This is a genomic window from Pseudomonas sp. NPDC089428 (assembly GCF_044749325.1).
Classification (GTDB): Bacteria; Pseudomonadota; Gammaproteobacteria; order Pseudomonadales; family Pseudomonadaceae; genus Aquipseudomonas.
In genome coordinates this window covers 1-57,671 of record NZ_JBIVHT010000015.1, presented here as the reverse complement: position 1 = coordinate 57,671, position 57,671 = coordinate 1, and the positions used below count along the sequence as shown (strand labels likewise).

The 57,671-nt window shown below is 62.8% G+C and carries 43 protein-coding genes (1 of these 43 running past the window's edge); 28 read left to right on the top strand and 15 right to left on the bottom strand.

Annotated features, from left to right (window positions below; translation table 11 throughout):
• Positions 1-368: the 3' portion of a bacterioferritin gene (gene bfr / locus ACIPZ5_RS22475; RefSeq protein ID WP_003258014.1), read on the top strand. Its footprint begins 106 nt before the window's first position; only the last 368 of its 474 coding nucleotides appear in the window; its start codon lies beyond the left edge, outside the window; it ends in the stop codon at positions 366-368.
• A 57-nt stretch (positions 369-425) separates the two neighbouring features.
• Here bfr and grxD read toward each other — a convergent pair whose 3' ends face one another.
• Complete coding sequence (grxD, locus tag ACIPZ5_RS22470) at positions 426-761, bottom strand: Grx4 family monothiol glutaredoxin (RefSeq protein WP_003254949.1); 336 nt, start codon at positions 759-761, stop codon at positions 426-428.
• Positions 762-852: 91 nt separating this feature from the next.
• On the bottom strand, positions 853-2,961 hold the full coding sequence (locus tag ACIPZ5_RS22465; protein WP_400810733.1) for a molybdopterin-dependent oxidoreductase: 2,109 nt from the start codon (positions 2,959-2,961) through the stop codon (positions 853-855).
• A gap of 383 nt (positions 2,962-3,344) precedes the next feature.
• Here ACIPZ5_RS22465 and argF point away from each other — a divergent pair, with 383 nt between their 5' ends.
• Together argF and ACIPZ5_RS22455 are read left to right on the top strand one after the other, a co-directional pair.
• Entirely contained in the window at positions 3,345-4,265 is a 921-nt protein-coding gene (gene argF / locus ACIPZ5_RS22460; RefSeq protein WP_261941327.1) for an ornithine carbamoyltransferase, read from the top strand.
• Positions 4,262-5,371 carry an ABC transporter ATP-binding protein gene (locus ACIPZ5_RS22455; RefSeq protein WP_343599901.1) on the top strand — a complete coding sequence of 370 codons (1,110 nt, stop codon included), beginning with the start codon at positions 4,262-4,264 and terminating at the stop codon, positions 5,369-5,371. Before argF ends, ACIPZ5_RS22455 begins: the two co-directional genes overlap by 4 nt.
• A gap of 100 nt (positions 5,372-5,471) precedes the next feature.
• Here the strand turns inward: ACIPZ5_RS22455 and ybaK are convergent, their stop codons facing one another.
• Entirely contained in the window at positions 5,472-5,942 is a 471-nt protein-coding gene (ybaK, locus tag ACIPZ5_RS22450) for a Cys-tRNA(Pro) deacylase (protein ID WP_085675224.1), read from the bottom strand.
• Positions 5,943-6,244: 302 nt separating this feature from the next.
• On the opposite strand from ybaK, the gene ACIPZ5_RS22445 reads away from it, so the two are divergent.
• From ACIPZ5_RS22445 to glpD, 4 genes are all read left to right on the top strand, one after another.
• Complete coding sequence (locus ACIPZ5_RS22445; RefSeq protein WP_400810730.1) at positions 6,245-7,096, top strand: MIP/aquaporin family protein; 852 nt, start codon at positions 6,245-6,247, stop codon at positions 7,094-7,096.
• 41 nt (positions 7,097-7,137) lie between these two features.
• Entirely contained in the window at positions 7,138-8,637 is a 1,500-nt protein-coding gene (gene glpK / locus ACIPZ5_RS22440; RefSeq protein WP_313711266.1) for a glycerol kinase GlpK, read from the top strand.
• Between the two features lie 101 nt (positions 8,638-8,738).
• Positions 8,739-9,494 (top strand): DNA-binding transcriptional repressor GlpR, encoded by a 756-nt coding sequence (gene glpR, locus ACIPZ5_RS22435; RefSeq protein ID WP_027918980.1) that lies wholly within the window; start codon positions 8,739-8,741, stop codon positions 9,492-9,494.
• Between the two features lie 432 nt (positions 9,495-9,926).
• The gene (gene glpD / locus ACIPZ5_RS22430; protein ID WP_343599894.1) at positions 9,927-11,465 is read left to right on the top strand and encodes a glycerol-3-phosphate dehydrogenase; all 1,539 of its coding nucleotides are present in this window, start codon (positions 9,927-9,929) and stop codon (positions 11,463-11,465) included.
• Positions 11,466-11,508: 43 nt separating this feature from the next.
• On the opposite strand, the gene ACIPZ5_RS22425 is transcribed toward glpD, so the two are convergent.
• Positions 11,509-15,648, bottom strand: coding sequence for an NEL-type E3 ubiquitin ligase domain-containing protein (locus ACIPZ5_RS22425; RefSeq protein ID WP_400810728.1), 4,140 nt, complete (start codon positions 15,646-15,648; stop codon positions 11,509-11,511).
• Positions 15,649-15,962: 314 nt separating this feature from the next.
• On the opposite strand from ACIPZ5_RS22425, the gene ACIPZ5_RS22420 reads away from it, so the two are divergent.
• The 6 genes from ACIPZ5_RS22420 (at position 15,963) to ACIPZ5_RS22395 (ending at position 22,471) form a co-directional block, all read left to right on the top strand.
• On the top strand, positions 15,963-16,880 hold the full coding sequence (locus tag ACIPZ5_RS22420; RefSeq protein WP_152954521.1) for a glutamate/aspartate ABC transporter substrate-binding protein: 918 nt from the start codon (positions 15,963-15,965) through the stop codon (positions 16,878-16,880).
• A 142-nt stretch (positions 16,881-17,022) separates the two neighbouring features.
• The gene (locus tag ACIPZ5_RS22415) at positions 17,023-17,769 is read left to right on the top strand and encodes an amino acid ABC transporter permease (protein WP_103449397.1); all 747 of its coding nucleotides are present in this window, start codon (positions 17,023-17,025) and stop codon (positions 17,767-17,769) included.
• Positions 17,770-18,441, top strand: a complete 672-nt coding sequence (locus tag ACIPZ5_RS22410) for an amino acid ABC transporter permease (RefSeq protein WP_159409110.1) — start codon at positions 17,770-17,772, stop codon at positions 18,439-18,441.
• Positions 18,438-19,172, top strand: coding sequence for an amino acid ABC transporter ATP-binding protein (locus tag ACIPZ5_RS22405; protein ID WP_003258023.1), 735 nt, complete (start codon positions 18,438-18,440; stop codon positions 19,170-19,172). Before ACIPZ5_RS22410 ends, ACIPZ5_RS22405 begins: the two co-directional genes overlap by 4 nt.
• 69 nt (positions 19,173-19,241) lie before the next feature.
• A complete protein-coding gene (locus ACIPZ5_RS22400) occupies positions 19,242-21,146 on the top strand; it encodes an ATP-binding protein (protein ID WP_261941335.1) in 1,905 nt (634 codons plus the stop codon).
• Positions 21,143-22,471 (top strand): sigma-54 dependent transcriptional regulator, encoded by a 1,329-nt coding sequence (locus tag ACIPZ5_RS22395; RefSeq protein ID WP_343599885.1) that lies wholly within the window; start codon positions 21,143-21,145, stop codon positions 22,469-22,471. Before ACIPZ5_RS22400 ends, ACIPZ5_RS22395 begins: the two co-directional genes overlap by 4 nt.
• A 114-nt stretch (positions 22,472-22,585) precedes the next feature.
• Here ACIPZ5_RS22395 and ACIPZ5_RS22390 read toward each other — a convergent pair whose 3' ends face one another.
• Complete coding sequence (locus ACIPZ5_RS22390; RefSeq protein WP_400810725.1) at positions 22,586-23,581, bottom strand: alpha/beta fold hydrolase; 996 nt, start codon at positions 23,579-23,581, stop codon at positions 22,586-22,588.
• A 197-nt stretch (positions 23,582-23,778) separates the two neighbouring features.
• On the opposite strand from ACIPZ5_RS22390, the gene metR reads away from it, so the two are divergent.
• Positions 23,779-24,696, top strand: a complete 918-nt coding sequence (metR, locus tag ACIPZ5_RS22385) for a transcriptional regulator MetR (RefSeq protein WP_003258025.1) — start codon at positions 23,779-23,781, stop codon at positions 24,694-24,696.
• On the opposite strand, the gene ACIPZ5_RS22380 is transcribed toward metR, so the two are convergent.
• Positions 24,680-25,093, bottom strand: coding sequence for an NUDIX domain-containing protein (locus ACIPZ5_RS22380; RefSeq protein ID WP_400810724.1), 414 nt, complete (start codon positions 25,091-25,093; stop codon positions 24,680-24,682). The genes metR and ACIPZ5_RS22380 overlap by 17 nt on opposite strands.
• 90 nt (positions 25,094-25,183) lie before the next feature.
• Here ACIPZ5_RS22380 and ACIPZ5_RS22375 point away from each other — a divergent pair, with 90 nt between their 5' ends.
• Positions 25,184-29,470 (top strand): DEAD/DEAH box helicase, encoded by a 4,287-nt coding sequence (locus ACIPZ5_RS22375; protein ID WP_400810722.1) that lies wholly within the window; start codon positions 25,184-25,186, stop codon positions 29,468-29,470.
• A gap of 400 nt (positions 29,471-29,870) precedes the next feature.
• A complete protein-coding gene (locus ACIPZ5_RS22370) occupies positions 29,871-31,490 on the top strand; it encodes an FMN-binding glutamate synthase family protein (RefSeq protein ID WP_343598660.1) in 1,620 nt (539 codons plus the stop codon).
• A gap of 40 nt (positions 31,491-31,530) precedes the next feature.
• On the opposite strand, the gene ACIPZ5_RS22365 is transcribed toward ACIPZ5_RS22370, so the two are convergent.
• Complete coding sequence (locus tag ACIPZ5_RS22365) at positions 31,531-32,949, bottom strand: amino acid permease (protein ID WP_400810720.1); 1,419 nt, start codon at positions 32,947-32,949, stop codon at positions 31,531-31,533.
• 391 nt (positions 32,950-33,340) lie between these two features.
• On the opposite strand from ACIPZ5_RS22365, the gene ACIPZ5_RS22360 reads away from it, so the two are divergent.
• From ACIPZ5_RS22360 to ACIPZ5_RS22350, 3 genes are all read left to right on the top strand, one after another.
• Entirely contained in the window at positions 33,341-36,478 is a 3,138-nt protein-coding gene (locus tag ACIPZ5_RS22360) for a transglycosylase domain-containing protein (RefSeq protein ID WP_400810718.1), read from the top strand.
• 86 nt (positions 36,479-36,564) lie between these two features.
• The gene (locus tag ACIPZ5_RS22355) at positions 36,565-37,110 is read left to right on the top strand and encodes a PadR family transcriptional regulator (protein ID WP_261941343.1); all 546 of its coding nucleotides are present in this window, start codon (positions 36,565-36,567) and stop codon (positions 37,108-37,110) included.
• Positions 37,103-37,861: a siderophore-interacting protein gene (locus ACIPZ5_RS22350; RefSeq protein WP_261941344.1), complete on the top strand. Its 759-nt coding sequence runs from the start codon at positions 37,103-37,105 to the stop codon at positions 37,859-37,861. Before ACIPZ5_RS22355 ends, ACIPZ5_RS22350 begins: the two co-directional genes overlap by 8 nt.
• Before the next feature lie 62 nt (positions 37,862-37,923).
• On the opposite strand, the gene ACIPZ5_RS22345 is transcribed toward ACIPZ5_RS22350, so the two are convergent.
• Complete coding sequence (locus ACIPZ5_RS22345; RefSeq protein WP_343598663.1) at positions 37,924-38,559, bottom strand: Pr6Pr family membrane protein; 636 nt, start codon at positions 38,557-38,559, stop codon at positions 37,924-37,926.
• Position 38,560: 1 nt separating this feature from the next.
• On the bottom strand, positions 38,561-38,782 hold the full coding sequence (locus tag ACIPZ5_RS22340) for a VF530 family DNA-binding protein (RefSeq protein WP_023378991.1): 222 nt from the start codon (positions 38,780-38,782) through the stop codon (positions 38,561-38,563).
• A gap of 165 nt (positions 38,783-38,947) precedes the next feature.
• Between ACIPZ5_RS22340 and ACIPZ5_RS22335 the strand changes: the two genes are divergently transcribed.
• The 4 genes from ACIPZ5_RS22335 (at position 38,948) to lon (ending at position 47,748) form a co-directional block, all read left to right on the top strand.
• Positions 38,948-40,993, top strand: coding sequence for a TonB-dependent receptor (locus tag ACIPZ5_RS22335; protein WP_343598664.1), 2,046 nt, complete (start codon positions 38,948-38,950; stop codon positions 40,991-40,993).
• Between the two features lie 299 nt (positions 40,994-41,292).
• Positions 41,293-42,639 (top strand): carbohydrate porin, encoded by a 1,347-nt coding sequence (locus tag ACIPZ5_RS22330; RefSeq protein ID WP_400810715.1) that lies wholly within the window; start codon positions 41,293-41,295, stop codon positions 42,637-42,639.
• Positions 42,640-42,681: 42 nt separating this feature from the next.
• Positions 42,682-45,093: a glucose/quinate/shikimate family membrane-bound PQQ-dependent dehydrogenase gene (locus tag ACIPZ5_RS22325; protein WP_400810713.1), complete on the top strand. Its 2,412-nt coding sequence runs from the start codon at positions 42,682-42,684 to the stop codon at positions 45,091-45,093.
• Between the two features lie 231 nt (positions 45,094-45,324).
• Positions 45,325-47,748, top strand: a complete 2,424-nt coding sequence (lon, locus tag ACIPZ5_RS22320; RefSeq protein ID WP_400810711.1) for an endopeptidase La — start codon at positions 45,325-45,327, stop codon at positions 47,746-47,748.
• A 35-nt stretch (positions 47,749-47,783) separates the two neighbouring features.
• Here lon and ACIPZ5_RS22315 read toward each other — a convergent pair whose 3' ends face one another.
• From ACIPZ5_RS22315 to ACIPZ5_RS22305, 3 genes are all read right to left on the bottom strand, one after another.
• Positions 47,784-48,740, bottom strand: a complete 957-nt coding sequence (locus ACIPZ5_RS22315; RefSeq protein ID WP_400810709.1) for a hypothetical protein — start codon at positions 48,738-48,740, stop codon at positions 47,784-47,786.
• Positions 48,741-48,802: 62 nt separating this feature from the next.
• Positions 48,803-49,795, bottom strand: coding sequence for an alpha-xenorhabdolysin family binary toxin subunit B (locus tag ACIPZ5_RS22310; RefSeq protein ID WP_400810708.1), 993 nt, complete (start codon positions 49,793-49,795; stop codon positions 48,803-48,805).
• Position 49,796: 1 nt separating this feature from the next.
• Complete coding sequence (locus ACIPZ5_RS22305) at positions 49,797-50,969, bottom strand: alpha-xenorhabdolysin family binary toxin subunit A (RefSeq protein ID WP_400810706.1); 1,173 nt, start codon at positions 50,967-50,969, stop codon at positions 49,797-49,799.
• A 208-nt stretch (positions 50,970-51,177) separates the two neighbouring features.
• Here ACIPZ5_RS22305 and ACIPZ5_RS22300 point away from each other — a divergent pair, with 208 nt between their 5' ends.
• The 3 genes from ACIPZ5_RS22300 to cmoB all read left to right on the top strand — a co-directional run bounded on the left by ACIPZ5_RS22300 (position 51,178) and on the right by cmoB (position 53,356).
• A complete protein-coding gene (locus ACIPZ5_RS22300; RefSeq protein WP_110636148.1) occupies positions 51,178-51,570 on the top strand; it encodes a protease inhibitor I42 family protein in 393 nt (130 codons plus the stop codon).
• An 89-nt stretch (positions 51,571-51,659) separates the two neighbouring features.
• Positions 51,660-52,403 (top strand): carboxy-S-adenosyl-L-methionine synthase CmoA, encoded by a 744-nt coding sequence (cmoA, locus tag ACIPZ5_RS22295; protein WP_343598671.1) that lies wholly within the window; start codon positions 51,660-51,662, stop codon positions 52,401-52,403.
• Positions 52,400-53,356, top strand: a complete 957-nt coding sequence (gene cmoB / locus ACIPZ5_RS22290; RefSeq protein WP_343598672.1) for a tRNA 5-methoxyuridine(34)/uridine 5-oxyacetic acid(34) synthase CmoB — start codon at positions 52,400-52,402, stop codon at positions 53,354-53,356. Before cmoA ends, cmoB begins: the two co-directional genes overlap by 4 nt.
• Positions 53,357-53,426: 70 nt before the next feature.
• Here the strand turns inward: cmoB and ACIPZ5_RS22285 are convergent, their stop codons facing one another.
• Positions 53,427-53,630 (bottom strand): hypothetical protein, encoded by a 204-nt coding sequence (locus ACIPZ5_RS22285; protein ID WP_400810703.1) that lies wholly within the window; start codon positions 53,628-53,630, stop codon positions 53,427-53,429.
• 269 nt (positions 53,631-53,899) lie between these two features.
• Between ACIPZ5_RS22285 and ACIPZ5_RS22280 the strand changes: the two genes are divergently transcribed.
• Together ACIPZ5_RS22280 and ACIPZ5_RS22275 are read left to right on the top strand one after the other, a co-directional pair.
• Entirely contained in the window at positions 53,900-54,574 is a 675-nt protein-coding gene (locus tag ACIPZ5_RS22280) for a heavy metal response regulator transcription factor (protein ID WP_343598674.1), read from the top strand.
• Positions 54,571-55,953 carry a heavy metal sensor histidine kinase gene (locus tag ACIPZ5_RS22275; protein WP_343598675.1) on the top strand — a complete coding sequence of 461 codons (1,383 nt, stop codon included), beginning with the start codon at positions 54,571-54,573 and terminating at the stop codon, positions 55,951-55,953. Before ACIPZ5_RS22280 ends, ACIPZ5_RS22275 begins: the two co-directional genes overlap by 4 nt.
• Before the next feature lie 128 nt (positions 55,954-56,081).
• Here the strand turns inward: ACIPZ5_RS22275 and pdxJ are convergent, their stop codons facing one another.
• Both pdxJ and recO read right to left on the bottom strand, forming a co-directional pair.
• Positions 56,082-56,804, bottom strand: a complete 723-nt coding sequence (gene pdxJ, locus ACIPZ5_RS22270) for a pyridoxine 5'-phosphate synthase (protein WP_152954894.1) — start codon at positions 56,802-56,804, stop codon at positions 56,082-56,084.
• Positions 56,805-56,865: 61 nt separating this feature from the next.
• Positions 56,866-57,549 (bottom strand): DNA repair protein RecO, encoded by a 684-nt coding sequence (recO, locus tag ACIPZ5_RS22265; protein ID WP_400810702.1) that lies wholly within the window; start codon positions 57,547-57,549, stop codon positions 56,866-56,868.
• Positions 57,550-57,671 lie beyond the last annotated feature (122 nt).

The following is a 57,671-nucleotide window of genomic DNA, read 5'->3' as shown; positions in this document are numbered from 1 at the left end:
GCCTGAACAAGCTCGGCAAGCACGAGTACAAGGAATCGATCGACGAGATGAAGCACGCTGACAAATTGATCAAGCGTATTCTCTTCCTCGAAGGCATTCCTAACGTCCAGGACCTGGGCAAGCTGCTGATTGGCGAGCACACCAAAGAGATGCTCGAATGCGACCTGAAGATCGAACAGAAGGGCCTCGTCGACCTGAAAGCTGCCATCGCCCACTGCGAAACCGCGGGCGACTTCGGCTCGCGTGACATGCTCGAAGACATCCTCGAGTCCGAGGAAGAACACATCGACTGGCTGGAAACCCAACTCGGCCTGATCGACAAGATCGGCATCGAGAACTACCTGCAGTCGCAGATGGGCGAAGAGTAAATTCTCTACCCATAAAAAAACCCGCCTTGAGCGGGTTTTTTCATGGCTGCCTGATTATCAGGCTTCAGAAGCCTTGGCCTTGGCGGCCGCTTCCTTGATCAGGGTCTGCAGTTCACCCTTCTCGAACATTTCCAGCATGATGTCGCTACCGCCAACCAGCTCACCGGCAACCCACAGTTGCGGGAAGGTCGGCCAGTTGGCGTATTTTGGCAGGTTGGCGCGGATTTCCGGGTTCTGCAGGATGTCGACGTAGGCGAACTTCTCGCCGCAACCCATCACAGCCTGCGAGGCACGCGCGGAGAAGCCACACTGCGGGGCATTCGGCGAGCCTTTCATGTAAAGCAGAATGGTGTTGTTGGCAATCTGCTCTTTGATCGTTTCGATGATATCCATGTAGCACCTCGGCTGAACTTTCCGACGCGGTCGTCGGCACGGTGACGCATTGTATCGGAAAGCCGAGCAGCGTGCTCGGCCTTACCGTTGCTCATGCGGCCTCGACCTGCACGGGTACGCCATTGAGCGCAGCGTTACCGGAAACCTGATCACGCAGGCGTTCATCCGTGAGGTCGTTGGCACTCACACCCGCTTGTGCCTGGGCAACCTGCAACTGCACACCCTGGCGGCCATGGCCGAAACCATGGGGCAGGCTGACCACGCCGGGCATCATGTCTTCACAGGCCTGCACCTCGACCTCCAGCGTACCGGTGCGCGAACGGATACGCACCCGCTGGCCATCCTGCAGTTGCCGTTGCTGCAGGTCTTGCGGGTGCATCAGCAGCTGATGGCGCGGCTTGCCTTTGACCAGGCGATGAAAATTGTGCATCCAGGAATTGTTGCTGCGCACGTGGCGGCGGCCGATCAGCAACAAATCGCCCGGCGCAGGCGGCGCCTGCAAGGCCAACCGTTGCAGATCATCGAGCAACACCTGCGGCGCCGCCTCGACGGTTTTGCTGGCGGTTGCCAGGCGCATCAGCAGATTGGCGCGCAGCGGCCCCAGATCAAGCCCGTGAGGGTGCTCGTCCAGGGCCTGCAGCGAGAGATTCCAGGCGCTGCTTTCGCCATAGCGGCCTTTGCGCAGGGCCAAATCGATCATCTGCGCCGGTGGCCAGGTCGGTTTCAGTTCGAGCGCTGCACGTTTGGCGAACGCCTGCGCCAGGCCGACGAAAATCTCCCAGTCGTGCAAGGCACCTTCCGGCTTGGCCAGGATGGCGCGATTGAAACGGGTCACATTGCGCACGGCCAGCAGGTTTAATGTGCTGTCGTAATGGTCGTTTTCCAACGCCGAGGTCGAAGGCAGGATCAGGTCGGCATGGCGGGTGGTTTCATTGATATAGAGGTCGATGCTGAGCATGAACTCGAGCCCGTCAAGTGCCGCATCCAACTGCCGGCCGTTGGGCGTGGACAGCACCGGATTGCCGGCTACCGTCACCAGGGCGCGAACCTGCCCCTCCCCGGGGGTCAGCATCTCTTCGGCCAGTGCCGCCACTGGCAGCTCGCCGCCGTATTCAGGCAGGCCTGACACCCGGCTCTGCCAGGCGTTGAAATGGCCACCCGAAGTGGTCACCACCAGATCGACCGCAGGTTCGGTACACAGCGCCCCTCCCTCTCGGTCGAGGTTGCCGGTCACCAGGTTGATTACTTGTACCAGCCAGTGACACAGCGTGCCGAACACTTGGGTCGATACCCCCATGCGCCCATAGCAGACCGCCTTGTCTGCAGCGGCAAAGTCCCGTGCCAGTTGGCGTATCCGGGTTGCGGCAATGCCACAGTGCGCGCTCATCGCCTCCGCGCTGAACGGCAGGATCGCTTCACGGACGTGCTCCAGGCCAGTCACCGGCAGATGCGATCCGCGTGCGAGATCTTCATCAAACAAGGTGTTGAGCAATCCACAGAGCAAGGCAGCATCGCCACCGGGCCGAATGAACAGATGCTGATCGGCCATGGCGGCAGTTTCGCTGCGCCGGGGGTCGACCACTACCAGGCGACCACCGCGCCCGCGCAGGGCTTTCAGGCGTTTTTCCACGTCCGGCACGGTCATGATGCTGCCGTTGGAGGCCAGAGGGTTGCCGCCGAGAATCAGCATGAAGTCGGTGTGGTCGATATCCGGGATCGGCAACAACAGACCATGGCCATACATCAGGTGGCTGGTGAGGTGTTGCGGCAACTGGTCCACCGAGGTGGCAGAGAAGCGGTTGCGCGTCTTGAGCAGGCCCAGGAAGTAGTTGCTGTGAGTCATCAGCCCGTAGTTGTGTACGCTCGGGTTGCCCTGATACACCGCCACCGCGTTGCGCCCATGCGCCTGCTGGATCGCCCACAGCCTGTCGGCAGCCAGGGCAAAGGCCTGGTCCCAGCCGATCGCCTGCCACTGGTCGCCCACCCGCAGATGTGGCTGGCGAAGGCGATCAGGGTCGTTCTGGATGTCTTGCAAGGCTACCGCCTTGGGGCACACATGACCGCGGCTGAAAGGGTCTTCTGGGTCGCCCTTGATCGAGCTGATCAGTGCCCGCCCGTCGTGGTCATGGCTGACTTCGATGTTCAGCCCGCAGATCGCCTCGCACAGGTGACAGGCACGGTGATGCAGAGTCTTGGTCATGGCCGCCTCTACCTTGCTCTTGTTAGAAATGGTCGAACAATGACTATGCGCCCCTGCCCCTTCACCGGCCAGCGCGCTTCGCGGCGTGAATCCCGCGACATCAGGCGCACGATTCGCGACAGGCATTTGCCAAATTGCCAGCAAGCCGTGTACAACCTGCTGTAGCAAATAAAAAACAGCACGGGTTCAAGGGGTACGACACCCTTTGCAACATCTTAAGAACGAGCTGCTGTTTCCCCTCTTGGTTTCAGGCGACATTTAATTATAGTATTGCGCCTTTCCCCAATTCGTCCGCCCCGTGCGGCTTACGCCGCAGGTCACTCCCGTTGTCAAAAAAAACCATACGGTCGACCTGCATACCGTTGCAGATAAGGTAGTCAATCATGAGCGCTAGGCACTTTCTCTCCCTGCTGGATTTCACCACCGACGAATTGCTCGGTGTGATCCGCCGAGGCATCGAGCTGAAGGACCTGCGCAAGCGCGGCGTATTGTTCGAGCCCCTGAAGAACCGTGTGCTGGGCATGATCTTCGAGAAATCCTCGACCCGTACCCGCGTGTCGTTCGAAGCCGGCATGATCCAGCTCGGTGGCCAGGCCATCTTCCTGTCGCCACGTGACACCCAACTGGGCCGTGGCGAGCCGATCAGCGACAGCGCCATCGTGCTCTCGAGCATGGTCGATGCGGTGATGATCCGTACCCACGCCCACAGCACCCTGACCGAGTTCGCTGCCCATTCGCAGGTACCGGTGATCAACGGCCTGTCCGACGAATCGCACCCCTGCCAACTGCTGGCCGACATGCAGACGTTCATCGAACACCGCGGCTCGATCCAGGGCAAGACCGTGACCTGGATCGGTGACGGCTTCAACATGTGCAACTCGTACATCGAGGCCGCCCTGCAGTTCGACTTCCAGCTGCGCATCGCTTGCCCCGAGGGTTATGAACCCGATCAGCGCTTCCTGACGCTGGGCGGTGACCGCGTGCAGATCATTCGCGACGCCAGGGAAGCCGTGCGTGGCGCGCACCTGGTGGTCACCGATGTCTGGACTTCCATGGGCCAGGAGGAGGAAACTGCACGGCGCCTGGCGCATTTCGCGCCTTACCAGGTCACCCGCGAACTGCTCGACCTGGCGGCACCCGACGTCCTTTTCATGCACTGCCTCCCCGCCCACCGTGGCGAGGAAATCAGCCAGGACCTGCTCGGCGACCCGCGTTCGGTCGCCTGGGACGAGGCTGAGAACCGCTTGCATGCACAGAAGGCCCTTCTCGAATTCCTTGTCGAACCGGCTTACCACCACGCATGAGTCAACCCCTACTGCTCAACCTGCGCAACCTCGCCTGCGGCTACGGCGAGCAGCGCATCGTCCAGAACCTCAACCTGCACCTGAACGCAGGCGACATCGGTTGCCTGCTGGGCTCCTCGGGTTGCGGCAAGACCACCACCCTGCGCGCCATCGCCGGCTTCGAGCCGGTACACGAAGGTGAGATCCAGCTGGCTGGCGAGGTCATTTCCCGCGCAGGCTTCACCCTGGCCCCGGAAAAACGCCGGATCGGCATGGTATTCCAGGACTATGCGCTGTTCCCGCACCTGACCGTGGCTCAGAACATTGCCTTCGGCATCGCCAAGCACCCGCGCCAGGCGCAAGTGATCGAAGAGATGCTCGAACTGGTCAAGCTCGGCGGCCTTGGTGGGCGCTACCCGCATGAGCTGTCGGGTGGCCAGCAACAGCGTGTCGCCCTGGCACGCGCGCTGGCACCGGAACCACAACTGCTGCTGCTCGACGAGCCGTTCTCCAACCTCGATGTGGAACTGCGCCGGCGCCTGAGCCACGAAGTGCGCGACATCCTCAAGAGCCGCGGCACCAGCGCGATCCTGGTCACCCATGACCAGGAAGAAGCGTTCGCGGTCAGCGACCACGTCGGTGTGTTCAAGGAAGGCCGGCTGGAGCAGTGGGACACACCCTACAACCTGTACCACGAACCGCAGACGCCGTTCGTGGCCAGTTTCGTCGGCCAGGGCTACTTCATCCGTGGCCAGATGAGCAGCCATGAAGCGGTCAATACCGAACTCGGCGAGCTGCGTGGCAACCGTGCCTACACCATGGCGCCGGGCAGCTCGGTGGATGTGCTGCTGCGCCCTGATGACATCGTGCCAGCCCCGGGCAGCGCGCTGCAGGCGAACATCGTTGGCAAGAGCTTCCTTGGCGCGTCGACGCTGTACCGCTTGCAGTTGCCGACTGGCAGCCAGCTCGAGGCGATCTTCCCGAGCCATATCGACCACCAGGTCGGTGAAAGTGTGGGGATTGCGGTGAAGGCCGACCACCTGGTGCTGTTCCCGGTGCCGGGCAGTGTCGCGACACAGATGTCGCGCGAGGAAAATGGGGTTCGCCGCTACAGTTCGGCGACCTGATTGCAGAACCCTGGGGCCGCTTTGCGGCCCTTTCGCGGCACAAGGCCGCTCCTACAGGGGGTTGCGTGTCCCTGTAATCGATGGACTCGCCTGCGCAATCTCAGCCCCTGCCAATTCCGGCGAACTTGCCCTGGGTATGCTCGGCCAGCACCGCCGCCGCCAACTCCACCTCCAGCCCCCTCCGCCCGGCGCTGACATGGATGGTTGCGAAGTTGTGCGCTGAATCATCGATGAACGTGCGCAGGCGCTTCTTCTGCCCCAACGGGCTGATCCCGCCGACTAGATAGCCCGTTGCCCGCTGAGCCGCTGCCGGGTCGGCCATTTCGCATTTCTTCACACCGGCCGCATGGGCCAGGGCCTTGAGGTCCAACGTCCCTACCACCGGTACCACCGCCACCAGCAGTTCGCCCTTCTCGCTGCTCGCCAGCAGGGTCTTGAATACCTGTTGCGGATCAAGCCCAAGCTTTTCAGCCGCCTCCAGCCCGTACGACGCCGACTTTGGGTCATGTTCATAACTGTGCACGCGATGTTCGGCGCGGGCTTTTTTCAACAGGTCGAGTGCGGGGGTCATGCAGTGCTCCGGTCTGGGACAGGTCGCGGCTACTTTAGGGCAAATCCCACATCCCAGCCAGCCAATGGCTGACGCCGCCCTCTACTTCGGGCATCAGCCCTGGAAATAGGCGATCAGAACGTGACTACCCGTTCACTTTCGACCTTTGACATCAGCGTTTCTTGTCTATATTTTTTCGTTTCTGAATAAATAGTGCCCTTTTAAGGTGCGCTTCTTAACACCCGCCTGAGGTCAATGGGGATAGACACCAGGCTTTGCTGTCGAGCGCTTCGCGCCTCACAACAAAAACAACGAGGTCATACATGACGACTGCTCTACGCGAACCCACACTGTCCAGCCAATGCCTGGCCGAGTTTCTCGGCACCGCCTTGCTGATCTTCTTCGGTACTGGCTGCGTCGCCGCGCTCAAAGTCGCTGGCGCCAGCTTCGGTCTATGGGAAATCAGCATCATCTGGGGCGTCGGTGTGAGCATGGCGATCTACCTCACTGCCGGCATTTCCGGCGCGCACCTGAACCCGGCCGTGAGCATCGCACTGGCCCTGTTCGCCGGCTTCGACAAGCGCAAGCTGCCGTTCTATGCCCTCGCACAGATCTGTGGGGCGTTCTGTGGAGCGGCACTGGTCTATACCCTCTACAGCAACCTGTTCTTCGATTTCGAACAGGCCCACGCCATGCTGCGTGGCAGTACCGAGAGCCTCGAACTGGCCTCGGTATTCTCGACGTATCCGCACCCGTCACTTTCCACTGGCCAGGCGTTCCTGGTCGAAGTGGTGATCACCGCGATCCTGATGGCCGTGATCATGGCTCTGACCGATGACAACAACGGCCTGCCGCGGGGCGCCATGGCGCCGTTGCTGATCGGCCTGCTGATCGCCGTGATCGGCAGTGCCATGGGCCCGCTGACCGGCTTCGCGATGAATCCCGCCCGCGATTTCGGGCCAAAATTGATGACCTTCCTGGCTGGCTGGGGCGAAATCGCCTTCACTGGCGGTCGGGACATTCCGTATTTCCTGGTTCCGGTGTTCGCACCGATCCTCGGCGCATGCCTGGGTGCCGCGAGCTATCGCGGCCTGATCGCCCGCAACCTGCCGACGGCGCAAGGCTCAGGCGCCGAGACAACCGACAATCGCCAGGGCGATACTCAAGCCAACTGATGCTGACGCCCTGAACTCCTCTTTAAGCAAGGCCTACGACCATGACAGACACCCAGGATAAGAACTACATCATCGCCCTGGACCAGGGCACCACCAGTTCGCGGGCGATCATCTTCGACCGCGATGCCAACGTGGTGGGTACCTCGCAGCGCGAGTTCGCCCAACACTACCCACAGGCTGGCTGGGTCGAGCACGACCCGATGGAGATCTTCGCCACGCAGAGCGCGACCATGGTCGAGGCCCTGGCCCAGGCCGGTATCAGTCATGCACAAGTTGCCGCGCTGGGCATTACCAACCAGCGTGAAACCACCGTGGTGTGGGACAAGGAAACCGGCCGCCCAGTTTACAACGCCATCGTCTGGCAGTGCCGCCGCAGCACCGAGATCTGCGCCCAGCTCAAGCGCGATGGCCATGAAGATTACATCCGCGAAGCCACCGGCCTGGTCACCGACCCGTACTTCTCCGGTACCAAGCTGAAGTGGATCCTCGATAATGTCGACGGTGCCCGCGAACGCGCCGAGCGTGGCGAACTGCTGTTCGGCACCATCGATACCTGGCTGATCTGGAAGTTTTCCGGTGGCAAGGTACATGTCACGGACTACACCAACGCCTCGCGCACGCTGATGTTCAACATCCACAGCCTGCAGTGGGACGAGAAGCTGCTGGAAATCCTCGGCATCCCGCGGCAGATGCTGCCAGAAGTGCGTCCTTCGTCAGAAGTGTACGGCCACACCAAGAGCGGCATCGCCATCGCCGGTATCGCCGGCGACCAGCAGTCGGCGCTGTTCGGCCAGATGTGCGTGGAACCGGGCCAGGCCAAGAACACCTACGGCACCGGCTGCTTCCTGCTGATGAATACCGGCGACAAGGCCGTGAAGTCCTCCCACGGCCTGCTTACCACCATCGCCTGCGGCCCGCGCGGCGAGGTGGCCTATGCCCTGGAAGGTGCGGTGTTCAACGGTGGCTCCACCGTACAATGGCTGCGTGACGAGCTGAAGATCGTCAACGATGCCCTGGACACCGAGTACTTCGCCAGCAAGGTCAAGGACAGCAATGGTGTGTACCTGGTGCCGGCCTTCACGGGCCTGGGCGCCCCGTACTGGGACCCGTATGCCCGTGGCGCGCTGTTCGGCCTTACCCGTGGCGTGAAGGTCGACCACATCATTCGTGCCGCGCTGGAATCGATCGCCTACCAGACCCGCGATGTCCTCGACGCCATGCAACAGGACTGCGGCGAACGGCTGTCGGAACTGCGTGTGGACGGTGGCGCGGTGGCCAACAACTTCCTCATGCAGTTCCAGGCCGACATTCTCGGCACGTGTGTGGAGCGCCCGAAAATGCGCGAAACCACCGCCCTCGGCGCCGCCTACCTGGCAGGCCTGGCCTGTGGTTTCTGGAGCGGACTGGAGGAACTGCGCGACAAGGCGATCATCGAGCGCGAGTTCAGCCCACAGCTGGATGAGGCGCAGAAAGAGAAGCTGTATGCCGGCTGGAAGAAGGCCGTTGAGCGCACCCGTGACTGGGAAGATCACGAGGCGTGACACACAAGGGGGCCGCCGTGCGGCCCCCATCGGCTACTGGCCGTAGCCCCCTTCCTACGGCATCATTGCAGAATTTGTCCGGCAGCCCCAAAGGACCGCCCATGAATCTGCCCCCACGCCAACAACAAATCCTCGAGCTGGTGCGCGATCGCGGCTACGTCAGCATCGAAGAAATGGCGCAATTGTTCGTCGTCACCCCGCAAACCATCCGACGCGACATCAACCAGCTTGCCGAGCTCAACCTGCTGCGCCGCTACCACGGAGGTGCGGCCTATGATTCGAGCATCGAGAACACCGCCTACGCCATGCGCGCCGACCAGATGCGCGATGAAAAACAGCGTATCGCCGAAGCCGTGGCCAAGCAGATTCCCGACCATGCCTCGCTGTTCATCAACATCGGCACCACCACCGAGTCGATTGCCCGGGCGCTGCTCAATCACAACCATTTGAAGGTCATCACCAACAACCTGCACGTGGCGGCGATTCTCGCGGCCAAGGATGACTTCGAGGTGTTGGTGGCGGGCGGCACGGTACGCCGCGATGGCGGCGTGGTTGGCCAGGCCAGCGTCGACTTCATCCACCAGTTCAAGGTCGACTTCGCCCTGGTCGGCATCAGCGGCATCGATGAAGACGGTAGCCTGCTCGACTTCGATTACCAAGAGGTGCGGGTGTCCCAGGCAATCATCGCCAATGCCCGGCAAGTCATCCTCGCCGCCGACTCCAGCAAGTTCGGGCGCAATGCCATGGTGCGCCTGGGCTCGATCAGCCTGGTCGATTGCCTGGTGACCGACCAGGCGCCTACGCCTGCTCTCACCCAGCTGCTGAACCAGTACAAGATCCGGCTTGAGGTGGTCTGAGGGCCCCCGGGGGCATGCCATGAGTCTTTTGTCGCCAGTGAGATCGAGCGCCGCCCGCGCGGCGCATCGCGGATAAATCCGCTCCTACATTTGTTGCAACGTGCCGAACCTGTTACGCCATGGTTGCCAGCCTTGGTGCATGTCTTGAGTCGTGCAAACCGGCTGACAACCATGGCCTCACAGGCATGGCCACGGCGCAACAAATGGAGGAGCGGATTTATCCGCGATGCGCCGCGCGGGCGGCGCTCGATCTAACAGGCGCTAAACCTCTCGAACTGATCACCCGAATTTTCATAAATGTTCACTTTATTGTCACCCGATCAGCTTTTTCTATGAATACTGACTGGCGACCCGCTTTCTGTTGCGCTAGTATTTTCGAAAACGAACATCAATGTTCATATTCGATGTGAACAGCCTCAGGAGGCCTTGCCCGTGTCCCAGCCAGTTTCGTCACAGCCCCCCCTCGCCGACTGCTATGACCTCGCCGTGATCGGCGGTGGCATCAATGGTGTGGGCATTGCTGCCGACGCCGCTGGCCGCGGCCTCAGCGTGTTTCTCTGTGAGCGGGACGACCTCGCCCAGCACACCTCTTCGGCCAGCAGCAAGTTGATCCACGGTGGCCTGCGCTACCTGGAACACTACGAATTCCGCCTGGTTCGCGAAGCCCTGGCCGAGCGTGAAGTACTGCTCGCCAAAGCCCCGCACATCGTCAAGCCGATGCGTTTCGTGCTCCCGCACCGCCCGCACCTGCGCCCGGCCTGGATGATCCGCGCCGGCCTGTTCCTTTACGACCACCTGGGCAAGCGCAAGCGCCTGGGCGCCTCGCGCAGCCTGCGCTTCGGCCCTGGCTACCCGCTGAAGCCGTCGATCACCCGTGGCTTCGAATATGCTGACTGCGCCGTGGACGACGCTCGCCTGGTGGTGCTCAACGCCATGGCCGCCCGCGAGCAGGGTGCGCACATCCGCACCCGCACCCGCTGCCTGCGCGCCGAACGCGTGAATGGCCTGTGGCAGGTCGAGTTGCAGCATGCCGATGGCAGCCTGCAGACCATTCGTGCCCGCGCCCTGGTCAACGCCGCCGGTCCCTGGGTCGCCAGCTTCATCAAGGACGACCTCAAGCTCGATGCCCCTTACGGTATCCGCCTGATCCAGGGCAGCCACATCATCGTGCCGCGGCTGTACGACGGCGAACATGCCTACATCCTGCAGAACGAAGACCAGCGCATCGTGTTCTGCATCCCCTACCTCGAACGCTTTACCCTGATTGGCACCACCGACCGCGAATACAGTGGCGACCCTGCCAAGGTCGCCATCACCGAGCAGGAAACCGATTACCTGCTGAAGGTTGTCAATGAGCACTTCAACCATCAGCTCGAACGCAGCGACATCGTCCACACCTATTCCGGGGTTCGCCCGCTTTGCAACGATGAATCGGACAACCCTTCTGCCGTGACCCGCGACTACACCCTGGCGTTGTCTGCCAGCGAAGGGCAGGCGCCGTTGCTGTCGGTGTTCGGCGGCAAGCTGACGACTTACCGCAAGCTGGCAGAGTCGGCCATGGCCGAACTCAAGCCCCACTTCCCGCAACTGCGCGGCAGCTGGACGGCCACTTCACCCCTGCCGGGCGGTGAGCAGATGACTACCGTGCAAGCCTTGGTCGATGCCGTGCTGGCCCGTTGTGGCTGGCTGGCGGTGGATATCGCCAAGCGTTGGGCTGTGACCTATGGCAGCCGCGTATGGCAGCTGCTCGAAGGCGTGCAGGGCCCGGAGGATCTGGGCCAATCCATCGGTGGCGGTTTGTTCGGCCGTGAAGTGGACTACCTTGTGGAGCACGAATGGGCCGCCAGCGCCGATGACATTCTCTGGCGTCGTACCAAGCTTGGCCTGTTCACCAGCGCTGCGCAGCAGCAGGCGCTGGTGCAGTACCTGCACGACAAGCACGTGAAGCAGGCCGCAACTCGCGCGGCATGAGCAGGCTGGGCCTGCCGCCAGGCAACGCTGGCGGCGGCCGGCTTCAATCAGTGAATCGCGCCCACGCTTCTTCCGCCAGCGTCCTCAGCAGCAGCTGCTCGGCAACTTCAAGTTCGCGCATCAACTCATCAGCCCTCTGCAGATAGAGCTGCTCGCCGCCGCTGGCAGCTTGTGCTTCATATTCAGCAAGGCGCTGGTGGTAAGGCTCGGCCAACGCATCGAAGCGCTCAGCATAACGCCGCCTGGCGTAACTGGCCCAAAAGGGCCGCTGCGCCAGCGTCTGCTGAATCTCTTCAGGCGTCTCGGCCTGCAGGACATCCAGTTGCGCCTCGAGCAGGTCATCGTCCGTTACATTAGCGTACTGGGCATAGTGCATGTCCTCGACCTGGACCGGCAGCTCCAGCGCCTGTGCCAGCTGGTTGCGGTACACCAGCCTCACTTCGATTTCATCGACCCGGCCTGTGGTATTGGCACGCATGTGCTGCACCTGCCGGGTGGCTATCGAGTCGACCAGATCCAGGCGGTACAGCTGCCGGCCCAGGCGTACCAGGCTCTGCTCCACCTGGTTGGCCGGCACGCCGCTAACCCCCTGCTGCACCAATACGCCGATTTCCAGCTGGTTTAGCATCAGCAGCAAGCGGTCCTCGCAACTGCGCGGCCCTCCCACCTCACGGAATATCTGCTCGCGTAGTACCTCGTTGTGCTCACAGGCATCCAGAATGCGCCATATCCGTCGCCGGAAGTGCCCGGGATGCTCGGCAAAATCATCGCCCTGCCCCAGATCGGCCAGGAAGCGAAAAAGATCGTTCGACCCCGACTCCTGACGCAACCGGTCCCAGGACGCTTCACGCTGCAGTCGAAGCGTCCGGTCGCGGGTATGCGTCCACAGTTCACGGACCTCGCCGTTGGCTTCCCGGTGCTTGTACGATGCACTGCCCCGAGCGCCTGGCGCGACACCTGCGCGCCTCCGGTCGAGCTGTTCGTGGCTGGCCTGGCTCAACGGGTTGTCATGCAGCTGAATGCGCGCCAGTCGCAGATCCAACCCTTGCACTTCTTGCTGCAATTGCCGAATCCGGTTTTCTCGCGCGTCGATCATCGCTCGCCAGGAGGCACGCGAGAGCAGCTCTTCGACATCGACCAGCTCCGTCGCCCGCAGATGCAACTGCCGCACGTGCCGCAAACCCGAGAGATCAGGCGCTTGCCCCAACGGATTGAAGCTGAGCTCGACGGTATCGAGCAGAGCGAGCGGGGCAAAACGGAGATTGGCTTGCTCATCGATCACGATTTGATTGCTGGTAAGGTTCAGGCGCCGCAGGTGAGTGAGCCCCTCGATGCCAGGCGGCACCTGGGTAAGGCGATTTTCGCTGAGATCCAGTTCGACCAGGTTGGGGAAACGCCCGAGGAAGTCCGGGGCGATGCTCTCCAGGCCCATGTTGCGCAGGACCAGCCGATGTACATGGGCAAACTCCAAGCCTGCGGGCAACGTCGGCAATTCGCTGACATGCTCACCGTCCAGCACCAACTCGTACTCGTCATTGATATCGACCAGCTTGCGCCGCCAGCTGCGACGCAAGGTATCGGCAACCCGACGTCGCCTGATGGCGTCGGCTGGCGTTCGCCATTGCCCCTGCCATTCACTCAGTGCCCCGCGCAGTTCGGCCAGCTGGCGTTGCAGCAGTTGGTAGTGATCCCACAAGTTATGCCCTTGCGCTCGCACGGCATTCAGGTAGGCCTGCAACTGCAGTTCACTGAGTGTCGGGAAGATCTGGTGGATGCCACGCCTGATCGCCTGCTGGCTACTCTCCCCTCCACCACTCAGCCGGTAACCCAGGCGCCCGTCACCGAAACGCCTGGGCGGATGGATCGCTGCGCCTGAGGGGGCAGCGCCGATCAACCGCCCTGCCTGTTCTCGGTCGGCCGCAATGCTCGCCATCAGCCAGTCACGCAGCTGCCTGGCATTCAGACTGGTGGAATTCAACACGGCCTTCTGCTCATCGTCCAGGCAAAGCACGAGCACCTTGAGCAGCGACTCGCCAGCACCGACGTCGAGCGAGCCATCGCTGTCATAGAGGCGGTAGCCTTGCTCGTGACGCACGATGAGCCGGGGCTTTGCAGCCGGTTCTGCGTGGCTGGCAAACAGCAATGGGCCTTCACGGCTGCCAGAACGCAGCTCTACCGGGTGGGTAGAGGGCCACGGCGCTTTGTGCGCCAGCAGCCCCATCACCAACCTCTCGCTGTCCGGGCTGCCCATGCCATGCAGGCGCACGCCCAGGCAAGCGTTGTCCAGGCGGGTTTGGCGAACATGAGCGCGCGCCCGTTCCGCCATGCCCAGTGGTACTCGCCCGTTGGCACGCCAGTTCTCCAGTTGCGCTGAACAGGTATGCCGGATGATTTCCTCGGCGCCACGTGGCGTCAGGCCCTTGAAAGCCGCCATCAGCACCGCCTGGTCTGGGTCAGTCGCCTGGCGCAGGCCACCCAGTGCCTCTTCGAACGCTGCGCCTTTGAGCCCTGGCGAGGCATGGTGCAGGGCAATGCGCTCATGCATGTCCAGGATCCGGGCCGGGGCCGGGGCGTGTTCCACACACAGTCGGCGCACCTTGTCAGCGTTGAAGCCAGTGACCGTCAGCAAGGTCCGGGCATCATCCTCCAGCACACTGCCAAACGCTTGTGGGGCAAGCGCCTGCAACAGTGCTGCGGGGCTTTCTTCCAGATGCGCGCGCAGGCTACGGTGCCTGAGCTTCACCGTGCCATCAGCCGCCATCCCAGGCTCCAGCGCGTCGACGAATGCAATGCGCGGCAGAACATGCACCACTCCCGACAACGCCCCAGCCAGCGCCACGCTCTCGACCACGCCGAACAGATGATTCAGTGCCCCCTGGCGATCACCCAACTGCCAGGCTTGGTAACCTTCGTAGACTTCGTCCAGCAACTGAACGGCGTTAACAACCAACAGCAACTCACCCAGTCCAGGAACGAAGAATGCCGCCATGCCCAACAGGTCCAGGCCGGCCGACAGCATCTGCTGCAAGCGCTCCTGCCGGCTCTGGCGATCTTCATCATCCGTCGGCACGGCGATGAACCGCGCATCGTCGAAAATCCTCGTGACCTGCTGCGCCTGAACATGGGCGACTGCGTGCCCGGTAATGGGCAGGTTGCGGCCATCGAGTTCCACCACTGCGGGCGCGGCCGATGCCTTGAGCAACCGGGTAAGCGCCTGATTGAACCCAGCACTGTCACGGGCCTTGATGAAGCGGCTGAACCAGCTGCGGAACGTGGGCACGCGCAAGCGTGTGGCGATGTCCTCGTATACGTCTGACCAGCAATCGTAGTGGCGGATGGCTTTATCCGGATCACCTGGCATCCAGACGATGATCTCGTCGATTTCATCGCGGCCGGCCGCTCGCCATTCCAGGGCGATCACACCGACGATGCACTTGCCGAGCAGGTAGAGCTGCCGCGCAGTGAAGCTTCCCTTGGCCTCTACCCGCTCTTCGGTCCCGGCGAGATACGCGAGCAGGCGCTGCAGGTCCGCTTCGTCGATCTGTCGCTTGATCCTGGCCTCGTATACCTCTGCTTTCAGGCGAGCACGCAGGCAGTCCTGAAACAGCTGCTCGACGTGCCGGCGAGCCTGATCCCAAGGCTGGCCGCGCCCAGATTTGGGCTGCAGCACGCTCTTGAGCACAGCCTGGTAGCCAGCACCGATATCCAGGCTGCGGCAGATACTGGCAAATCGCTCGAACGGCAGCGCCAGCACAGCCCCCTTGGCGCCGACGAGCCTGGCGCTGCGCAGAAGCCAGGGCCTGGTTTCATGATCCTGGAAGTTGTGCAACGCAGCCGCGAGCAAACTGTGCCGGGAAGTGTAGGTGGCCGCGGGTTGGTAGAGTTTCTCGGCGGCGGACGGCAGCTCGAACCGTTCATTGATCGAAACAAATGCCTGCCGGGGGTCGACATGCGCAAGCCCCGCTTCATTCAAAGCCCTTTGCAAACGAGGCAATGCAAAAGCCTCGATGGACGGAACTGGCTCCAACAGCTGCCGAAGCCGCTCGGCATACCCTTGCTGCGCCAGCAATGCCTGATGGTAGGCGCGTGCATGGTCAGCCTCGGCACGGATGAGCCATTGAGGCAGGTTTCGCTCGATCAGATGGTCGACGGAGGTTGCAGGAAACACCGGATTCACTGCCACAGTGGGATCTCCAAACAGGAAAACCCCGATCTGAGCACGCGCCCCGATGACCCTCGTGGTAGATAGATCAGCCATTCGGATTTCCGAATGCAAGCAATCCATCCGTTCGGAAACCCGTTAGTGCTTAGCTACGCTGGAACACGAAAAATGGCTTGCTCCCCGCGGAACATGCGACGTTATGATCGATATCAGAGCTTGGCACGACTCATGCTCTACACTTGGTAGCCGAATGCACTCGCTTCTTGTTGTATTCGTTGAACGAAAGAGTCCGCCAACGGCTCCATAAAAAAAACAAACACGTCGAGGAAAGATTGATGCGTATCGTTCGTCATCTGTTGGGCGCAACCATCGCCGCCGCGATCATCGCTTCGCCAGCCATGGCTGAAGAACTGACCGGTACCCTGAAGAAGATCAAGGACTCGGGCACCATCACCCTGGGCCACCGCGACTCTTCCATCCCGTTTTCCTACCTGGCTGGCGGTCAAACGCCCGTGGGCTACTCCCACGACATCCAGCTGGCCGTGGTCGATGCCCTGAAGAAGCAACTGGGTACCGACATCAAGGTCAAGTACAACCTGGTTACCTCCCAGACCCGCATTCCGCTGGTGCAGAACGGCACCGTGGACCTTGAGTGCGGCTCCACCACCAACAACGTCGAGCGCCAGCAGCAAGTCGGCTTCTCGGTCGGCATCTTCGAAGTCGGTACCCGCCTGCTGACAAAGGTCAAGGACGGTCAACCTTCCTACAAGGACTTCCCGGACCTGGCCGGAAAGAACGTGGTGACCACCGCTGGCACCACCTCCGAGCGCCTCCTCAAGGCGATGAACGCCGACAAGCAGATGAAGATGAACGTGATTTCCGCCAAGGACCACGGTGAAGCCTTCAACATGCTCGAAAGCGGCCGCGCCGTGGCCTTCATGATGGACGACGCCCTGCTGGCCGGTGAAATGGCCAAGGCGCGCAACCCTAAAGACTGGGTCATCACCGGTACTCCGCAGTCGTATGAAATCTACGGCTGCATGGTGCGCAAGGATGACCCTGCGTTCAAGAAAGCCGTCGATGACGCCATCGTCGCCTACTACAAGTCGGGCGAAGTCAACAAGAGCTACGACAAGTGGTTCACCCAGCCGATCCCGCCCAAGGGCCTCAACCTGAACTTCCAGATGAGCGACGAGCTGAAAAAACTGATCGCCGAGCCAACCGACAAGGCTGCGGACGAGAAGAAGTCCTGACCCTCAGATAGTGGCCTGGTGCGCAAGCACACCAATCAATGCTGCAGGCCACTCATTAGTGTCTAACCTTTCATCCGAGGGCGCCCGGCGCCCTTGGATGCTCGAAGGTGCCCGTGAAACAATCGTCTGAGGGGAAATCCCGATGAATTACAACTGGGACTGGGGCGTGTTCTTCAAGTCCACCGGCGTGGGCAGCGAGACCTACCTGGACTGGTACATCACCGGTCTGGGCTGGACCATCGCCATCGCCATCACCGCCTGGATCATCGCATTACTGCTGGGGTCGCTCCTCGGCGTCATGCGTACCGTGCCGAACCGTCTGGTATCGGGCATCGCCACCGCCTATGTGGAGCTGTTCCGCAACGTGCCGCTGCTGGTGCAGCTGTTCATCTGGTACTTCCTGGTGCCAGACCTGCTGCCCGAAGGCCTGCAGGAATGGTTCAAGCAGGATCTGAACCCGACCACTTCGGCGCTGATCAGCGTGGTCATCTGCCTGGGGCTGTTCACCGCCGCCCGCGTCTGCGAACAGGTGCGCACCGGCATCCAGGCGCTGCCCCGCGGCCAGGAAGCCGCGGCCCGCGCCATGGGCTTCAGCCTGCCGCAGATCTACAACAACGTGCTGCTGCCGCAGGCCTACCGGATCATCATTCCGCCACTCACCTCGGAATTCCTGAACGTATTCAAGAACTCCTCGGTGGCTTCGCTGATCGGCCTGATGGAGCTGCTGGCGCAGACCAAGCAGACCGCCGAATTCTCGGCCAACCTGTTCGAGGCCTTCACCCTGGCCACGCTGATCTACTTCACCCTGAACATGGGCCTGATGCTGCTGATGCGCATGGTCGAGAAGAAAGTTGCCGTGCCTGGCCTGATCTCCGTGGGGGGCAAGTAAATGGACATGGATTTCAGCGAAATCATCCCGGCCCTGCCTGCCCTGTGGGAAGGCATGGTCATGACCCTGCAACTGATGGTCATGGGCGTGGTCGGTGGCATCGTGCTGGGCACCATCCTGGCGCTGATGCGTTTGTCGTCGAGCAAGCTGCTGTCCCGCGTGGCCGGCGCCTACGTCAACTATTTCCGCTCGATCCCGCTGCTGCTGGTGATCACCTGGTTCTACCTGGCAGTGCCCTTCGTGCTGCGCTGGATCACTGGCGAGGACACCCCGGTGGGTGCCTTCACCTCCTGCGTCGTGGCCTTCATGATGTTCGAGGCCGCGTACTTCTGCGAAATCGTCCGTGCTGGCGTGCAGTCGATCTCCAAAGGCCAGATGGGCGCCGCCCAGGCCCTGGGCATGACCTATGGCCAGACCATGCGCCTGATCATCCTGCCCCAGGCCTTCCGCAAGATGACCCCACTGCTGCTACAGCAGAGCATCATCCTGTTCCAGGACACCTCGCTGGTGTACACCGTGGGCCTGGTGGACTTCCTCAACTCGGCACGCTCCAACGGCGACATCATCGGGCGCTCCCATGAGTTCCTGATCTTCGCCGGGGTCGTGTACTTCGTCATCAGCTTCTCCGCTTCGTGGCTGGTCAAGCGCCTGCAAAAAAGGATCACCGTATGATTTCCATCAAGAACGTCAACAAGTGGTACGGCGACTTCCAGGTGCTGACCGATTGCAGCACCGAGGTCAAGAAGGGTGAAGTGGTTGTCGTCTGCGGCCCTTCAGGCTCGGGCAAGTCGACCCTGATCAAGTGCGTCAACGCCCTGGAACCGTTCCAGAAAGGCGACATCGTGGTCGATGGCACCTCGATCGCCGACCCCAAGACCAACCTGCCCAAGCTGCGTTCGCGGGTGGGCATGGTGTTCCAGCACTTCGAACTGTTCCCGCACCTGAGCATCACCGAGAACCTGACCATCGCCCAGCGCAAGGTGCTCGGCCGCAGCGAGGCGGAAGCAACCAAGAAAGGCCTGGCCCTGCTCGACCGCGTCGGCCTTGGGGCCCACGCCAAGAAGCACCCTGGCCAGCTGTCCGGCGGCCAGCAGCAACGCGTGGCGATTGCCCGCGCGCTGTCGATGGACCCGATCGTCATGCTGTTCGACGAACCGACCTCGGCGCTGGACCCTGAAATGGTCAACGAAGTACTGGACGTGATGGTCGAACTGGCCCACGAAGGCATGACCATGATGTGCGTGACCCACGAAATGGGCTTCGCCCGTAAGGTGGCCAACCGAGTGATCTTCATGGACAAGGGCAACATCATCGAGGACTGCCAGAAGGAAGACTTCTTCGGCAACCCGAGTGCCCGCCATGAACGCACCCAGCACTTCCTCAGCAAGATCCTGCAACACTGATTCGGCAACGACGGCACCGCTGACCGGGCTCGCCCGGCAGTGGATGCTGGCCGTGACAAGGCCACTGTGATGAAATGCGATCCCTCGCTACTTCTCCCTGCCAAGCCCGCCGTGAAATCCCGCCTGATTCGTCAATTGCTGCTGCCGCCCCTGATCATTCTGCTGATGGTCGGGCTGGGCATGGCTGGCTTCCTGATCAGCGAAAGCAACGGCATCCGCACCCTCAGCGAAAACGGCGAGCGTGCGCTCGAACTGCATGCGCGCACGGTCGAAAGCGAAATCAGCAAGTACACCTACCTGCCAAGCCTGCTGGAGCTGGAAGACAGCGTCTCGCAGTTGCTCACCGACCCTGATGGCGCCAACCGGCAGACCGTCAATGAATACCTCGAGGGCCTGAACCGTCGCAGCCGCAGCCGGGCGATCTTCGTGCTCGACACCAACGGCCGGGTGCAGGCCAGCAGCAACTGGCGCGATGCCGACTCGTTCCTCGGCGAGGATCTGTCGTTCCGTGCCTATTTCCAGAATGCCGTGCGCGGCGAACCGGGGCGGTTCTACGGTATCGGCAGCACCACTGGCGAGGCGGGCTACTACCTGGCCCACGGTCTCGAAGAGCACGGCAAGATCATCGGCGTGGCGGTGATCAAGGTGCGCCTGGATACCCTTGAAGAACGCTGGCAGCGCGCCCGGCTGGAAGCCTTCGTCAGCGACGAGAATGGCATCATCATCCTTTCCAGCGACCCGGCGCGGCGCCTGAAGTCAGTGCGCCCGCTGACCCCGCAGATCAAGGAGCGCCTTGCGCGCAGCCTGCAGTACTACTGGTGGCCGCTGAACGAACTGCAGCCGCTGGCCCGCGAAACCCTGGCCGACGGCGTGGAGAAACTGACCTTCCCGGCCAACGCCGAAACCGCCCGGGGCAAGCCCCATGAGGTGAGCTACCTGGCACAGACCCGGCGCCTGGTCGATACCCCCTGGCACTTTACCTTGCTCACCCCGCTGCAGGACCTGCGCCGCGAATCCATGGTGCAGGGCATCCTGGTCGCCGTAGCCTTCGCCCTGCTGACGATCCTCGGCATTGCCTGGAACGAGCGGCGCAAGGTAGTGGCCACGCGCCTGGCCGCCCGGGAGGCACTGGAGGAAGCCAACAGCCAGCTGGAACGGCGCATTGCCGACCGCACCGCCGACCTGCGCGCCAGCAACGAAAGGCTCAAGGGCCAGATCCGCGAACGCCGCCACGCCGAGCAGACCCTGCGCCAGGCCCAGGATGAGCTGGTACAGGCCGGCAAGCTGGCGGCGATCGGGCAGATGTCCACCAGCATCGCCCACGAGCTCAACCAGCCGCTGGCGGCGCTGCGTACGCTGTCCGGCAATACCGTGCGGTTCCTCGAACGTGGCGCGCTGGAAACTGCCAGCACCAACCTGCGCACCATGAACGACCTGATCGACCGCATGGGCCGCATCACTGCCAGCCTGCGTTCGTTTGCCCGACGCGGCGACGACAGTGGCCAGGCTTCGCTGGCCAAAGCCGTTGACGCCACTCTGCAAGTGTTGAGCGAGCGCATCAACAGCTGCCACCTGCAATTGCACCGCCAGTTCGACGACCAGCAACTGGCGATCGACCAGACCCGCCTCGAACAGATCCTCGTCAACCTGATCGGCAATGCCCTCGACGCCATGGCCTCCGTGCCGCTGCCGGAACTCTGGCTCGAAGGTGAACAGCAAGGCGACAAGTACCGTCTGCAGGTGCGCGACAATGGCCACGGCATCGATGCCGAGACCCGCAAGCACCTGTTCGAACCCTTCTTCACCACCAAACCGGGCGAACACGGCCTGGGCCTGGGGCTGACCCTGTCGGCGAGCCTTGCCGCCGCCGCCAAGGGCAGCCTGAACGTCGAGCACCCCGCCACTGGCGGCACGGCCTTCGTCCTTGCCCTGCCCTTGGTCACGCCCCCCAGCGAATCGGCAGAGCAACCATGAACCAAGCGCCACTTACCGTTCTGATCGTCGAAGACGACCCGCATGTGCTGCTCGGCTGCCAGCAGGCGCTGGCCCTGGAAGACATCGCCTGCGAGGGTGTCGGCAGTGCCGAACAGGCCCTGGAGCGCATAGGCGATGATTTTGCCGGGATCGTCGTCAGCGATATCCGCCTGCCCGGCATCGATGGCCTGGAGCTGCTCAACCGCCTCAAGGCCCGCGACCGCAGCCTGCCGGTGGTGCTGATCACCGGCCACGGCGATATCGACATGGCGGTCGGTGCCATGCGCAATGGCGCCTACGATTTCATGGAAAAGCCCTTCTCCCCCGAGCGCCTGGTCGATGTGGTGCGCCGTGCGCTGGAGCAGCGCGGGCTTTCCCGCGAGGTGGTGGCGCTGCGCCGGCAACTGGCCGAACAGAGCAGCCTGGAGGGCCGTATCATCGGCCGCTCGCCAGCCATGGAGCACCTGCGCGAACTGATCGCCAATGTCGCCGATACCTCGGCCAACGTATTGATCGAAGGTGAAACCGGCACCGGCAAGGAGCTGGTCGCCCGCTGCCTGCACGACTTCAGCCGGCGCCAAAGCCAGCCGTTCGTGGCGCTGAACTGTGGCGGCCTGCCAGAAAACCTGTTCGAAAGCGAAATCTTCGGCCACGAAGCCAACGCCTTCACCGGAGCCGGCAAGCGCCGCATCGGCAAGATCGAACACGCCAACGGCGGCACGCTGTTCCTCGACGAAGTGGAAAGCATGCCGATCAACCTGCAGATCAAGCTGCTGCGCGTACTTCAGGAGCGCACCCTGGAACGCCTGGGCTCAAACCAGAGCATTGCGGTGGATTGCCGGGTGATCGCAGCCACCAAATCCGACCTCGACGCGCTCGGCCAGAGCGGGCAGTTCCGCAGCGACCTGTATTACCGGCTGAACGTGGTGACCCTTGAGCTGCCACCGCTGCGTGAACGCCGGGAAGACATCCTGCAACTGTTCGAACATTTCCTGCAGCAGTCGGCGCTACGTTTCGACCGTGAAGCGCCGACGCTGGACAGCCAGACCTTGTCGCGATTGATGGCCCACGACTGGCCGGGCAACGTGCGCGAGTTGCGTAACGTTGCCGAGCGTTATGCCTTGGGGTTGCCGGCATTCAAGAAGGGGCCGAGCAGCGGTGCAAGCCAGGGGGTCGGGTTTGCCGAGGCGGTTGAAGCGTTCGAGCGCAACCTGCTCAGCGATGCCTTGCAGCGGACCGGCGGCAACCTCAGCCAGGCCAGCCAGGAACTGGGGATGGCCAAGACAACCCTGTTCGACAAAGTGAAGAAGTACGGGCTTGGTTGATGAACCGGTGTCGCCTGCTTCGCGGGCAAGCCCGCTCCCACAAGTTCAGCGCCGCTTTGAGCACAGCGCTGTACCTGTGGGAGCGGGCTTGCCCGCGAAGCAGGCGACGCCGATTCAAAGCCCGGCGATATGGGTGACATCCTGCCGATGCGATTGCAGGTAGGGCAGCACCGCCGCCAACAAGGGCGCCTTGAACGGTTCCTGGAAGCGGTGTGCCAACCCTGGGATCAACCGCAACTGACTGCCCTGGATATGCGCCGCCAGGTGCACCCCGTGCATCACCGGCAACAGCGGATCGGCCGTGCCATGCACCACCAGCGTCGGTACCCGCAACCCATTGAGCAACTGCACCCGGCTCGGCTCGGCCAGGATCGCCATGATCTGACGCTTCGCACCATCTGGGTTGAATGCCCGGTCATAGGCCACCGCCGCCTGCTGTAGCAGCACAGCCCGATCATCATGCACTTGCGGGCTGCCCAGTGCTGCCAGCAAGTCCGCCTGCTGCTCGATAGCCACCTCACGGCTCGGCGCACTGCGCCGCGCCAGCAACTGCACCAGGGCCGGATCTGGCGCAGGCAGCCCTGCCGCACCCGAACTGGACATCACCAGGGTCAGGCTACGTACCCGCTCAGGCGCCATGGCTGCCAGGTGCTGGGCGATCATCCCCCCCATGCTCACACCGAGCACATGGAACTGGCGAATGCCCAGCACATCCATCAACTGCAGGCCATCGTTCGCCATGTCGGTCAAGGTATAAGGCGCGTCGACCGGCAGGCCCAACTTGTAGCGCAACAACTCGACCGTGAGGTTGGCCGAAGGCGGCAGTTGATTCCAGCGAGACAGGCCGACATCGCGGTTGTCGTAGCGAATGACCCGGAAGCCCTGGCGGCACAACGCTTCGACGACATCGTCCGGCCAATGGATGAGTTGCCCGCCCAGGCCCATCACCAGCAGCAAGGCCGGATCGCGGGGCGCGCCGACGCTCTGATAGACCAGGCTCAGCGCACCGATTTCGGCGCGTTGTACCGGCACATGGGCGTCACAGCGCGTGTCGGCAAAGCTTGCCGAAGCACTGAACGCGAGAAAGAAAAACAGCAGAAAAGCCCGCATGAAAGAAACACCAGAATGCAGATCCCCAGTAGAGCGCGAGTCTGATGAATTTAATTCGGGGGCGCTGCCACAGTTCGGTGACAGTTTGATGAACCCTGCCGAGCGGTGCGGCAGACGGTCCAGTCGACAGCCTGGGGCAACATGAGCGAAACTCAACTCATTCCCCGTTTACTTTAAAAATTTTCTCGGAGTCAGCCGTGCTGGAGATCCGCCACCTTAAAACCCTCCATGCCCTGCGCGAGGCCGACAGCCTGGTGGAGGCCGCCGAACGCCTGCACCTGACCCAGTCGGCGCTGTCGCACCAGTTCAAGGAGCTGGAAGAGCGCCTGGGGCTGCCACTGTTCGTGCGCAAGACCAAGCCGATCCGCTTCACCAGCGCCGGCTTGCGCCTGCTGCAACTGGCCGATGCCACCCTGCCGCTGCTGCGCGGCGCCGAGCGCGACATCGCCCGGCTGGCGGGCGGCACCGCCGGGCGCCTGCACATGGCCATCGAATGCCACAGCTGCTTCCAGTGGCTGATGCCAACCATCGACCAGTTTCGCGATGCCTGGCCGGAAGTGGAGCTGGACCTGGCCTCAGGCTTCGCCTTCGCCCCATTACCGGCGCTGGCCCGTGGCGACCTTGACCTGGTGGTGACTTCCGACCCGCTGGATCTGGCCGGCATCACCTACGTACCGCTGTTCACCTACGAAGCCATGCTCGCCGTGGCCAACCAGCACCCGCTGGCCAGCAAGCCGTACATCGTGCCCCAGGATCTGCTCGACCAGACCCTGATCACCTACCCGGTGGAGCGCGACCGCCTGGATATCTTCACCCGCTTCCTGGAGCCGGCCGACATCGAGCCGGCCGCCGTGCGCACGTCCGAGCTGACGGTGATGATGATGCAGCTGGTGGCCAGCGGCCGTGGCGTGTGCGGCATGCCCCACTGGGCGCTGCACGAGTACAGCTCGCGGGGCTATGTGAAAGGCAAGCGCCTGGGCGAAAAAGGCCTGTTCGCCACGCTGTATGCGGCAGTACGCACCGACATGCTCGATGCGCCTTACATGCGGGACTTCCTGTTGACCGCCAAGGACACCTCGTTCGCCACGCTCGACGGGGTCAGTGCGGTACGCTGACGGCCTGGCGGTACAACGGCAGGATCAGGTCGCGGGTCAGCGGCGCCAGCTCCAGCGTTGCAGCCTGATCGGCGGCCAGCCACTGCACTTCTTCGATTTCCGCCGCCGGGGCCACGGCCTCGGCACTGTCGACGCGGAACAGCTCGGCCTGCACCTCGAAGCCCGGCTCGTTGGCGGCAGGCGCGCTGAACTGGCCCAGGCGCACAGCCTGCTCAGGGTCGATGTGCAACCCCAGTTCTTCGTACAGTTCACGCACCAGCGCCTGAACGGGTGACTCGCCGGCATCGATCTTGCCACCGGGCTGCATGAACGCCTGGGTGCCGCGCTTGCGCACCAGCAAGGTCCGGCCTTGCGGGTCGATCAGCAGGGCAGCGGCGATGCGGATGATATTGGGCATGGGTGAGCTCGCTGAAAAGGCGACAGTCTACCGAAGATCAACGACGAACGGCCCCTTGCCAACCGGTCGTTCACCCGCCATAACCAACAGATGAACCTGCCAGCCCACCAACACCCGGTGCTCGAGCTGTTCCACCCGGCCGTCGCTACCTGGTTCCGCCGCCACTTCGCCACGGTCACCGATGCCCAGGCCCGGGCCTGGCCGCTTATCCATGCCGGCCAGTCGCTACTGCTCGCTGCGCCGACCGGTTCGGGCAAGACCTTGAGCGCCTTCCTGGCCGTGCTCGACGAACTGTTTCGCGAGGGCCTGGCGCATGGCGGCGAACTGCCTGCACAGACCCAGGTCGTCTACGTGTCACCGCTCAAGGCGCTGTCCAACGACATCCGACTGAACCTGCAGGCCCCGCTTGAAGGCATCAGCCAGGCCCTTGAAGACCGGGGCCTGAAAGCACCGCGCATCACCACCGCCGTGCGCACCGGCGATACTCCGCAGAAGGAGCGTGCGGCGATGCGCAAGCTGGCCCCTCATGCTCTGGTGACCACACCCGAGTCGCTGTACGTACTGATGGGCTCGGCTTCCGGGCGCGAAGGGCTGGGCAGCGTGCACACGGTCATCGTCGACGAGATACACGCCCTGGCCGGCAACAAGCGCGGCGCCCACCTGGCGCTGACCCTGGAGCGCCTGCAGGCTTTGTGCGGTCGCCCACTTCGACGCATTGGGCTGTCCGCCACCCAGCGCCCGGTCGAGCGCGTGGCGCAGTTCCTGGTCGGGCAGCAACGCCCTTGCGCGATCGTCGACGTCGGCCATGCCCGTCAGCGCGACCTCGCCATCGAAGTACCTCCAGTGCCGCTCGGCGCGGTCATGGCCACGGACGTCTGGGGCCTGGTCTACGACCGCCTCGCGCAATTGGCCCGAGAACATCGCACCACGCTGGTGTTCGTCAACACCCGGCGCCTTGCCGAGCGCATTACCCGCCACCTGAGCGACCGCCTGGGCAAGGAGGCCGTGGCGGCACACCATGGCAGCCTGGCCAAGGAACTGCGCCTGGACGCCGAGCAGCGCTTGAAAAACGGCCAGTTGCAGGTGCTCGTGGCCACCGCGTCGCTGGAACTGGGCATCGATATCGGCGATGTCGACCTGGTCTGCCAGATCGAATCGCCCGGCTCGATCGCCGCCTTCCTGCAACGTGTCGGGCGCTCCGGGCACCAGGTCGATGGCATCCCCAAAGGGCGACTGTTCGCGACCTCACGCGACGACCTGATCGAATGCGTGGCCTTGCTCGACTGCATCCGCCTGGGTGAACTCGACGAAGTACACATTGCCAATGCTCCCCTGGATGTACTGGCCCAGCAGATCGTCGCCGAAGCCAGCAACCAGGCCTGGGAGGAACAGGCGCTGTTCGACTGCCTGCGCCAGGCCATGCCTTATGCAGCCCTCGACCCCGAACATTACCAGGCATTGCTGCGCATGCTCGCCGAGGGCTACAACGGTCGCCAGGGCGTACGCAGTGCCTACCTGCATCGCGATGCAGTCAGCGGCACCGTGCGCGGGCGCCGGGGTAGCCAGCTGACCGCACTGACCAGCGGCGGCACCATTCCCGAGACCGCCGACTACGCCGTGCTGCTCGAACCCCAGGCGCTGAACATCGGCAGCGTCAACGAAGACTTCGCCGTGGAGAGCATCGCCGGCGACATCTTCCAGCTGGGCAATGCGTCCTACCGCATCCTGCGGGTCGAGCCTGGCCGGGTGCGGGTCGAAGACGCTCAGGGCCTGCCGCCGACCATTCCGTTCTGGCTGGGCGAGGCACCTGGGCGCAGCGACGAACTATCCGCCGCGGTTGCCCGTCTGCAGGCGCGAATCGACGAACAGTTCAGGTTGAACGAGGGCGATCCTGCACCCGTGCTGCGGTGGCTGCAGAACACCTTCGAATTGAGCGAGGACAGCGCCAGCCAGTTGCTCGACTACCTGGGTCGCACCCGCGAAGTACTGGGCGCCCTGCCCTCGCAACAGACCCTGGTGATGGAGCGCTTCTTCGACGAGTCCGGCGGCACCCAGCTGATCATCCATTCGCCCTATGGCAGCCGTATCAACCGCGCCTGGGGCCTGGCCCTGCGCAAGCGCTTCTGCCGCACGTTCAATTTCGAGTTGCAGGCAGCGGCCAGCGAAGACGCCATCGTGCTTTCGCTGTCGACCAGCCACAGTTTCGAGCTGGATGAAGTATGGCGCTACCTCAACAGCCGCAACGCCGAGCAGATCCTCATCCAGGCCCTGCTCGAAGCGCCGTTGTTTGGCGTCCGCTGGCGCTGGAACGCGGGTGTGGCCATGGCCTTGCCGCGCTTCGTCGGCGGGCGCAAGGTGGCGCCGCAGATCCAGCGCATGAAGAGCGAGGACCTGATTGCCGCGGTATTCCCCGACCAGATCGCCTGCCTGGAGAACATCGTCGGCGAGCGGCAGATCCCCGATCACCCGCTGGTCGAGCAAACCCTCGATGACTGCCTGCACGAAGCCATGGACAGCGAAGGCTGGCTGGCCCTGCTGCGGCGCATGGAAAGCGGCCAGGTGCGCCTGTTGTGCCGCGATCTGCCAGCGCCTTCCCCACTGGCCTCGGCCATTCTCAATGCCAGGCCCTACGCGTTCCTCGACGACGCGCCGCTGGAGGAGCGACGCGCCCAGGCGGTGCTCAACCGGCGCTGGAACGAAGTGCACAGTGGCGACGACCTTGGCGCACTGGATGCCGATGCGATAGCCGCTGTACAGGCCGAAGCCTGGCCGCAACCTGGCAATGCCGACGAAATGCACGAGGCGCTGATGAGCCTGGGTGCCATCAGCCATGATGAAGTCCAGGCCAACCCCAGCTGGGACCTGCTGCTGCGCCAGCTGGCCAAGGCCGGGCGGGCCTTGCGCCTGATCGATGAAAAACTCTGGCTGGCGCGCGAGCGCCTTGACCTGCTGCAAACGCTATATCCGGCAGCGCGCCTGGAGCCCATGCTGGACGTACTGCCCGGCTTCGACCAGGCCTTCGACCCGGACAATGCACTGGCCGAACTGTTGCGCGCTCGCCTGAGTGGCCTCGGCCCACTGAGCGTGGTACAGATCGCTGCGCCACTGGGCAAGCCCACTGTCCAGGTCGAACAGGCCTTGGCCCGTCTGGAAGCCGAAGGCTTTGTGTTGCGTGGCCACTTCAGCCCTGGCGCTGGCGACGTGCAATGGTGTGAGCGCCACCTGCTGGCGCGCATCCATCGCTACACGGTGAAACGCCTGCGCCGGGAGATCGAGCCCGTCAGCCTGCAGGACTTCATGCGCTTTCTGTTCGACTGGCAGCACCTGGCCCCGGATGAGCGCCTGCGAGGCCCAGAGGCGGTGGCCGAAGTGCTGGGCCAGTTGCAGGGTTTCCCCAGCGCAGCCAGCGCCTGGGAAGCGGAGCTGCTGCCCGCGCGGATCAAGGACTACAGCCCGCACTGGCTGGACGATGCCTGCCGCAGCGGGCAGTTTGCCTGGAGCCGGCTGGCAGCGACGATGGCGAGCAGCACCTTGTCGAGTACACCGCTGGTGCTGTTGCCACGCGAGCACCTGGGCCAGTGGCGCAGCCTCGCCCCCGAGCCTGCTCGGGAAGCACTTGGCGGGCGGGCGCAACGGGTGCTGGAGGCACTGCACGCGCAAGGGGCACTGTTCTTCGACGAGCTGACCGTTGAAGCCCATCTGCTGCCCAGCGAATTGGAGACGGCGTTGCAGGAGCTGGTCGGTGCCGGTCTGGTTGGCGCCGACAGCTTCACCGGCTTGCGCAGCCTGATCACCCCGGCCGCAAAGCGTTCATCGCGCAACAGCCGCCGCGGTCACCCGCCGCTGTCCAGCAGCATGGCCCATGCCGGGCGTTGGGCGTTGCTGCGCAGGGGCAGCGCCAGCGTTGACGAAGGCCAGCGCACGGAGCTCATCGCCCGCGCGCTGCTACGGCGCTACGGTGTTATCTGCTGGCGGCTGCTGGAACGGGAAAGCGATGTCCTGCCGCCCTGGCGTGAACTGCTGCGCTGCTATCACCGCCTCGAGGCGCGTGGCGAAATCCGTGGTGGCCGTTTCATTGCCGGGTTGGCGGGTGAGCAATTTGCCTTGCCGGAGGCGGTCGGTTTGCTCAGGCAAGTACGTTGGCGAGCACTGGATGATGTGCTGGTGGTGGTGAGTGCTAGCGACCCGCTGAACCTGGTCGGGTCGTTACTGCCTGGGGCTAAAGTGCCTGCGGTAGGTGGCAACCGGCTGCTGTATCACGATGGTGTGCCGGTGGCGGTGCGAGTGGCTGGACGGTACAGCTATCTGGTGGAGGGGGCGGCGCAGGAACAGGCTAGATGGAAGGAGAAATTGCTGCGTACGCCGACAGTGTTTTAGCGCCTGTGAGATCGAGCGCCGCCCGCGCGGCGCATCGCGGATAAATCCGCTCCTACATTTGTTGCAACGTGCCGAACCTGTTACGCCATAGTTGCCTGCCTTGGCGCATGCCTCAAGACATGTGAGGCGTCATCAATGCCCACCTGATAACCCCGTCCTACCAACAAGGCTGACAACCATGGCCTCACAGGCATGGCCACGTTGCAACAGATGTAGGAGCGGATTTATCCGCGATGCGCCGCGCGGGCGGCGCTCGATCTCACAGGCACCGGAAATCTCTCGCCTAACGAAGCGAATGATTTTCGCTACCCCGATTTTGATTTGCACTGCCACTCAAGTTGGCTATGGTCGGGGTTTGCCCCAGGCCCTGAGCCTGACCGCGCCATCGCAAGGATCCCGTATGAGCCTGTCACTTCTCAGCCGCTATGCCTTCTTCACCGCCTGTGTACTGTTCACCTTGGCAAGCCTGCCGTTTCTCCACCATGAATGGTTGTGGCCATTCACCCTGGCCACCGGGGTGCTCAGCCTGATTGGTGTGTTCGACCTGCTCCAGCAACGCCACGCCGTGCGCCGCAACTATCCGATCCTCGGCAACATCCGCTACCTGGTCGAGGGCATTCGCCCGGAAATCCGCCAGTACCTGCTCGAAGCCGACAGCGACGCCCTGCCCTTCTCCCGCGCTCAGCGCTCGCTGGTGTACGCCCGGGCCAAGAACGAAGCCTCGGACAAACCCTTCGGCACCCTGATCGACGTCTACGAGTCGGGCTTCGAGTTCATCGGCCATTCCATGCGCCCGGCGCCACTGACCGACCCGGCGAGCTTCCGCGTCATGGTCGGCGGCCCGCAGTGCAGCCAGCCCTATTCGGCCTCGATCTTCAACATCTCGGCCATGAGCTTCGGTTCGCTCAGCGCCAACGCCATCCGCGCCCTGAACAAGGGTGCCAAGCTGGGCAACTTCCACCACGACACCGGTGAAGGCAGCATCAGCCCCTACCACCGTGAAAACGGCGGCGACCTGGTATGGGAGCTGGGCAGCGGCTACTTCGGCTGCCGCACCGCCGACGGCCGCTTCGACCCGGAACGCTTTGCCGCCCAGGCACGCACCCCACAGGTGCGGATGATCGAGATCAAGATGAGCCAGGGTGCCAAGCCCGGTCATGGGGGCATCCTGCCCAAGCACAAGGTCACCAGGGAAATTGCCGAAACCCGTGGTGTGCTGATGGGCGAGGACTGCATTTCGCCATCACGCCACAGCGCCTTCTCCACACCGATCGAGATGATGCACTTCATCGCCCAGCTGCGTGAGTTGTCCGGTGGCAAGCCGGTGGGCTTCAAGTTCTGCCTGGGCCACCCGTGGGAATTCATGGGCATCGCCAAGGCCATGCTGGAGACGGGCATCCTGCCCGATTTCATCGTGGTCGATGGCAAGGAAGGCGGCACCGGTGCCGCGCCGGTAGAGTTCACCGATCATATCGGTGTGCCGCTGCGCGAAGGCCTGTTGTTCGTGCACAACACCCTGGTTGGCCTGAACCTGCGCGACAAGATCAAGCTCGGTGCCAGCGGCAAGATCGTCAGCGCCTTCGACATCGCCAGCGTACTGGCCATCGGCGCCGACTGGGCCAACTCGGCGCGTGGCTTCATGTTCGCCATTGGCTGCATCCAGTCGCAGAGCTGCCACACCAACAAGTGCCCGACCGGCGTCGCGACTCAGGACCCGTTGCGCCAGCGCGCCCTGGTGGTGCCGGACAAGGCCCAGCGGGTGCTGAACTTCCACCACAACACCCTGCGTGCTCTGGCCGAGATGCTGGCTGCAGCGGGCCTTGAACACCCGGCGCAGCTGGAAGCCAAACATTTGGTACGACGCGTGTCGGCCACCGAGATCAAGCTGTTCTCGCAGATGCACGTATTCCTCAAACCGGGCGAGTTGCTCACCGGAGAGGTCAATGGGCAGTTCTATTCGCGCATGTGGCAAATGGCGCGGGCGGACAGTTTCGAGCCACACAGCGAAGTGGCAGCCTGACAGATCCCTGGGGCTGCCGCGCAGCCCCAGGGATTTCAGATCAGGAAGCAGTACTCGCCGCACCCCGCACGTCTTTCGGCGCCAGCCGGAAGGCGAAATACAGTACCGTCAACAGCACCAGGAACGCCGGGCCGATGTACAACGCCACGCGGGTATCCTCGAAGTACGCCATCAGGCCCACCACCAGCACCAGGAAGGCCAAGGCCAGGTAGGAGCTCAGCGGCCACAGCCACATGCGGTATTTCAGCGCCTTCTGCTCGGCGGTCGACAGGCCGGCGCGGAACTTGATCTGCGCCAGCAGAATCATCACCCAGGTCCAGATGGCACCGAAGGTGGCAATCGAGGTCACCCAGACGAAGACTTTCTCCGGCACCAGGTAGTTGGCCAGCACGCCCAGCAGCAGCGCGCCGATCGACAGCAGCAGTGCATTGCGCGGCACGCCGCTTTTCGAGGTGCGGGCAAAGGCGGCCGGGGCCTGGCCGTTCTGCGCCAGGCTGTAGAGCATGCGCCCGGTACTGAAGATGCCGCCGTTGCAAGACGACAGCGCAGCGGTGATCACCACGAAGTTGATGATACCGGCGGCCGTCTTGATCCCTAAGCGCTCGAAGGTCATGACGAACGGGCTGCCCTGGCTGCCGATAGCGTCCCACGGGTAGATCGACAGGATCACGAACAGTGCGCCGACGTAGAACAGCAGGATGCGCCAGAACACCGAACCGATCGCCTGGGGGATGGTTTTCTGCGGGTTGCGTGCTTCGCCGGCGGTGAGGCCGATCATTTCCACGCCCAGGTAGGCGAACATCACCATCTGCAGCGACATCAGCACGCCCGTCACGCCATTGGGCATGAAGCCGCCATTGCTCCACAGGTTGGAGATGCCCACGGCGACGCCGTCATTACCGAAACCGAAGGCAATTACGCCGATGCCCCCGAGGACCATGGCGATGATGGTGACGATCTTGATCAGGGCGAACCAGAATTCGAACTCGCCGAACGCCTTCACCGCGATCAGGTTGACCGCGCCCATGCTGCCCAGTGCCGCCAGGGCCCAGATCCAGCGCGGTACATCGGGGAACCAGATGCCCATGTAGATGGCCACGGCGGTAATTTCCGCGACGCAGGTGACCAGCCACAGGAACCAGTAGTTCCAGCCGGTTAGGAAGCCCGCCAGCGGGCCAAGATAGTCCTGGGCATAGCGGCTGAACGAGCCGGCGACCGGGTTGTGCACGGCCATCTCGCCGAGGGCACGCATGATCACCAGGATCGCCAGGCCACCAATGATGTAGGACAGCATGATCGCGGGGCCGGCCATTTCGATGGCTTTGGCCGAACCGAGGAAGAGACCAACGCCGATACAGGCGCCCAGCGCCATCAGACGGATGTGCCGTTCACCCAGCTCACGCTTGAGCGGGCCGCCCTCGATGGGCTCGGCAGGGGCAGGATGGTTGCCAACTGGCATAGCAATACAACCTCATTTTGTTATTGGATTTGACCTTCGTGCAGCACCGGCCATACCGATAGGCGTGGCGTTGGCTTGCCGGGCTGGCCTCGTGGGCCGGCCCGTATGCCGGGCTAGAGCGGCCGGCAGGGCGAAGGGCCGAGCAGTATAGGAAGTCCGTTACAGGAGTTTTCGCTGTATAAACAGGGAAAATCAGCGAGATTTTCCGGGGAGTGCAGTACCAACCCCGACGCCATTGCTACCCTAACAACATCGTTACAGGAAAAAACCCACACCAAAGCCGCATAGCCCTACCCCACTTTTCTCGGCCTCCTACAAATTTTTCACCTGTTCCAGTCACCGTCTAAGCTTCAGACAAGCAAGACGAAAATACCTGGCCGGATAGAAGACTATGGGCGCACTGTGGCAATCGGAACCAACCAGAACGGAAGCAGCTGAAGCACCTCCGGCCAAGACGCCACAACCGCAGTCCCCACGTCAGCGCAAGCTCTGGTGGCGGCTGATTTTCCTGATCCTGCTGGTGGCACTGATTGCTCTCGGTTTCGCCGCATACGACGAGTTCCGCACCTCCAACCTGCAGTCGCGCGAATTCAGCAAGCTGGCCACCACCCTCACCTATTCGCTGAAGGCAGGGCCGAGCGATGCGATCATCTACCCGGGCGAAGGGCCGTTCGACAAACGCCTGGGTTACAGCGGGCTGGGTGAGTTCCTGCCGCGTCTGCTGAAACGCGATTACCTGATCAGCGAACAAGTGCAGTTCTCCCCGGCCCTGATGCGCTATGTCGATCACGGCCTGTTCGCCCCCTATATCGAGAAGATCCAGGCCGGCCTGTCGATCACCGACTGCCGCGGTGAAACGCTGTACCAGTACAACTACCCGCAGCACCTGTATCCCGACTTCGATTCCATCCCACCGGTGATGGTCAACAGCCTGCTGTTCATCGAAAACCGCGACTTGCTCGATACCAAGGACGTGAAGAACAACCCGGCCGTCGACTGGCCGCGCTTTGCCAAGGCCGCCTACAGCCAGGTGGCCAAGTACCTTGCCCTGCCCGGCCAGTCGGCGGGTGGCAGTACCCTCGCCACCCAGCTGGAGAAGTACCGCCATTCGCCGGATGGCTTGACCGTCAATGGTGCAGAGAAGATCCGCCAGATGATTTCGGCCAGCGTGCGCGCCTACCAGGGCGGCCCCGACACCAGTGAAGCGCGGCACCGGATCGTGCGCGACTACCTCAACAGTGTGCCGCTGTCGGCAGTGCCCGGGCATGGCGAGGTGCATGGCATGGCCGAGGGCCTGCGGGTGTGGTACGGCGCCGATTTCGACCAGGTCAACCAGGCGCTGGTTTCCACCGCCACAGACCCGCAAAGCATGGCTGCGCGCGGCCTGGCCCTGCGCCAGGTGCTGTCGCTGATGATCGCCCAGCGCCGCCCTTCGCATTACCTGGCCAAAGGCCGCGTCGAACTGGCCGAGCTCACCGACTCGCACATCCGCGTGCTGGCGGCCAACAAGATCATCGAGCAACCGCTGGCCGATGCGGCGCTGGCAAGCAAGGCGATCTACCGCGACTGGGTCGCCCAGCCGACCATCGTGCCGATCATCACCAACAAAGGCATCAGCCTGGCCCGCAACCGCCTGGCGGCCATGCTCAACCGCCCGCTGTACGACCTCGACCGCCTCGATGTGTCGGCCACCAGCACCCTGCAAGCCGACCTGCAGCTGCAGGTCAGCCAGTACCTGAAAAACCTTGCAGACCCCGAATTCGCGGCGCAGATCGGCCTGATCGGCGAGCGCCTGCTCACCGCCAAGACCACCGACCAGGTGAGCTACAGCTTCACCTTGTTCGAGCGCACCGCCGATGGCTCGCGGGTACGGGTACAGACCGACAGTACCAACCAGCCCTTCGACATCAACGAGGGCAGCAAGCTGGAGCTGGGCTCGACCGCCAAGCTGCGGGTGCTCACGACCTATCTGGAAATCATCGCCGAACTGCACGACAAGTACGCCGGCAAGCCTGCCGCCGAGTTGAAGAAAGTCGAAGTCGCCGAACTCGACCGCATCACTCAGTGGTCGCTGGAGTGGCTGGCGCAGAACAGCAAGAACCAGAGCCTGGACGCCATGCTCGATGCGGCGCTGGAGCGCAAGTACTCGGCCAACACCGGCGAGGCCTTCTTCACCGGCGGCGGCATGCACGTGTTCAACAACTTCCGCAAGGAAGACAACAACCGCAACCCGACCCTCAAGGATGCCCTGCGCGAGTCGATCAACCTGCCGTTCATTCGCCTGATGCGCGACCTGGTGCGCTACGTCACCTACCAGCAGCCGTTCAACCGCGTGCCCCTGCTCAAGGACGACTCCGACCCGCGCCGCCAGGAATACCTGGCGCGCTTCGCCGACAAGGAAGGCACCAGCTACCTGATGCGCTTCTGGAAGAAGTACCAGCGCAAGACCTCCCAGCAGCGCCTGGACACCTTCCTCGACAGCATGCGCGCCACCCCGCAGCGCCTGGCTGCAGTGCACCGCTACCTGTTCCCGGAAGCTGGCCAGGAAACCTTCAACGCCTTTGTCCGCGCCCACAGCAAGGACGACAAGATCGCCCTTGGCAAACTCACCGACGGCAAGCTGGCGGAGATGTACGAAGCCTATGGCCCCGGCAAGTACGACCTGCCCGACCAGGGCTACATCGCCAAGGTTCACCCGTTGGACCTATGGCTGTTGGGCTACCTGTTGAAGAACCCGAGCTCCACGCTTACCGAAATGGTCAATGCCAGCCACTTCGAGCGCCAGGAAGTCTACAGCTGGCTGTTCAAGAGCCGGCACCAGGGCGCACGTGACAGCCGCATCCGCACCATGGTCGAGATCGAGGCGTTTCTCGATATCCATCAACGCTGGAAACGCGTGGGCTACCCGTTCGACCATCTGGTGCCCTCGCTGGCCACCGCCATCGGCAGCTCCGGCGACCGCCCGGCCGCGCTGTCGGAACTGGTCGGCATCATCCAGAACGACGGCGTGCGCCTGCCGACGCTGCGTATCGACACCCTGCACTTCGCCGCCAATACCCCCTACGAGACCAAGCTGGTCAGCGACCCGGACCGTGGCGTGCGGATTCTGCCGGTAGAAGTGGCACGGGCGCTGAAAGGCGCCATGTCGCAGGTGGTCGATGCCGGTACCGCACGGCGCATCTCCGGCAGCTTCAAGCTCAACGACGGCACGCCGCTGGTGATGGGCGGCAAGACCGGTACCGGCGACAACCGTATCGAAAGTTTCGGCGCAGGCGGCCGGCTGATCGGCTCGCGCTCGCTCAACCGTACCGCCACGTTCGTGTTCTTCCTGGGTGAAAACCACTTCGGCACCCTGACGGCCTTTGTCCCTGGGCGCTCGGCGGAAGCCTTCAAGTTCACCTCGGCGCTGCCGGTGCAGGTGCTCAAGGGCATGGCACCGATCCTCATGCCGTACTTGCAACCAGGCAACCCGAACGAGTGCAAGCCACCACAGGTGGCCATGCATGGCAACGACTCATCTAAAACGTAGATGATAATCATCGGCATTTAGAGGCTTGTGTTTAGATATATCTTGAGTAATATCTTGCGATATATCGAAACAGAGGGAGCCGCTAAATGCGTGACCACTCCGCACATGACCCTTTTGACCGCCGCCCCGCCCGTGGCGAGCGTGGCCCGCGGGTGTTTGCCCCGGGCGACTTGAAGCTGCTGATGCTGTCGATGCTGGCCGAACAACCCGGCCACGGCTACGACTTGATCCGCCAGATCGAGAACCTGTTCGATGGCAGCTACACACCGAGCCCCGGTGTGATCTACCCCACCCTCAATTTCCTCGAAGAAGCCGAGTTGATCAGCGGCCAGGTGCAGGGCAGCAAACGCCTGTACGCCATCACCGCTGCCGGCCGGAACGCGCTGGCCGATCAGGCCGTCGCCCTTGACGGCGTGCGCATGCGCATCGACGTCAGCAAGCGCGCCCTGCGTGGCCACGATCGTCCGCCGGAAATCCACGAAGCAGTCGGCAACCTGCGCCATGCCCTGCACATGCACAGTGGCCGCTGGACCCCGGAAGAAATCGAACGGGTGCGCAACCTGCTCAACGACACTGCCAAAGCCATCGCCTCCGGGCCTGCCGATCCAGTCAGGGAGAATCCCCATGAGTGACACCATTCACCGCGTCAACCACGAGATCCGCCAACGTCGCCTGCAGGTGCTGCGGGTGAACGACCTCACCCCGCGCATGCGCCGCATCACCCTCGGTGGCGACGAGTTGCAAGGTTTCACCAGCCTGGGCAGTGACGACCACATCAAGTTGCTGTTCGCTGAAACCGCCGAGCAGCAGCAGGCCATCGACGCGCGCAACCTGGGCCGTGACGGTGGTACCCGGCCGACCATGCGCGAGTACACACCGCGGCGTATCGACCTGGTGGCCAATGAACTGGACATCGACTTCGTGCTGCACGGCGACGGCCCTGCTTCGACCTGGGCGGCCCAGGCAGCGCCAGGGCAGACCCTGAACATTGCCGGGCCACGGGCATCGATGGTGGTACCGGATATTTTTGACAGCTATTTGCTGGTGGGTGACGAGACGGCGATCCCGGCGATTGGCCGGCGCCTGGAAGAGCTGCCAGCCGGGCGTCGCGTGCTGGCGGTGATCCAGATCGAAGATGACCAGGAGCGCCAACCGCTGCCGAGTGCGGCGCAGGTGGAAGTCATCTGGGTCAAGCGGAACGAGGATCTGATGGCACTGCTGAAGGGGCTGAATCTGCCCGAAGGCAAACTGTACAGCTGGGTGGCGCTGGAGAAGTCGCTGACCCGGCAGGCCAAGGCATTGTTGCTGGAGAAAGGCGTGGCCGAAGATGCCCTCAAGGCCGCCGCTTACTGGCGTGCCGACGGGACCGCGGACGACGAGTGATCCGTTCTGCCCTGTACTGGCCTCTTCGGCGCCCGATTTACCTGCGAAGAGGCCGGTACAGGTCAACCCTTTCCGTGCAACCGACGCCACCGATCCAGCCCCAGCAACACCAGCCCAATTCCCCAGAACCCCGCCAAGACGCCAAGGGCATTGAGCATCACCTGCCCATACCCCAGACTCGCCACATCGATGAACGGGTAGGCATACGCCCCGATCTCGCTCCCCCGCCACAACGCATAGGCGAAATACACCACCGGGTATAGCGCCCAAATCGCCAGGTGCCAAAGGCGCAGGCTGCCCTTGGGCACCTCGAACCACCAGTACAAGGTAAACAGCAGCGGCATCACATCGTGCAGCAGCTCATCCGCCAGCCACTGCCAGCCTTCGGGCTGCCACAGGTGGCGCAGCAGCACACTGTAGGCCAGCGCCACCAGCACGATGCTGGCCGCCACTGCAGAGCTCACCGAGGGCGACAGAAAGAAGCGCCTGGCTGCTGACGCCCGGCCAAAGGCCGCGTAACTGAGTACCGTCGCCACCAAGGTATTGGTCAGAACCGTGAAGTAACCGAACACATTGATCAGCCCGCCAATCAGGCTGGCCTGCTCCTGCCAGCGCGCCAGCAGCACCAGGTAGACCTGCACCGCCAGGCCGAACCAGCCAAGCAACGCCATCGACGTCAGCCAGGGGCGCCGTGGCATGTCAGGCCTGGCGCTGCAGTTTCACGTACAACTGCTCGACCTTCTCCCGCGCCCAGGGCGTCTTGCGCAGGAAGGTCAGGCTCGACTTGATACTCGGATTGCTCTTGAAGCAGCGCACATCAACGCGTTCGGCCAGGCCCTGCCATTGGTAGTGAGCCACCAGTTCGGTGAGGATCTGTTCGAGGGTCTTGCCGTGCAGCGCGTTGTGTTGGGCCGTGCTCATGCCAGTGCTCCATGGGAAAGATGCGCACCTTACACGAGTGTAGTGGCGGGGGGGATCCGTATTGCCTGATGAATAAGCGCTGGCCAAGGGTAAATCCGCTGTGTTGAAATAGTGATGTTATATTGTAACGACAAAAAAGCATCTGCCAAGGAACGCCTCATCCCCATGCTGCACATCCCGCTCCGCCTCTCCCCCCTCGCTGTTGCCCTGTGGCTCGCTTCTTCACCCAGCCAAGCCGTGGAACTGGAACCCCAGGTCATCACCGCCAACCCGCTCGGCAACCGGCAACTGGCCGCACCCAGCACCGTGCTCGAAGGTGACGACCTGCTGCAACAGCAACACGGCAGCCTCGGTGAAACCCTGAACAAACAACCCGGCGTGGCCTCCACCTGGTTCGGCCCAGGTGCCAGTCGCCCGGTGATTCGCGGCCTGGATGGCGACCGTATCCGCATCCTGCGCAATGGCGTGGGGGCCCTGGATGCCTCGTCGCTGTCCTATGACCACGCGGTACCGCTGGACCCAGTCACGGTCGAGCGCGTGGAAATCGTCCGCGGCCCGGCCGCCCTGCTCTACGGCGGCAATGCCATCGGCGGCGTGATCAACACCTTCGACAACCGCATCCCCGATTCGCCGATCGATGGCATCCACGGTGCCGGCGAATTGCGCTACGGCGGCGCCGACACCACCCGCAGCAGTGCCGGCAAGCTGGAGGCCGGTGACGGCACCTTCGCCCTCCACCTGGACGCCAACAGCCGCCAGTTCAACGACCTGCGCATTCCCGGCTACGCGCAGAGCGCCAAGGTGCGTGACGCCGACAACCCAGGCAGCCGCCACCGCCTGGAAAACAGCGACGGTCGCCAGGACGGTGGCGCAATCGGTGGTTCCTACAACTGGGAGCATGGCTATGCCGGTCTGTCCTACAGCCGCTATGACAGCAACTACGGCTCGGTGGCCGAGTCTGGTGTGCGCCTGGACATGAAGCAGGACCATTACGCCTTTGCCTCGGAACTGCGCGACCTGGACGGCCCGTTCAGCTCAGTCAAGGTCGATGCCGGCTACACCGACTACGAGCATAGCGAGATCGAACAAGGCGAGGTTCACACCACCTTCAAGAACAAGGGCTACGAAGCACGCATCGAAGCCCGTCATCAACCGCTCGGTCCGCTCGAAGGCGTGATTGGCGCGCAGGTCAGCCGCAACGAGTTCTCGGCACTGGGCGAGGAAGCCTTCGTCCCGCACACCGACACCGACAGCCTGGCGCTGTTCATGCTTGAGCAGTGGCAAGCCACCGAACGCCTGAACCTGAGCCTCGGTGCACGCCTGGAACACACCCGTGTCGACCCCGATGCCAAGGGCAACGAAAACTTCGTCGACGCCGACAGCGCCAGCAGCTTCAACGCCTTCAGCCTGTCCTCGGGCGCGGTGTACCAGCTCGACCCGATCTGGTCGCTGGCGGCCAACCTCGGCTACACCGAGCGCGCACCGACTTTCTACGAGCTCTACGCCAACGGCGCCCACGTCGCAACCGGCGCATTCGAAGTGGGTGATGCCAGCCTGAACAAGGAAAAGGCCATTTCCGCCGACCTGGCCCTGCGCTTCGACAATGGCACCCACAAAGGCAGCGTCGGGGTGTTCTACAGCCACTTTCGCAACTACATCGGCCTGATCGGCACGGGCAACCTGCGCGAAGGCCATGACCATGACCATGACGAGGATGATCACGACCACGATCATGACGATGGCGGCTTCCCCGAATACCAGTACCAGGGCGTGCGGGCCCGCTTCTACGGCATCGAGGCGCAGGACCGCTGGCAACTGGCCGAGAACCGCTATGGCAGCTTTGCGCTGGAGCTGTCCGGCGACTACACCCGGGCAAAGAACCTCGACAGCGGCGAGCCGTTGCCGCGCATTGCCCCTCTGCGCCTGAACAGTGGCCTGGTCTGGGAACTGGACCGTTGGCAGGCGCGGGTCGATGTGCAACACGCCGCGTCGCAGCATCGCAAGCCTGAGAACGAGACCAGCACCGATGGCTACACCACGCTCGGGGCCAGCGTCGGTTACCGCTTCGACATCGGCCAGAGCCAGTGGCTGGCCTTCGTGCGCGGCGAGAACCTGACCGACCAGACCGTGCGCTATGCCAGTTCGATACTGCGCGATATCGCGCCGGCACCGGGGCGTAGCGTGGAAGTCGGGGTGCGTACCACCTTCTGACCTGACGCGGTCCTTGTGGGAGCGGGTTTACCCGCGAATGCGATGCCAGAGCGAATGCCGCATTCGCGGGAGAACCCGCTCCCACAGGGTGTGCCTTACGCCTTGGCAACGTGGTTTGTTGCCAGATCAGCAACAATCAACTGCGACAATTTGTCTTTTTTTCTTACAACTTCCCCTATATCCTCCCCGCCGCAAGCTGAATCGCTTCACCCAGCATTCCCAATTGCCACTCCCATCGAAGAGCCCGCTCCTCGGTGCACCTGCCGTTTTTCTCAATAATCAAAAGATAGCGCTATCTCATGCTTCAACTGCCCAAAACCCGCTACACCGGCTTGGCCTTCGCTGCCATTGCCGCAGGCTTACCCGTTACGGCCAACGCTAGCGAAGCGTTTGCCAAGGACTCCCCGTGGATGTTCGGTGACTGGGGCGGCACCCGCACCGAGCTGCTGCAAAAGGGCTACGACTTCACCCTCGGCTACACCGGCGAGATGGGCAGCAACCTGCACGGCGGCTACGACCACGACCACACCGCGCGCTACAGCGACCAGTTCACCTTCGGCAGCCACCTGGATCTGGAGAAGATCCTCGGCTGGAACGACACCGAGTTCCAGCTGACCATCACCGAACGCCACGGCGACAACATCAGCAACGACCGCATCAACGACCCACGAGTCGGCGGCTTCACTTCGGCCCAGGAAGTCTGGGGCAGAGGCGAAACCTGGCGGCTGACGCAAATGTGGATCAAGCAGAAATACTTCGACGGCGCCCTGGACGTGAAGGTCGGCCGCTTCGGCGAAGGCGAGGACTTCAACAGCTTCCCCTGCGACTTCCAGAACCTGGCCTTCTGCGGCTCGCAGGTGGGCAACTGGGTCGGCGGCATCTGGTACAACTGGCCGGTCAGCCAATGGGCCATGCGCGTGCGCTACAACCTCAACCCGGAGCTGTACGCCCAGGTGGGCATCTATGAGCAGAACCCCTCCAACCTCGAATCGGGCAACGGCTTCAAGCTCAGCGGCAGTGGCACCCAGGGCGCGGTGATGCCGATTGAACTGGTATGGAGCCCACGTTTCCAAGGCCTGAAAGGGGAATATCGCGCCGGCTACTACTACAGTAATGCCAAGGCACAGGATGTTCTCAAGGACAGCAACGGCCAGCCGGCCGCCCTCAGTGGCGCCGCCTACCGCAGCAGTTCGAGCAAGCACGGCTTGTGGCTCGGGGCCCAGCAGCAGGTCACCTCGCTGGCATCCGACCAGTCGCGCGGCCTGAGCCTGTTCGCCAACGCCACGGTGCACGACAAGAAGACCAATGTCATCGACAACTATGTTCAAGCTGGGCTGGTTTACAAAGGCCCCTTCGACGCCCGCGCCAAGGACGACATCGGCTTCGCCGTCGCCCGCGTGCACGCCAACCCGGCCTACCGCAAGAACGCCCGCCTGGCCAATCAGGTGGCCGGCCTCGACGACTACGACAACCCAGGCTACCTGCCGGTGCAAGACACCGAGTACAGCGCCGAGCTCTATTACGGCATTCACCTGGCCGACTGGCTCACGGTGCGCCCGAACCTGCAGTACATACGCCACCCGGGCGGGGTGTCGCAGGTCGACAGCGCGCTGATCGGCGGCCTGAAGATTCAAAGCACATTCTGACCACCTTCACCCTGACCACCTTCACATAACGGAGAACCTACGATGAGCACTGACGGTGCCAACCAAGGAACCCGCTGGCTACCGCGCCTGATGGGCGTGCTGCTGTTGCTGATGGGCCTGGCCCTGCTGGCCGGCGGCATCAAGCTGAGCCAGCTGGGCGGATCGCTGTACTACCTGATTGCCGGTATCGGCTTTGCCCTCTCGGGCGCCCTGCTGCTGGCCAAGCGCCGCCTCGCTCTGGGCCTGTATGGCCTGGTGCTGCTGGGCAGCACCGTGTGGGCCATGCTCGAAGTGGGCCTGGACTGGTGGCAGCTGGTACCACGCCTGGCCATCTGGTTCGCCATCGGTGTGGTGCTGCTGTTGCCGTGGGCCCGTCGCCCGCTGACCGGCCCTGCAGCCAAGGCCAATACCGCGCTGCTGAGCATCGCCGTGCTGGCATCGGGTGCCTGTGCCCTGGGCAGCCAGTTCACCCACCCTGGCGAAGTGTTCGGCGAACTCGGCCGCGACAACAGCGAAATGGGCAGCGCCGCACCGGCCATGCCCGATGGTGACTGGCAGGCGTATGGCCGCACCGAGCACGGCGACCGCTACTCGCCGCTGCGCCAGATCACCCCGCAGAACGCTTACCGACTGGAAGAAGCCTGGCGCATCCGCACCGGCGACCTGCCGACCGACAACGACCCGGTCGAGCTGACCAACGAAAACACCCCGCTGAAGGCCAACGGCATGCTCTATGCCTGCACCGCCCACAGCAAGGTGCTGGCCCTGGACCCGGACACCGGCGCCGAGATCTGGCGCTACGACCCGCAGATCAAGACCCCGGTCGGCACCTTCAAGGGCTTCGCCCACATGACCTGCCGCGGCGTCTCGTACTACGACGAGAACAGCTACGTCAGCCGTGACGGCAGCCCGGCACCGAAGGTGTCCGATGCCGGCCAGGCCGTGGCCCAGGCCTGCCCACGCCGCCTCTACCTGCCGACTGCCGACGCCCGCCTGATCGCCATCAACGCTGACAACGGCAAGGTCTGCGAAGGCTTCGCCAACCAGGGCGCAATCGACCTGACCACGGGCATCGGCCCGTTCACCGCTGGCGGCTACTACTCCACCTCGCCAGTGGCGATCACCCGCAGCCTGGTGATCATCGGCGGCCATGTCACCGACAACGAGTCGACCAACGAACCGTCCGGCGTGATCCGCGCCTACGACGTGCACGACGGCCGCCTGGTGTGGAACTGGGACAGCAACAACCCGGACGACACCAAGCCGCTGGCCCCGGGCAAGATGTACAGCCGCAACTCGGCCAACATGTGGTCGCTGGCCAGCGTCGACGAAGACCTGGGCATGGTCTACCTGCCGCTCGGCAACCAGACCCCTGACCAGTGGGGCGCTGACCGCACCCCGGGCGCCGAGAAGTACAGCGCCGGTGTTGTCGCCCTGGACCTTGCCACCGGCAAGGCCCGCTGGAACTACCAGTTCACCCACCACGACCTGTGGGACATGGACGTCGGCAGCCAGCCGACCCTGGTGCATCTGAAGACCAAGGACGAGATCAAGCCGGCGATCATCGTGCCGACCAAGCAGGGCAGCCTGTACGTGCTCGACCGCCGCGACGGCACGCCAATCGTGCCGATCCGCGAAATCCCGGTCCCACAGGGCGCGGTCAAGGGTGACCATACCGCACCGACCCAGGCCCGCTCCGACCTCAACCTGCTCGGCCCAGAGCTGACCGAACAGGCCATGTGGGGCGCCACGCCGTTCGACCAGATGCTGTGCCGCATCCAGTTCCGCGAGCTGCGCTATGAAGGCCAGTACACCCCGCCGTCCGAACAGGGCAGCCTGATCTACCCAGGCAACGTCGGCGTGTTCAACTGGGGCGGCGTGTCGGTCGACCCGGTGCGTCAGCTGCTGTTCACATCGCCCAACTACATGGCCTTCGTGTCGAAGATGGTGCCGCGCGAGCAGGTGGCCGCCGGCAGCAAGCGCGAAAGCGAGACCAGCGGTGTGCAGCCGAACACCGGCGCGCCTTACGCAGTGACCATGCACCCGTTCATGTCGCCGATCGGCATCCCGTGCCAGGCTCCGGCCTGGGGTTATGTGGCAGCCATTGACCTGTTCACCAACAAGGTGGTCTGGAAACGCAAGAACGGCACGACCCGTGACAGCACCCCGGTGCCGATCGGCATGCCGGTGGGTGTCCCGAGCATGGGCGGTTCGATCGTCACAGCAGGTGGTGTTGGCTTCCTCAGCGGCACCCTCGACCAATACCTGCGCGCCTATGACGTGAACAACGGCAAGGAACTGTGGAAGGCCCGCCTGCCTGCGGGTGGCCAAGCCACGCCGATGACCTATACCGGCAAGGACGGCAAGCAGTATGTGCTGATCGTCGCTGGCGGCCATGGCTCGCTGGGCACCAGGATGGGCGATTACATCATCGCTTACAAATTGGCCGAGTAAGGCTCTGTTGCGGCGGTGGCCTCACCGCCGCATTCGCGCAGCAAGCCCGCTCCCACAGGTATCGCGCCGTTCTCAAGGACTTCGCCATACCTGTGGGAGCGGGCTTGTCCCGCGAAGAGGCCGGCGCAAGCCGTGCAATGATGAAACCCTGCACCTGCCCCCTTCGTCTACCATTGAAACCCATCCCCCACCGCCCCATCTAAGCACCATAGTCATTTACGCAGGTGCCCCATGAGCGACCAGCAGGATTTCCCGGAACAACCCGACGAACACAGCGCAGTCGAACAACCCGACACCCAGGCCGATACCGGCCATGCCCTCGCCCTGCCCAGCCAACAGCTGCCGGACAAGGTCTATGTGATCCCGATCCACAACCGCCCGTTCTTCCCCGCGCAAGTACTGCCGGTAATCGTCAACGAAGAGCCCTGGGCCGAAACCCTTGACCTGGTCGCCAAGACCGAGCACCACTCGCTGGCACTGTTCTTCATGGACACCCCGGCGGAAGACCACCGCCATTTCGACACCTCGGCCCTGCCGGAGTACGGCACCCTGGTCAAGGTGCACCACGCCAGCCGCGAAAACGGCAAGTTGCAGTTCGTCGCCCAGGGCCTGACCCGGGTACGCATCCGCACCTGGCTCAAGCACCATCGCCCGCCGTATCTGGTCGAGGTCGAATACCCGCGCCAGCCGGCCGAGCCAACCGACGAGGTCAAGGCCTACGGCATGGCGCTGATCAACGCGATCAAGGAACTGCTGCCGCTCAACCCGCTGTACAGCGAAGAACTGAAGAACTACCTCAACCGCTTCAGCCCCAACGACCCGTCACCGCTCACCGACTTTGCCGCCGCGTTGACCTCCGCCACCGGCAACGAGCTGCAGGAAGTGCTCGACTGCGTGCCGATGCTCAAGCGCATGGAGAAGGTCCTGCCGATGCTGCGCAAGGAGGTCGAGGTTGCGCGCCTGCAGAACGAGATTTCCGCCGAGGTCAACCGGCAGATCGGCGAGCACCAGCGCGAGTTCTTCCTCAAGGAGCAGCTCAAGGTCATCCAGCAGGAGCTGGGCCTGACCAAGGATGACCGCAGTGCCGACCTCGAACAGTTCGAGCAACGCCTTACCGGCAAGACCCTGCCCGAACAGGCGAAAAAGCGCATCGACGAAGAAATGGGCAAGCTGGCCATCCTCGAGACCGGCTCGCCCGAATACGCCGTAACCCGCAATTACCTGGAATGGGCCACCGCCCTGCCCTGGGGCCTGTACGGCAAGGACAAGCTTGACCTGAAACATGCACGCAAGGTGCTCGACCAGCACCACGCGGGCCTGGACGACATCAAGGAACGTATCCTCGAGTTCCTCGCCGTCGGTGCCTGGAAAGGTGAGATCAGCGGCTCGATCGTGCTGCTGGTGGGCCCGCCGGGGGTGGGCAAGACCAGCATCGGCAAGTCCATCGCCGAATCCCTGGGCCGGCCGTTCTACCGCTTTAGCGTCGGCGGCATGCGCGACGAGGCCGAGATCAAGGGCCATCGCCGCACCTACATCGGCGCCCAGCCGGGCAAGCTGGTGCAGGCACTCAAAGAAGTCGAAGTGATGAACCCGGTGATCATGCTCGACGAGATCGACAAGATGGGCCAGAGCTACCAGGGCGACCCGGCCTCGGCGCTGCTGGAAACCCTCGACCCGGAGCAGAACGTCGATTTCCTCGACCACTACCTGGACCTGCGTCTGGACCTGTCCAAGGTGTTGTTCGTGTGCACTGCCAACACCCTCGACTCGATCCCTGGCCCGCTACTCGACCGCATGGAGGTGATCCGCCTGTCCGGCTACATCACCGAAGAGAAGCTGGCCATCGCCAAGCGCCACCTGTGGCCCAAGCAGCTGGAAAAGGCCGGCGTGGCCAAGACCAGCCTGAGCATCAGCGACAGCGCCCTGCGCACGGTGATCGAGGGCTATGCGCGAGAAGCCGGCGTGCGCCAGCTGGAGAAACAGCTGGGTAAGCTGGTGCGCAAAGCCGTGGTCAAGCTGCTGGAGAACCCGGATGCCAAGCTCAAGATCGGCAACAAGGACCTGGAGGCCGCCTTGGGCATACCGGTGTTCCGCAGCGAGCAGGTACTGGCTGGCAAAGGCGTGATAACCGGCCTTGCCTGGACCAGCATGGGCGGCGCGACCCTGCCGATCGAGGCCACCCGCATCCACACGCTCAACCGCGGCTTCAAGCTAACTGGCAAGCTGGGTGATGTGATGAAGGAGTCCGCTGAAATCGCCTACAGCTACGTCAGTTCCAACCTAAAGCAGTTTGGTGGTGACCCGGGCTTCTTCAACGAAGCGTTCATTCACCTGCACGTACCTGAAGGCGCCACGCCAAAGGATGGCCCGAGTGCCGGCATCACCATGGCTTGTGCCCTGCTGTCGCTGGCCCGTGATCAGGCGCCGAAAAAAGGCGTGGCCATGACCGGCGAGCTGACTCTGACCGGGCAAGTGCTGCCAATCGGCGGTGTGCGCGAGAAGGTGATTGCGGCGCGACGGCAGAGGATCTTCGAACTGATCTTGCCGGAGCCTAACCGTGGGGACTACGAAGAGCTGCCGGACTATCTGCGCGATGGCCTCACCGTGCATTTCGCCAAGCGCTTCGCCGACGTGGCGAAAGTGCTGTTCACCTGAATAGGCTGGCGGGCCGGGAGGCCCGCCACCCATCGTCAGCGAAATGCAGTCAATGTAGCGTTTGCATGCCGCTGGATACCCTCCCATTGCGACGAAAACAACTTGAAGTACAACATGAACATTGCCAGCCTCTGCTGAGTATCGATAGCATTCAGGCGGTTAGCCGAACTCTCCAGATAAGTATCGATCGCTTGCCAGACTGAAAGTATCTTCCCCGATGACACCACAGCGGTGGAAAGGGTCTGGTCCAACCGCTCGACCAGCGACAGCAATTGCTTGACATCGTCATTACTGGCGAAGTCGAGCACATTTGTGATGAACTCTAAAAAAAAAGAGTTCCCCGGGTTGATTCCCGGTTGACGCCGCAACGCTCGGGCCTTTTCCTGCACGGTGGGAATGAGTTTCAGTCTGACTTCATCACGAAACAGTTCAAAGCCTGTACAAACAGCCTTGGTTGCCTTATCGAAACTGCTTATCTTGAGGCGGCATTCCGCCAGCAGCGACGCCATCGAGGTCAAAATGACCTTGTCCTCATTACTCAAGCCAACCGGTGGCAATTGACTCAATGTTTCCCATGTCAGTGAAGCATCTCCGATCGCACGCATTGTCCTAGCCAGTCTTTCAACTTCAATGCCCAGGGCTTGAATAGTCTCAGCATGGTTCACCAGAGCGCTGGCAAGGGCGCTGCATTGAGTTCGCAAGCTCAGCCAGCCTGCCGAGTGCTGCCTGAGCATGTTGAATAACTCAAGCATCTGTGACGGGGACAACTCAGGCTCAGACGTGTATCTATAGTCCAGGTATTTACAGGTTTGTTCTAGCGTTGTTGGCAGTTGTAAAGCGGCCGCCATGTAACGGTCCAGTTGTACCACCGTCTCGTGAGCAAACGGCAGCGCTGAAGCATCCATGTAATCCAGGCACTTGACCAGCAGCCCGTAGGGTTCAGTGCCTCTAAGTTCTATCGGCTCGCCCATTGGCAACGGCGGTGCATTCATAAATTCCTACTCACTTGAAGTGCCCGGCCACCCTGGCGAGCCAGGGCGGCCGAGTGGAGGTTTCAGACTATCCGGTTGACTTGCTCCAGCATCCGCTGCTGGACGAACAGTAACTGGTTGAATACTTGGGCAACGTCCGCGATGTCAGGCGCACTCTGAATAGGCATGTACTGCAAGCGCGTTGAAATCCCATTCAGCACCAGCAGCAGTTTTTGCGCATCTGACAACACAGCGCTGCGATGCTGCATCAGTACAGGCACATCGGCCAACGCCTCCAGGTTATTATCAATTTCAGCTATCTTTCGCTGCATTGACATGAAGGCTTGCTCCTGCGCTAACAGCGCATCAGCCAGTTTGCGTTGCTGCTCCTTCAGTTCTGCATAGCGCATGCCTTCTTGAATCAGGCCGGCCACCTTTTCCAGGTCTTTCATGGCTTGCGTAGCCGTATCAAGAGCAAGCTTGGCCTGACCTCCCGGGGCGGCTAGCTGACTTAGCTGTTCTGCTGACGGCAGCAAGTTGCTGAGGTCGAGCTGCAACTCTTTGCTTTCCAGCGCCGCCACGGCTGCCTTGATCTTATCCAGCTTTTCCCTGTCGGCCTCGCTCTGCGCTTTGTGACGGGCGCATTGGTCTTCGAGGCTTTTGCGTTCCCCGGTCAAGCGCGTCTTTTCATTGCGTTCATCAAGTTCAGGAAGAGATGCAAAGGCCTTGCTGCTCTTGTCCAGTTCAGCAATCAGATTGCTCAGCTCACGTTTGAAGTCATCAGCCTGGCTCCTGGCGAGTTCGATTATCTCTGGGTCGGCACCCTCAGCCAGCGCTTCGATCATCAACTCGAATGGAGACTGCTCAAGATTGGCAACAGAACGCCGAGCGTTCGCCATGAGTGCCTTCTGATAAAGAGCCAGTGCGTCCACATGACGCTTTACAAGATCGTGGAGCAACGTTTGGAATGCCAGCTTTCTTTTCTGCCAGACTTCAAGAAACGCATTCGCCCCCAAGACCGTGGCGTCCAGATCCACGACCGGTATTTCAGTGATATAGGATACGTTACTATTCATGTCAGTTAACCTTTCCCTTGGCGGCAAACGCCTCATCAAAAACAACAGTCAGCTCTAACGCAATGCCTTCAATCTTGGACCACTGCGACAGGAATTGAGCAAATTGGATTATGAATATTGCCAATTTTTTACTATCGTATGCATCGTCCAGCTTTTTCATGGAAGCACCGACATAAGTGTCCACGGTATCCCAGGCGGTCTGCAAATGAGCAGCAGCTGTCAATACACTGGCCAGTCTGAAATCCAGATCGTCCACAAACTGCTCAAGCGTTGCGAGCAACCCTTCAAGGTTTTCCCTGGCCTGCAATTGGCGGGCAATTTCCCGACGCTTGCCCTCGGCTTCCTTACGCCGCTTGCGCGCTTTCTCTGCTTTGGCACCATAAATAGAGCCACCGATAAGAAGCCCCAAAGGGCCTGCTGCCGCACTTCCCATCACACCTTTGATGTACTGATCATATTCCTTTTTGAGCCCAGCAATTTCCTCGTCCAGATAACCCAATTCCGCTCGCAGCCGTTCGAGTTCGCCGTCCTGTTTTTTTCTGTCTATCGCTTGTCCCTTGCCCGCCACCGCTGGAATCAGTTCGAGTTTTATCACATCCCGCCAGGCCGTCGTCTCAACTTTCACCTGCTCGACACGCGCAGCATAACTTTTCACGCAGTCCCTAAGGACATTGATATATTCCGTAATCTGCGTGACGACTTCCCGGTCCTCACGCGCCAACGGTATCGGGGTGGACAGTGCAACTTGCTGCCAGTTCTGCACATTATTACCCAGTGCCCGGACACGTCTGCACTCGTCAATAATGAATTTTCCGCTGGCATTGATTGAATTTGCAGTGCTGGCCAATTCACTGGAAAGTTTCTTGCTGCCGTCCGACAGTGGAACCCAGTCGCGCGCATGCTTACGCAAACGTGCGAACAACTTATCCCAGCTTTCCGGTGTCAACTCGGGCTCATTGATCTGCGTGTAGCCCAGCCAGCGCTCGAGATTGTCACGTGTTTGAGGAAGACTGAGAACATAGTTCACATATTCATTGATGGTAATTATATGCTCACGGGTAAGGGTCAGCCCACCGGCTTGCGGCCCCTCATGCGTTGCCATGGCCTCGACAAGGGCTACTGGTAAAGTTGATGCTTCAGCCTGGAGTTTTTCATAGTCAATTGCTTCATTCATAAACTCGCGTCTCATTTTGTGTGGGTCAGTTCTACAACGCGAATCTAGGCTTTACCCGTCTGGCACAGCAGCAGGCACTCTTTCCCGCGCGGCACTCGATAATGGCTTCCTCCATCAGCGGTTTCGACATGAAGTGAAGCGCTCCAGGCAGCACAAAAACCTGCCTGGTTAGGTTATCCTCCGGCCATCGCCAGCCTCCGGAGCCAACATGACCGCCCCTCGTCTGCTCGTTCCCCTGAGCCTCGCCCTGCTCGCCGCCTGCGCCCAGCAGCCAAAGCAAACCGTCGAACTGGACGCCGAAAGCGAGTGCCCCAAGCGCCTGCAGGTCGGCCAGAGCCTTACCCTGACTCTGCCCAGCAACCCCACCACCGGCTACCGCTGGCTGGTACAGAACCCTGCATCCAACGTGCTGCAAAGCCTGGGCCCCGAGGTCTACAGCGCTCCCGAAGACGCCGGTATCGTCGGCAGCTCGGGGATCTCGACCTGGCGCTACCAGGCCCGTACCGCCGGTGAAGGCCACCTGGTGCTGGTCTACCAGCAGCCCTGGGCCCCGGAAGTGCGCCCGGTACAGACCTTCGATTGCGCCATCCGGGTCAACTGAACAGTCAGCGCTGGTCAGCCAACCATGCATCCTGGCTGCGGTTTGGCTAGAATGCCGGCCCTGCATATCGCCAGCCGCCTGGATTCACCGTGAGCAAACAACCCGACCGCCTTTTCGCCCAACCTCTGGAGCAAGTCCCCGACTTCGTGTTCAACGAAGACGTGGTGCGCGTGTTCCCGGACATGATCAAGCGCTCGGTGCCTGGTTACCCGACCATCGTCGAAAACCTCGGCGTGCTGGCCGCGCGCTTCGCCCAACCGCACAGCGCGCTGTATGACCTGGGCGCTTCCCTGGGTGCCGTCACCCAGTCGCTGCGCCGCCATGTGCGCAGCGACGGCTGCCGGGTGATCGCGGTGGACAATTCGGCCGCCATGGTCGAACGTTGCCGCCAGTACCTCACCGCCCAGGATTCAATGTTCCAGGAGCTGCTGCCCGTCGAAGTGCTGGAAGCCGACATCCTCACTCTGCCCTTCGAGCCGGCCTCGGTGGTGGCAATGAACTTCACCCTGCAGTTCATCGCCCCTGAACAACGCCTGGCGCTGCTCGGCCAGATCCGCCAGGCACTGCTGCCCGGCGGCGCGCTGATCCTCTCGGAGAAACTGCGCTTCGCCGATGACGAGGAGCAGACACTGCTTAACGAACTGCATTTGGACTTCAAGCGGGCCAATGGCTACAGCGAACTGGAAATTGCCCAGAAGCGCAGCGCCATCGAAAACGTGATGAAGCCCGACACCCTGGAAGCCCATAGGGAGCGCCTGCACGCGGCCGGCTTCACCAAGGTGGTGCCGTGGTTCCAATGCCTCAATTTTGCCTCGCTGATAGCCCTGCCATGATCGATCTGTCCCCACTCGTCCGCCGCTTGGCGGGCACGCCCCTGGCTTCCTGGTCCCAGGGCCTGCAAGCACAACTGCAAGCCAAGCTGGAAAAAGGCCACGGCGACCTCGACCGCTGGCGCGGCGCGCTAGACGCGTTGCCAGCCCTGCAACCCAGCGAAATAGACCTGGTCGACGGCCTGCGCCTGGATTGCGAGTGCGACGACGCCACCCGCGCGCAGATGCGCCAGGCGCTGATGGGCCTGTCGCCCTGGCGCAAGGGGCCCTTCGACCTGTTTGGCGTGCATGTCGACACCGAATGGCGCTCGGACTGGAAATGGTCGCGGGTTGGCCCGCACCTGGACCTCAAGGGCAAGCGCGTGCTCGATGTCGGCTGCGGCAATGGCTACTACCAGTGGCGCATGCTCGGCGCCGGCGCCGACATGGTTATCGGCGTAGACCCCAACTGGCTGTTCTTCTGCCAGTTCCAGGCCGTGCAACGGTACCTGCCAGAACTGCCCGCCTGGCACCTGCCGTTCGCCCTGGAAGAGCTGCCGGCCAACCTCGAAGGCTTCGACACCGTTTTCTCCATGGGTGTGTTCTACCACCGCCGCTCGCCCATCGAGCACCTGCTGGCGCTCAAGGACTGCCTGGTCAAAGGCGGCGAGCTGGTGCTGGAAACCCTGGTGATCGAGGGCGACGAAAACCAGGTACTGGTGCCCGAAGACCGTTACGCACAGATGCGCAACGTCTGGTACCTGCCGTCGGTACCGGCCCTGGAGCGCTGGTTGCGCCGCGCCGGCTTCACTGACGTTCGCTGCGTCGACGTGAGCGTCACCAGCGTCGAGGAACAGCGCAGCACCGAATGGATGCGCTACCAGTCGCTGGGCGATTTCCTCGACCCGAACGACCACAGCAAGACCATTGAAGGCCTGCCCGCTCCGCGCCGTGCCACCCTACTGGCGCGCAAATAAAAAAGGCGTCCATGGGGACGCCTGAATCACACCTGCGCCAGGGAGCAGTGCTGGCACAGCTGCTGTTGCCTCAGTCCTTGGCCACCTCGCGGGCCTTCTCCTGCGCCTTGCGCTCGCGCTCGACGATGGCCTGTTGCTTGTCGCCGTGCAGGCGCTCCTGATCCTGGCGAAACGCTTGCCAGAACTGCTTTGAACGTTCTGCGCCACCTTCGGCGTAGACACTGGCGCTGCCCAGGGCGAGGGTCGCCAGCAGCAGGTATTTGGTCAGGTTCATCGTGCTTGCCTCGTTGATAACCGATCAGACAGGGCAAGCGTACCCAGGGGCAGCTAACGCCAAGGTGAGGCGAGCATTACAGTCTTGCAATGTGGCTTCACATGGCCTGCTCCGGCGATAGCGCCGGAACAGGCAGCCAGATGACACCAGCATTACAAATCCGTTATCTGCGCCGAAGGGCCGTTCGCATGCCGTAACATCCTGCGGCTTGACCCTGAAGCCCCTACAGGCTTGAAAATCCCGCCTTTTCCAGCACACCGAGCCCATCCATGCGCCTACTGATCATCGAGGACGAACAGCGTACCGCCGACTACCTGCAGCAAGGCCTGCGCGAAAACGGCTACGTGGTCGATTGCGCCCACACCGGCATTGACGGCCTGCACCTGGCGCGCCAGCAGCCCTATGACCTGATCATTCTCGACGTCAACCTGCCCGAACTGGACGGCTGGACTGTGCTGCAGCGCCTGCGCGCCGAATCGGCCACGCGGATCATGATGCTGACAGCCCATGGTCGCCTGTCAGACCGGGTCAAAGGCCTGGACCTGGGCGCTGACGACTACCTGCTCAAACCGTTCGAATTCCCCGAGTTGCTGGCCCGCATTCGCAGCCTGCTGCGCCGTAACGACCAGCAATTGCAACCGAGCACCCTGCGCGTTGCCGACCTGGAGCTGGACCCCGGCCGCCACCGCGCCTACCGCGCCGGCAAGCGCATCGACCTGACGGCCAAGGAGTTTGCCCTGCTGCACCTGCTGATGCGCCAGAGCGGCGAGGTGCTGTCGCGCACGCAGATCATCTCACTGGTGTGGGACATGAACTTCGACTGCGACACCAATGTGGTCGAGGTGTCGATACGCCGCCTGCGAGCAAAGATCGACGACCCGTTCGACGACAAGCTGATCCATACCTTGCGCGGCGTCGGCTACGTCCTTGAGGCCCGCGTGTGACGCACGCGAGCCTGTCGCTGCGCCTGGGCCTGAGTGTGACACTGATGGGTGCCGCCCTGGTGTTGCTACTCGCCTGCCTGGCCGTGTTCGCCCTCGACCACGAACTGGACAGCCGCGCCCGCAAGGACCTGGCGCGCAAGATGTTGCAGGTGGAGCACAACCTGCGGGTCGATCTGCGCAGCGAAGACCTCGGCAACCGCGCCCATCCGTTGCTTGACCTGGTGATGGGCCACGACAACCTCAGCCTCAGCGTACTTGCCCTTGAGGGCCGCCACCCGCACCTGCTCAGCCTCGGCCCGGCACTTGAGTCCCGTGTTGGCGAATTGCATACCGATTCACGCCTGAATTATCACGAATGGCGTGACAGCAGCGGCAACCAGATTCTCACTGTCACCCGGCAGATGCGCCTTCGCGACGACACCCCGGTGCGGGTGATGATGTCGCTCAACCGCGCCGACGACCATGCCCTGCTTCAGGCCTATCTGCATTCGACCCTGCTGGCCCTGCCACTGCTGTTGCTGCTGATAGGCGCCGGCGCCTGGTGGCTCGTGCAACGAGGCCTGAAGCCTCTGCGCCACTTCCGCCGCATCGCCGGGCAAGTCTCTGCCCAGGACCTGCAACACCGCCTGCCCGTGAGCGGGCTGCCCCTGGAACTGGCGGAGCTGGCACGCAGTATCAACGTGATGCTCGACCGCCTGGACCAGGGTGTAAGCCAGCTGTCGCAGTTCTCCGACGACCTGGCCCACGAACTGCGTACCCCGCTGAGCAACCTGATGGGCAAGGCCCAGGTCACCCTGGCCCGCGAGCGTGATGGCGAGCACTACCGGGAAGTGCTGGAAGACAGCATCGAAGAGCTGACCCGGCTCAACCGCATCATCAACGACATGCTGTTCCTCGCCCAAGTCAGCCAGCCACAGGCGCAGGTGGCGCTCAAGCCGCTGGCATTGGCGGATGAAGCGGCGCAGGTCAGCGAGCTGTTTGCCTTCAGTGCCGAGCTCAAGGACATCGAGCTGCGTCTGCAGGGCTGGGGGACTGCACTGGCGGACCGCTTGATGTTCCAGCGAGCGCTGTCGAACCTGTTGAGCAATGCCATACGGCATGGCCCAGACGGGCAGCTAGTCAAGCTGGGCATCGAGCGCCAAGGCAGTGAAGTGCTGATGTGGGTGGAGAATCAGGGGCCGGGGATTGCCGAAGCACATTGGCCGCAGTTGTTCGAGCGGTTCTACCGCGTGGGGTCGGGGCGATCGCGGCTGGAGGGCGGCACCGGCCTGGGGTTGGCGATCGTGAAGTCGATCATGCAGTTGCATGGTGGACGGGTCGAGGTGAGCAGCAGCCCATCAGGCCCGACTCGCTTCACACTGGTGTTCCAGGCAGAGTAAAGCACTGCCTGCACCAGCCTCTTCGCGGGCAAGCCCGCTCCCACAGGTGCTGCACAGTACCTTGGATCAGTGCTGTCCCTGTGGGAGCGGGCTTGCCCGCGAATGGGCCAGTGCAGGCGACTGATGAATCAGCGCGAAGCCGCGACGATCAGCGCCTTCATCTCGGCCACGGCAGCCTTGAAGCCAACGAACAAGGCATGCGCCACCAGCGCATGGCCGATGTTCAGCTCATTGATCCCCTTGATCGCCGCCACCGCCTCGACGTTGTGGTAATGCAGGCCATGGCCGGCATTGACGATCAGGCCCTGGCCTACGCCAAACGCTACGCCATCGACAATGCGCTGCAGCTCCTCGGCCACTTCGGTCGGTGTTTCGGCATCGGCATAGCGCCCGGTGTGCAGCTCGATGGCCGGCGCACCCACTCGGCGCGAAGCCTCGATCTGCCGCTCGTCGGCATCGATGAACAGCGATACTTCGGCCCCCGTACGCGAAAGGCGCTCGACTGCGGCCTTGATCCGCGCCTCCTGGCCGGCCACGTCCAGGCCCCCCTCGGTGGTCAGCTCCTGGCGGGTTTCGGGAACCAGGCAGATATGCGCCGGGCGGATTTTCTCGGCAAAGGCCATCATCTCTTCAGTGACGCCCATTTCGAAGTTCATGCGCGTCTGCAGCACGTCCTTGAGCAGCACCACGTCGCGCTCCTGGATGTGCCGGCGGTCTTCACGCAGGTGCACGGTGATGCCATCGGCGCCCGCTTCCTCGGCATCCAGCGCAGCCTTGACCGGGTCCGGGTAACGGGTGCCGCGGGCCTGGCGCAGGGTCGCCACGTGGTCGATGTTGACGCCGAGAAGCATGCGGTTGCTGTGAGTCACGAAAGGCTCTCCTGAAGTTTGAGCCACACAGCATACGACGTGCTCAGCGCTTGCGAAACAGTTCCCGGCTGACCAGCGGCTTTGGCCCCAGGTGCACCGCCAGTGCCTGGCGCATGAGGCGCTTGGCCGCCAGCAATGCACCCGGTGCGTTCCAGTCGGCCTGGGCCAGAGCCAGCAGTTCGGTGCCCTTGAACAGGCCAGGCTGGGCCAGGTGCACGCGCTCGAGGCCGGCATCGACCCGTAAGCGGTACAGGCCGTCGCCTTCGACCTGGTCGTCGTTGATATCGTGGCTCAGCGAAAAGGTGTAGCCCAGGTCTTCCAGCAGCCGCCACTCGAACGAACGCAGCAGTGGCTCCAGTGGCCTTCCCTCGGCCAATGCCTGCAGGGTCAGGGCGTAATGCTCGAACAGCTCTGGTTGCGGCGCCTCGGCGGGCAGCAGGCGCATCAGCAGTTCGTTGAGGTAGAGGCCGCTGAACAGCGCGTCGCCATGCAGCCACGCGGCAATACCAACGGTGTCCAGGCGCCTGACGTTCTTCAGCTCCCCTTTGCCGAACAGTTCCACTTCCAGCGGTACGAACGGCCGCACCAGGCTGCCGCCCTTACCCCGCGCACGGCGCAGCACCGCGCGCAGGCGGCCCTGGGGCGTGAACAAGTCAACCAATGCACTGGTTTCCTTGTAGGCGCGGCTGTGCAGGACGTAGGCCGGCTGCGGGGTGGGTTGGTCCATGCGCTATCTCTGAAGGTCAGATGTAACTGTGGGAGCGGGGGGGGGGGGGGGGGGGGGGGGGGGGGGGGGGGGGGGGGGGGGGGGGGGGGGGGGGGGGGGGGGGGGGGGGGGGGGGGGGGGGG

Bases quoted from the DNA above. Each gene is read 5' to 3' on its own strand.
- grxD (WP_003254949.1), bottom strand. From the start codon at position 761: ATGGATATCATCGAAACGATCAAAGAGCAGATTGCCAACAACACCATT.
- ACIPZ5_RS22465 (WP_400810733.1), bottom strand. From the start codon at position 2,961: ATGACCAAGACTCTGCATCACCGTGCCTGTCACCTGTGCGAGGCGATC.
- argF (WP_261941327.1), top strand. From the start codon at position 3,345: ATGAGCGCTAGGCACTTTCTCTCCCTGCTGGATTTCACCACCGACGAA.
- ACIPZ5_RS22455 (WP_343599901.1), top strand. From the start codon at position 4,262: ATGAGTCAACCCCTACTGCTCAACCTGCGCAACCTCGCCTGCGGCTAC.
- ybaK (WP_085675224.1), bottom strand. From the start codon at position 5,942: ATGACCCCCGCACTCGACCTGTTGAAAAAAGCCCGCGCCGAACATCGC.
- ACIPZ5_RS22445 (WP_400810730.1), top strand. From the start codon at position 6,245: ATGACGACTGCTCTACGCGAACCCACACTGTCCAGCCAATGCCTGGCC.
- glpK (WP_313711266.1), top strand. From the start codon at position 7,138: ATGACAGACACCCAGGATAAGAACTACATCATCGCCCTGGACCAGGGC.
- glpR (WP_027918980.1), top strand. From the start codon at position 8,739: ATGAATCTGCCCCCACGCCAACAACAAATCCTCGAGCTGGTGCGCGAT.
- ACIPZ5_RS22420 (WP_152954521.1), top strand. From the start codon at position 15,963: ATGCGTATCGTTCGTCATCTGTTGGGCGCAACCATCGCCGCCGCGATC.
- ACIPZ5_RS22415 (WP_103449397.1), top strand. From the start codon at position 17,023: ATGAATTACAACTGGGACTGGGGCGTGTTCTTCAAGTCCACCGGCGTG.
- ACIPZ5_RS22410 (WP_159409110.1), top strand. From the start codon at position 17,770: ATGGACATGGATTTCAGCGAAATCATCCCGGCCCTGCCTGCCCTGTGG.
- ACIPZ5_RS22405 (WP_003258023.1), top strand. From the start codon at position 18,438: ATGATTTCCATCAAGAACGTCAACAAGTGGTACGGCGACTTCCAGGTG.
- ACIPZ5_RS22400 (WP_261941335.1), top strand. From the start codon at position 19,242: ATGAAATGCGATCCCTCGCTACTTCTCCCTGCCAAGCCCGCCGTGAAA.
- ACIPZ5_RS22395 (WP_343599885.1), top strand. From the start codon at position 21,143: ATGAACCAAGCGCCACTTACCGTTCTGATCGTCGAAGACGACCCGCAT.
- ACIPZ5_RS22390 (WP_400810725.1), bottom strand. From the start codon at position 23,581: ATGCGGGCTTTTCTGCTGTTTTTCTTTCTCGCGTTCAGTGCTTCGGCA.
- ACIPZ5_RS22380 (WP_400810724.1), bottom strand. From the start codon at position 25,093: ATGCCCAATATCATCCGCATCGCCGCTGCCCTGCTGATCGACCCGCAA.
- ACIPZ5_RS22375 (WP_400810722.1), top strand. From the start codon at position 25,184: ATGAACCTGCCAGCCCACCAACACCCGGTGCTCGAGCTGTTCCACCCG.
- ACIPZ5_RS22370 (WP_343598660.1), top strand. From the start codon at position 29,871: ATGAGCCTGTCACTTCTCAGCCGCTATGCCTTCTTCACCGCCTGTGTA.
- ACIPZ5_RS22365 (WP_400810720.1), bottom strand. From the start codon at position 32,949: ATGCCAGTTGGCAACCATCCTGCCCCTGCCGAGCCCATCGAGGGCGGC.
- ACIPZ5_RS22360 (WP_400810718.1), top strand. From the start codon at position 33,341: ATGGGCGCACTGTGGCAATCGGAACCAACCAGAACGGAAGCAGCTGAA.
- ACIPZ5_RS22355 (WP_261941343.1), top strand. From the start codon at position 36,565: ATGCGTGACCACTCCGCACATGACCCTTTTGACCGCCGCCCCGCCCGT.
- ACIPZ5_RS22350 (WP_261941344.1), top strand. From the start codon at position 37,103: ATGAGTGACACCATTCACCGCGTCAACCACGAGATCCGCCAACGTCGC.
- ACIPZ5_RS22345 (WP_343598663.1), bottom strand. From the start codon at position 38,559: ATGCCACGGCGCCCCTGGCTGACGTCGATGGCGTTGCTTGGCTGGTTC.
- ACIPZ5_RS22340 (WP_023378991.1), bottom strand. From the start codon at position 38,782: ATGAGCACGGCCCAACACAACGCGCTGCACGGCAAGACCCTCGAACAG.
- ACIPZ5_RS22335 (WP_343598664.1), top strand. From the start codon at position 38,948: ATGCTGCACATCCCGCTCCGCCTCTCCCCCCTCGCTGTTGCCCTGTGG.
- ACIPZ5_RS22330 (WP_400810715.1), top strand. From the start codon at position 41,293: ATGCTTCAACTGCCCAAAACCCGCTACACCGGCTTGGCCTTCGCTGCC.
- ACIPZ5_RS22325 (WP_400810713.1), top strand. From the start codon at position 42,682: ATGAGCACTGACGGTGCCAACCAAGGAACCCGCTGGCTACCGCGCCTG.
- lon (WP_400810711.1), top strand. From the start codon at position 45,325: ATGAGCGACCAGCAGGATTTCCCGGAACAACCCGACGAACACAGCGCA.
- ACIPZ5_RS22315 (WP_400810709.1), bottom strand. From the start codon at position 48,740: ATGAATGCACCGCCGTTGCCAATGGGCGAGCCGATAGAACTTAGAGGC.
- ACIPZ5_RS22310 (WP_400810708.1), bottom strand. From the start codon at position 49,795: ATGAATAGTAACGTATCCTATATCACTGAAATACCGGTCGTGGATCTG.
- ACIPZ5_RS22305 (WP_400810706.1), bottom strand. From the start codon at position 50,969: ATGAATGAAGCAATTGACTATGAAAAACTCCAGGCTGAAGCATCAACT.
- ACIPZ5_RS22300 (WP_110636148.1), top strand. From the start codon at position 51,178: ATGACCGCCCCTCGTCTGCTCGTTCCCCTGAGCCTCGCCCTGCTCGCC.
- cmoB (WP_343598672.1), top strand. From the start codon at position 52,400: ATGATCGATCTGTCCCCACTCGTCCGCCGCTTGGCGGGCACGCCCCTG.
- ACIPZ5_RS22285 (WP_400810703.1), bottom strand. From the start codon at position 53,630: ATGAACCTGACCAAATACCTGCTGCTGGCGACCCTCGCCCTGGGCAGC.
- ACIPZ5_RS22280 (WP_343598674.1), top strand. From the start codon at position 53,900: ATGCGCCTACTGATCATCGAGGACGAACAGCGTACCGCCGACTACCTG.
- pdxJ (WP_152954894.1), bottom strand. From the start codon at position 56,804: ATGCTTCTCGGCGTCAACATCGACCACGTGGCGACCCTGCGCCAGGCC.
- recO (WP_400810702.1), bottom strand. From the start codon at position 57,549: ATGGACCAACCCACCCCGCAGCCGGCCTACGTCCTGCACAGCCGCGCC.